Here is a 57671-nt window from a genome sequence, read left to right on the forward strand (position 1 = left end):
GCGGCCTCGGCTCCGTACGCTTCCACGACTGGCGCCCCGCCTACGACGCCTACGCGGCCGTACCGAACGTCGCCCGCTTCCGGGAACAGGCCGACGCCCTCTGCGAGTTCGTCACCACCGCGGCCCCCGACGAGGACCAGAGCCGAGACCTCGACCTCCTCCTCGCCGTCGGCCAGCTCTTCGCCCTGGTCGTCCACGGCCAGCTGATCCTGGAGCAGGCCCGCCTGACCGGCCTCGACGAGGACATCCTCGACGAACTCTTCTCCGTCCTCGTCCGCGACTTCTCCGCCTTCGCCATCGAACTGCACGGCAAGGACTCCGCCACCGAGGCTCAGCAGAACTGGGCCCTCGGCGCGGTCCGCCGTCCCGTCGTGGACGGCGCGCGTTCGGCGCGCGTCTGGGAGCGTGTCGAGGCACTGTCCGGGGCCTACGAGATGGCGCCCTGACACCACGCCCCAAGGGCTGACCGGCACGTGCCGGTCATGACCTCGGAGGTCAATGACACCTGCACCGTGGCCTCCGCGCGACCTGCCGCGCGGAGGCCACGACGGCAGTCAGTGATCAACCCCTGCCCGGCAGCGATCCGGTGTGAGTTCCCGCAGTCTGCTCGCTCTCGCACGACGGGAGCCGGTGCTCGGCGCGGGAGACGAAGTAGTCGGCATCCTTCGGCCGCTGGGCACCAGGACGTGGACGCGGCGCCGGCTCGAGATGGGGGATGTGCTTGGAGCAGTGCACATACGCTTCCTCGACCGTGATGTGCACCCAGAATTCCGGCCGGCGCCCCGGAGCGGTGTCCACCGGAAGGCCGGGGTAGGCCCGCCGCTGCTCGTCGTCCCGGTGAAGCCGAGCGGCTCCATTGACGTGCAGACCTATGTGGTCGTGGCCGAAGTCGACGAAGAGCAGCCCGACATGCGGGTTCTCGGCGATGTTTCCCGCACTGGCGAGGACCCCGTTGCCGCGGTACTCGGGATAAGTGAGGCTGCCGTCGTCCAGCACAGTGACGAATCCCGGGGGACCGGCACGGAACGTGACGTCACAGGCCCCGCCGGCGTCCGCCGTCGACAGGAACGCCATGGTCTGCCGCCCTATGAAGTCCGCCATCTGCGGCGTCAGACGGTCCTGCACCTGACGGTCGTAGAAAGCGGCGGCCTGGTCGGCCGTGCCGAGAAGTTGCTGAAGGCGGCGCTCGCCGACGGATCCGGTGGACTTGTGGGGGTGAGTCACGGAATGCGCTGCCTTCCTATGGCCTTCGGCTGGGCGTGGGGGAGCGACGGCACTCTAACGCCGGATGGAGCACGGTGTCGTGGCCGGTACAGGTGAGCGACTGGCGGCGCAGGCGAATAGCTCGAGAGAATGGTGATTTCAGCCGAGGAAATGGGCTAACTCGACCAATACTTCAGGAGTTGGACCGAGTTACTCGACCTCAGTGCGCTCCAGGGCTTCTCAGCGCCGCGCCGGTTCATCCGCGGCCGCAAGGACGCCCAGGATCACCAGGACAACCACGACGAGCAGGAGCAGAAGAGCGACTGAGGCGGGTGTGGGGTAGTTCCACAAGACGAGAGCGAGGCCCCCGGCACCGATGACGGCGCCTGTGGTGCGGGGCTGGTTCCTGCGCAGCCACTGCCCGACAGCCCCCGTCGACAGCCCGGTCCGGGTGAGCGCCTGCCCGGCGGTTTCCGTGCTTCGGGCTGCCGCATTGCGCACAGCTGTCGCACCGCGGCCCGGTCCGTACAGATACCCCGCGATCACAGTGATCAGGGCTGTGAGGAGCACCGTGAGGGTGGTCTGCCGGAGGAACCTCACGAGAGTGTCGTAGACGGCTGCTGCGGCATCCTGCGACTGGGCTGTCTGAGTCACCGCATCCAGACAGATCTGGCGCATGATGGCCAGTCCGACGAGAAGCCCGCACATCATGACGCCGGCGCCGATTCCGCCGGCCATCAGCGCCACCCGGTGTGAAGGTGCCGCCCAAATACCCAGCCCGCCGAGCACGACGACCGTCAGGGGCAACCACGGGGCGACAGCGGCGAGCCAGCGGGCACCCTGCCGGGCCTCACTGAGATTTTCGTGCCGCACCAGAACGATCGATTTGTCGGCCCCGCGAATGTCTTCTGCCTCGACAAGCGTCACGCCGATCAGCTGCTTCTGCAATTCTTCCATCACAGTGCCGACGTTCAGCGTGACGGTGTCGCCCTTCACCTCGAGCGCTCCGCCTCCCTCACTCGTGAGGGCATTCGTCGCGACGGTGTGTGCACCGCGGTGGATACTGTCCCATGCGTCGGCAAAGGCCTCACTTCTGACCACCTTCCCGACCACGAAGCGCACGGCGGTCGTCAGTCCGCCCTTTAGCTGTTCATCCAGCGACCTGGCCGCATCGACAAGGAAGTCGGGTGCATCACGGTCGGCGAGAGTGTCGGCGACCGCGTCGGTGATCTTGCGAGCGTCAATGTTCTCAACCAGTTCGTCAGTGACACGATCAACGACCAGATTTTGGACGGCGGGGTCCCTGGCGAGGGGCGACACCGTCTGCACATACCGATCAACATCGGTGACCTCGGAATTTACCCATGTGGCAACAACGCTGATGGGTGCGAGCAGAACCGCCAGTACGAGAAGCAGGGAGGCGCTACAGAGCCGCAGGCGCCTGTGTCGCTTGCCGAGAGTGCGTCGGAGCCGCTCGTACTCCGCTCGTTCGGCATCGTCCAGCTGGCCGCCCTGCTCGCGTCGCCCGTTCTCCTCCGGGCCGGAGGCGGCGGGTGGGTCCACAGCGAACCTCCCTCCGCCGCTGTGCGCCCAGGGGCGGAGGCTGCAAAACCAGCCGACCCCAGTCACTCCTTCCATCCTCGTTCGTAGGTGACCGGGACGCAGCTTGCCGCCGAGGAACTCGAAGATGATGACGTGAACACATGAGCCGCAGGAAGTTCCCCGACGCTCCATCGCATTTGATGGAGTCCTGAATCAAAAGAGGTCTGAACTGCCGCCTCCCGTCATTTCAGGAGAGCTTTCTTTGCAGGAAAGTCCTCACTATAGAGAAGGTGCCGATAAAAGGCTTCCGGACCTTCAAAGCGTGACGTCATAGGGGCTGAAGTCTCGCGATCCCTGCGGTATGCCGATGCGGTCTACAGGACGGTGGCAGCCGGTCAGTAGAGTTTCGCGGCGACTCAGCGGCAATCGTCGATTACGTAGGCGTCTGGGTGGCTATAGCCAGGTTCGTTGGGCGTGTGCATGGTCACGCCTTGCAGCCAGGTACGGAAACCGCGGTCGACCACGCGCCGGTAGGCATCCTGGCGGGCCGGATTCAGCCGGCGTCCCGTTGCCCAGTCCCTTCTCGGTGGCCGGTTGCTCGCACGCATTCAGCAGTAGTGCGAACCGGTCCGCAGCGTCCGGGCCCGGGTGTACGGCGCCGAGTTCGATGAAGCACACGTCCTCACCGGCCTCCGGCCCCGCTCCGCAGTGGCAGACGGCCAAGGCGTCGAGGTCGGACTCGGCGCCATTGAGGAGGATGGTGTCACCGAGCCCCTGCGCCTGTGTGGCCATGATCTCGCTCCAGGTCCAGGCCCTCGTACACGGCCCCCGTCAACGCGCGGCTGAGGCTCAGTGCGGCGGGCCGCTCAGCGGCTGTCAGCTCGCCGTACAGCACTACTCGGCCGGGGACTGCGGCCTCAGCGGTCTGCTGCCGTGAGGCCTGAGCCGGTGCTCGTCGACCTGCCCGGGCGGCAGTGAGCCCACGGCCGGTTCCAGGGGACGGGTGCTCCGGAGGGGCCGATGCGGAACGGGTAGACCGCGGACGTGTACCTCCACGAGCACGAACTACCTGGTCCCCGCCCCGTCGTCTCCCGTCCGCTCGCTGCCCGTCGCGTGTGGGCCGCTTGAGCGCAGGCGGATCACCGCGTACGTCTCTCCGTCCCTGGGCGGACGTGTCCAGGAACGGGTGACGAACGTGTGCAGCCGCCCGTTCACGATGGCGTGGCGCGGCAGATGGGCACCGAACTCACCGGCCACTGCCTCCAGCACAGCGCGTTCCACCTCGACCGAGTCATCCAAGTCACCGAAGAACTGGTCCGGGTTGAGCGCCGGCGGTACCTCCCCGCTCTGCCGGACCTCTCCGTCCGCGTACGTGAACGCGTACTGCTCGGCACCGTCGCGCGCCACCGAAAGGTGGAAGAACGGCTCCCCGTGCCACGTCCTCAGACCGCACCACACCACCACCGCGCGAGTGCCGGCGCTGGCTCCCGCGACCGGGGAAACGAACCGCTGCCTGCGGAACGGGGCGGGATCGCCGTCAAAGGCGAAGCTCCACCCGCTGCCGGCCCGGCCGACCGCCATGAGAGCCCTGTCGTCATAGGACGAGAACTCCTGCTTGCTGCGCAGCGATTCGTGGCGCGCCTCCCATGAGGTCATGGGTTCGTTGAGCGTGGTGTCGTCCCCGTTCCCGAGGCGCCCGGGCAAGTCCGCCGGCTCCACGCCTTCGACGAGGACGAACCGGTAGGACGTGCGGTTGTTGCCCGGGTCCGGCTCCGCGAGCCAGGTCAGGCCGCCCGGGTCGAGCCCGACGGTCGGTCTCGACGCCTCACCCGGCTGCCCGCCCCTTGGCGTCGACAGGAGCTCGCGGCCTCGCTCCGGGGTCAGCAGGGGACCGAGCAGGGGGTCGGCCACCCACCCCAGCGGCGCCAGGTGGTCCGGCCCCAGCGGCTCCCACAGGGGCAGAGCCTCGCTCAGCGTCCGCCAGGCCCCGTCGGTGTCGCCCCACCGGGCCAGTTTCCGTGCCCGCTCGACAGCTTCCCCGAACGGTCCGGCCGCCGTGTACCGGTAGGTGCCGCTCCGCACCTGATCCAGCATTGAGTAAGCCAGCGACACCAGGTCGTCGTCGGCGCCGCGCAGATGGAACGTCAGCGTGGAGTCGTCCTGATGGGAGCGCGGAGCGTGCTCGGCGACCAGCGGCGCAAGCAACTCGGGCGCATACCGCGGGTCGGTCACGAGGCCGTCGAAGTACACCATGTAGGTCTGGCCGAGGAGGCGCCGTATCTGGTCACCCAGCCCACGGGCCCGCGGTCTGCCGTACTCCTTGGCCTCGTCCAGCGCTCGGACGGCCTCCTCCCAGTTGCCGCGCAGCGCCTGGAGCCGGGCCTCCTCCACCTGATCGTCCAGCTTTCGCGTCGTGTCGTTCGCGAACGCCGGCTCGTTGTCGCTCGAGCGTGCCCGGAGGCTGTGGAACTCGCGGTACACGTCCTGCATGAACTCAAGGAAGTTCTCGTGCCGTTCGGGTGGCGAGGCGCGCCAGCTCGCCCAGGTGTACACGGCCCACTCACCGTCCTCGTCCACGTCCTCGGGGTCCATCAGGACGTGGGTGATGTCGGACTCCACGTCGAGTTGCAGCCCGTGCCGCCAGAGGTCCGCCTCCCGTCGCTCCTCGGGCCCCGCGTCCTCGTCCAGATACTCCTCGAAGTGGTCCGCGAGTCCCGACTCGTTGTCGTGCCAGCGGGCGCCCTCGGTTCCCGCGAGCAGCCACACGAACCCGCCCGCGTGCCGCCACCCGTCGCTGACCTTGAGGAACTCCCGGTACGACGGTGGCATCCGTCGGCCGAGGCGCTCCTCCATGGCCGCGATCCGCTCCTCGGACGCGCGCGGGAACCCTAACCAACGTGCCTGCCGCGAGGCCTCGTCGTCCTCGCTCCGTGTTTCGTCTTCCGGCAGGGAATCGGCCCATTCCCCGCTCCACCGGAGCAGGAAAGACTGCCAGTCGAATGCCGTGGTGTCCGTCATAGGCCCGATGCTGCCACCTGACACTGACAACGCTCCGCTGTCACCCCCACGTGATCGGGTTCGCGGTCTTCGAGTTCGTGACCCCGCCGTCAACGCCCCTCTTGTATCGAGGGTTTGACACAAGATTCCCGGCGCGGCATGTTGTATCTACTGCTTGGTACAAGAAGATCTGGGGGATCTCCACGTGCTCGACACCGTCCCGCTCCAGTCCCGGCTGCTCGACCACGCCGACCACTACGCCAGATGGTCCGGCCTGGCCATCGGAATCGTGATCGCACAGCAGCTGGTCACGATGGAGAGCGACGACATCACGACCCCCCTGGTGCTGGCCATCACCGCATTCGGCCTGTGCGCGGTGGCCGGTGTCCTGCTCGGCGACGCCCTGACCCTGCGCCCCCAGGAAGCGGTACGGACCGCGAGTCTCGCCCCGCGTCTGGTCCAGGACCACGTGCCGCCCCGCATGGCACCGCTGCTGCTCCTGCAAGCAGCCTCCCTTGTCGCCCTCCTGCTCGTGGGCGCTGTCACGGCCTCCTCCGGTCCCCACGGGACAGGCGGGGCAGGGCGTGTCATGGTCGTCGCCTGCGAAGGGGTGAGTACGTCCCTCGGTCCTTGGCCGGGTCTGTACTACAGCGGTCCGATGTTGGCCGCCCTGGCGGTCGGTACCCCCGCCTGCGTCTGGGCCCTGCGCCGCATTGCCTTCGGGCCCGGCGACTACCAGCAGCGCCGTGACCGCGCATGGGCGATCATGGGAGCCTGGGGGTTGCTGGTGTCGAGTCAGGTGATCCTCGTCGTTCTGATGCTCCTCATCTCGCTCACGGAGGGAGCCTGCGCCGGCCCGCTGGGTGCCGCCACCATCGTGGCGATCTGTCCCCTGGGCTTGCTGGGCGTGTTCACCTTCGGGTGGTCGCTGGTGACCGTGGTGGCGCCGCGGGCGGTCGACGACGAGGTGGCGGACGAGGGGGTCTTCGACGATGAGTGAGCGCGCAGTTCGTGTCGACACCACCAGCCAGGTACCGCCGTTCGAGCAGATCCGTGCCCAGCTTGCCGCACTGATCCGCACCGGCCGACTGGCCGAGGGCGAGCGCCTGCCGACGGTACGCCAGCTCGCCGCCGACCTCGATCTGGCGCCGGGCACCGTGGCTCGCGCCTACCGCGAACTGGAGGCCGCCGGACTGATCCGCACCCGCCGCGGCGCGGGCACCAGGGTGGCAGCGCTCCCGTCCGGACCGTACGCGCTTGATGCTCATCAACTCGGCACTCTGGCCCGCGACTTCACTTCTGCCGCCCGGGCTCTCGGCGCCGACACGGAGGACATCCTGGCGGCCGTGCGCAACGCCCTGAATTGAGACCCCGACACCGCTCCGGCCGCCGTGGACAGCGGAACGAATGGCCCGGGACCACCGAGGCATCGGTGAATGTGACAGCCGTACGGCAAGGCTTGAGAGGCGTGCGTAGTCGACGGACGCCACATTGCCTCCGGGCAGGTGAGGGGATCCTCCCCGTCCCGGGGGCGAGTGGACGGCTGATCCGGTTGGTCACCCGGTCATGCCATCGGTGGACTCGCGGGCAGAGGGTCTCCGGGCACTCCTCGTCTCAGCCACGGGTGTTGGCAGGGCTGCAACATCGTGATTGTTGATCAGGTGTTGGTGGGGCGGCGGTAGGCGCCGTGCCACCAGATCTGGGCGAGTTCGCGGGCGAACGTGGTGTCGCCGCTGCCGTTGTCGACGCGGATGTGGTGGGCGATGGCTTGGGCGCCTCCCCAGACGATGATGCGGCTGGCGCAGACGGCGTCGAGGTCGGTGGGGGTCAGGCCCGAGGCCTGGTCCGAGAGAAGGGACTGAAGGGCTGTTTCGTCGAAGCCTTCGAGGTCGGCTGTGTAGAAGTCGTCGATCGTGGGGTCGTAGGCGGCGGCTTCGCGGACTGCTGTGATCACGCTCCGGTGGGCCCGGTGGATCTTGATCACCTCTTCGAAGAACTGGGCGAGCGCGTCGGGTCCGGCGGACGGATTCCACTGCTGCGCAAGCGCCAGCAGTGACTCCCGCAGGTCGTTGGTGAGCCGTATCAGGACGTCGGACTTGCTGGGGAAGTGGGCGTAGAACGTGGCTCGCGAGATTCCGGCCTCCTCGAGGATGCGCTGGACGCTGATCTCGGAGAAGGCTTCGCCCGAATCGAGGAGCCGTTGAAGGGTGGACATGACCTGGGCCACGGTCGCGGCCGAGCGTGCGGCGTGGTGGTCGGCCTGGCGTCGGGTCACGGGTCTCATCGGGAACCTTCTGGTGTGTCTTCGTTCTCGTCCGGTCGACGGCTCCCGGCCGAGCGCGGCGTGCGGGAGCAGGCCGCTCCTGCGGCGCGGTCACGGGCGACAGCACGCTCGCGACGTTGCCGCTGCCGGGGGATGAGCCCCGGTGGTGCCTGGGGAGCAGTGGATCAACGTATTACGGGGAGAGCGTAGTCCCACAGCCGGTCGGCGTCGGCGGGGTCGACCGCCCACGTGGCGACGCCGGCCATGACGTCGGGGCCGCCGTCGACGGTTTCGGATTCCTGGTTGTCCTCGAAGTAGCGTCCGGTGACACCGTCGACGAGAGGTGACGCGGCCAGCAGCACAGTCGTGGCGGCGCCCTGTGCGGGGGTCTTGTAGTAGTCGGGGGTGATGAGGTTGCCGTCCGGGTCCATGGCGCCGAGGGACTGCAGGGTGGCCTTGTCGACGTGGCGTGCCAGGCGGGTGTGGATCCAGCCGGGCGCGCAGGCGTTGGCGGTGATGCCGTCCCTCGCCCATCGGCGGCTGATGCCGACGGCGAGCAGGACGTCGGCGGTTTTCGACTGTGCGTAGGCGAGGAACGGGTCGTAGGGGTGCCGTTCGAACTGCGGGTCGTCGAAGTCGAATCCCGCGCGCAGCTGTGCGCCGGAACTGACCACTACGACACGGGGGTTCCCGGCTTCGCGCAGGGCGGAGTGCAGGCCCAGGATCAGAGCGAAGTGGCCGAGGTAGTTGGTGGCGAGCTGTATCTCCCATCCCTGTGCGTTGACCTGCCGGGTGGGGAGCATCATCACGCCGGCATTGGCGATGACGGCGTCGGCCGGTCCGCTCCAGGCGTCGCAGAAGGCGCGGACGGAATCCAGGTCGGCAAGGTCGAGCGCGACCGCGCGGGTTTCCGGGAACTCGTCGAGCAGTGGCTTGGCGTCGTCGGGGTTCCGCGTGGCTATGGTCACCTGCGCTCCGGCGCCGGCGAGCGCGCGCACCGTTTCGACACCGAGGCCGGAGGACCCTCCGGTGACGATCATCCGGCGTCCGCTCAGATCGAGGCCGTCGAGGACCTCCACGGCAGTGGCGCGCATCCCGAACGGAGTGGTTGTCAACGTCATGGCTGTGTCCTGCCTTCAGAAGGTGGCTGCTTGTTGGGCGGTGGTGTCCGACGGGCTGCTGCCGGCGGGCCATCGCGGGAGTAACCATACAGTGTGTTCAGACACATTGAATGCCAGGCTGTACGGTGTCGCGAGCAGGGACTGGCGGCGCGGGGCGCGGGTGGTGCCGCCGACGGGCCTCGGGGAGCGCGCGGTCTCCCGTGCGATTCCCGGGCATGCGGAGTCGGGCAAGCAGTGGCCGCCACCACGACTTTCCGGCCGACTGGGTGCCGATGGCCGGCTTTGAGGGCGCCGAGGTGCCGGCTGCGATGTGGACGGAAGGCATGGCGCCGACCGGCGGGTTCGACCGTGACACCGACCGTGACCGCTCCGTCGGGGGCAGCGCAGGGCACGGGCGGGACGGCCTCCCGTGCAGGGCGGAAGTCCGGCCGGGCTCGGTCTACCGAGCCGGCCGCTGTCCGCCGCTGCTACACCGGCCTTGGCGCGCAGGGCGGGCGGCAGACGACGCCCCGGCAGCGCCTGCGCCTGACCTGAGGCGGAGCGGCGTCGGCGTGGGTCTCGACGGCGTCGGCCGTGGCGGAGGCGACGTCGGCACCGGCAAGGCGGCGCAGGGGATGTTCAGGGATCTCGCGACCAGGGCGTTGTCGAAGACGAGCTAGGCGACAAACGGGGAGTCTGCGCAGCAACCACCGCCACGGCGAGCACGGTGAGGGACGGTCCGGTCCGGAAGGGTGCTGACGTGCGACGTCTGCGTCCCGCCGGGGTCGTCGTAGCGTGCGCAGGCACAGCCACAGGCTGAAGGGGAGGAGGAGCCCGGCGCCGAGCGCCCGGAAGACGCCGGGGCCGGGCGCCACGAACACCCGGACGACCGCGCCCACGACGACACCGGGCAGCGTCCCCAGCGCCAACCGCGTGGTGAGCGGCCCGGTCAGGCTGCCGTTCCTGGCGTACCGGATCGGCGCGCCGGGACCCGCCACCACGTTGCAGAGGAGATGAGTGGGCGTGACCGCCGGACTCGGCACGCGCGGCACGCTCAGCTGCACCGGCAGCAGGAACACCGCCTCCGACACCCCCACCGGCGCGGTGACCACGGCGATCCCGCAGACCGGCGGCGAACCCGGAACACCCCGTCGACGAGGTCGCGTATGCCTCCCCCTCAGCCACGGTCAAGTATCTCGGAGGGCCGCGCCAGTCATTGGCCGAGGGGAGGCCAGCGTCGGCTCGGCGGCCGCGCCTGCCGGCTGACCGTCGGGACGGACCCGCCCAGGGCTCCCACTACGCGACACGACCGTGAGGATGCGGGCCCAACTCCGGGAGCCCAGCATCCTCAACAGGCTGATCACGCCAGGCAGGCGATCAACGAAGCCATGACACAGATCACCGACGTCCGCATGGCGACCATGATTCTCGCCCGGCTGGCGGTCGACGCGGCCGGTGCATGGCGCCTGCGATGGAGCTGGTCGTCAGGTTCGGTTGCCGCGCTGGTTTCCGCTGTGCCGGCGGAGTCGGTCGGTGTGGCGGGTGAGGTCACCTACGCGCGCGGCGAGGTCGGGGTGGCCAGGCGCCAGATACGGGTGCGTGTCCGCCAAGGGGGCGAGGAGGGTGACGGGGTCGTCGTCGGCGAGGGCGGCCGTGAGCTCGGCGAGGGGAGCGCGCGGGGCGAGGTCGGTGAGGGCGGTGATCTGGCCGGCGAGCCGGCGCAGGTCGGCGGCGTTGGCGCGGGCCCAGGTGGTGACGGTGCGGTCGGCGGCGCGGCGGTCGCGGGTGGCCTGCACCCGCTGTTCGCCTGTGGAGCCGGGGTTTCCCGGGCGGCCGCGCAGGTAACGGCGTTCGGCGGCCTGGCGGCTTGCGACGCCGAGGGGGTGAGCGAGGTCGGCCCAGCTGGCTCCCGCGTCGCGGGCGGTTTCGATCAGGCCCGTCTCCCATCCGGCCAGCTGCTCGCGCACCTGCCGCAGCAACAACAGTGAAGCCAGCGCCTGCTCCGGCCCGGGGCCGGGCGCCTGGGGATGGTCCGGGGCCTCTTGCCGGGCGTCGCGCAGGGCGTCGTCGATGGCGTTGAGGGCTGCGGCGGCGGCGAGGAACGAGGCCGGGCTGTCGGCGTTCGTACGGGTCGCGGACGGCTGGTCGGCTGCGGTCACGGACACCTCCTTGGGGTTGTCATCGCGTGGACGACATCATGTTTGTCATCCATTGGATGACATGTTACAACGGTGTCAGTGAGGCGCATTGGCAGCCACTGCCTGAACCCGCTGGAGGTGTTTTCACGATGTTGATGCGCACTGACCCCTTCCGTGAGCTGGACCGGCTGGCTCAACAGCTGATGGGCCCGGGTACCTGGTCGAAGCCGTCGGCGATGCCGATGGATGCCTACCGCGAAGGCGACGAGTACGTGGTGGCCTTCGACATCCCCGGCGTCACCGCCGACGCCATCGACATCGACGTCGAGCGGAACATGCTCACCGTCAAGGCCGAGCGCCGGCCCGCGGCGAAGGCCGACGACGTGCAGATGGAACTGTCCGAGCGGCCACTGGGGGTCTTCTCCCGCCAGATCGTGCTCGCCGACACTCTGGACACCGAGCACATCCAGGCCGACTACGACGCGGGCGTGCTCACCCTGCGCATCCCGATCGCCGAGCGCGCCAAGCCCCGCAAGATCTCCATCGGCGTCGGAACCGGCCGCAAGGAGATCTCCGGCTGACACCGGCCTGACCGTGCGAAGGGCGGGCCCTTGATCTCGTTCACCCGCCCTTCGCACCCGCGGGCAGCCCGAAGAAGCCGGAGTGGCGGATGAGATGGCTCTGCGACGCAAAGCCATCTTCAGCTCCTCGCTGGCTACGGCCCGCTCTTCTACTGCCCCCAGTCCACCTGACCGTCCCTCACCCCGGTGCCCGAACACCGGCCACAGCAAGAAAGGCAACCACCCCAGTGAGCTCCGACCGGCACCCATCACTCCAGCAGCCGTACGGGACGGCATACGAGCAGATGCTGGAGAAGGTCCGCTACGAGGGCGCCTACCCCACCCGAGAGAGAGCCGACGAAGCCGTCCGCCTGGTACTCGCGGGACTGGGACGCCAGCTGACCGGCGACGAACGCGTCGACCTGGCACGCTGCCTGCCCCTGGAAGCAGCACGCGAGCTGACTGCGCAGATCCCCGACCCCCAGCCCCTCACCGGCTGGGCCTTCGTCAAGGACCTCGCCGCCCGTACCGGTGCCTCCCAGGCCACCACCCGCTGGGACACCGGATCCGTCTTCTCCGCCGTCGCCGCCTACGCCGGCTCTGACCTGATCACCCGCATCCTCCACCAACTCCCGACCGGCTACGCCCTGTTGTTCGGCCGCGCGGAACTCGCCCCAGCCGCATAGACGACGCAACCGCCCGGGCGGGCGCGAACGACACGCTGGCACACGCGGACGAACGCATCCTGACTGCCGGCAGCAGAGGTGGCGCTTTCCGCAACATGCAGGGTCCCGCGCCGACAAGCCGCCCGCCCGAGCGGGCGTATCGCGATGACTTCCGGGCACGCGAAGGCATGCGCGCCAACCAGTGAGCGTCTTCAGCGTTGCAGCTCCAGTGTGAGGACCGCCTTGGTGATTGACGTCATGCGGTTGGGGCTGCAGCGGCATCTGCGGATGATCCGCCAGGACTTCAGGCGGGCGGCGCCGCGTTCGACGGGTGCTCGTGCCGCGCCCAGGGCACGGTTGCGGGTCTTGTCGGTGGGAGTGAGTTCCTGGAGGGGCCGGCGCTTGATGCCGGTGGTCAGCCACGGGCCGGCGCCCGCGTTGGGCGAGCCAGGCGACGAACTCGTGAGTGCCGCCTGCGGAATCGCAGCGGATGAGGGTCTGCCGCCCGCGCGGTACTTCTTCGGCAGCTGGGCCAGGGCGAGTCGGGCGGCGCTGATGTGGTCGGCGGCTGTGTTCGAGCCCGCGTTGCCCGGCCCGCGCGACTCCGGCCGCCGAACCGGCAACCTCCACCTGCCCAAGCGTTACACCGCCGCCTGCGGCGGGTGTTCTACACCGAGGGGCGGCGCCACCTCGCGGCCCGGAGTTGACCACGTCGCATGCGCGGCCTGTCCGCCAGGCGCGGTTTCCCGGCCCAACGAATTGCGGGGGCGGAGGTCAGCGAGCCCTGTTTCGGGCGTACTCGAAAACCGCCAGTGGATCTCCTTCAGAGTTCCAGGGCCACCTGGTGACTCTCCCTCCGATGGCTTCGAAGACGGGTGCGGCTCCGCGCAGCCTGCCTGCGGCGGTCAATGCGTACGCGAGAAGATTGAGATCGGACACGGCCGCTGCGTGGGAGAAGAACGCCGCACGGGGCCAGGTGTCCTGGGCCCGGTCCAGGAACCGCGCCGTCTGTGTGCTGTGCCACTGGTCACGCGCCAGGAGTGCCTCCGCTCCGCCGCGCGCCTTCGCGGAGTGGTACCGCATGAGGTGGACTTCGAGCTCGACAGCTGCGCAGGGGGCGTTCGGCGGCATGCGCGTGAGAAGTGAGTCGACGAAGTCGATTGCCTGGCCGAGGGACCCCGATTCCTGCGGACCGAGGTAGTGCAGCATGCTCAGATACGCCTCGCGATGCCACCTGTCCCGCGCCACGATCTCGTCCCATATCTCAAAGACCTGACCGCGGTGTGCACGCTCCAGGCGTGCGATGCCCAGCATCACCACCCAGGGCGCTGGGTTCTGCGGGTCGAGGCTCGCCGCCAGCTGGCATCTGCTCCACGTCGCTGATCCGTCGGTCAGGACTCTGCTGCCGCGGCTGTGTTCGAGTTCGGCCCAGGAACAAAGGATGAGAGCGCTGACGTTGCGCGGCTCCCGCTGCACCCAGGCGGCCGGAAGGTGCGATTCCGACAGGAAACCGGCAAGAACGGAAAGGCGGTGTGCCCTGCGGTCAAAGTTCTGGGGATCCTGGTCCAGAAACTGGGCTATCTGGGCCACGTATATGTCCGTCGCCCCAGCTGGGCTCGACCTGTTTGTTGAGCGCAGACGCTTCAGGAGTCTCGCCAGCTCGACGTCGTCGAGCTCCGGGGCAATACGCGGTGTTCTTGCACGAGTAGTAAAGAATGGCATGCTCGCATGTTAGTGGCCTTCCCGGCGCCAGCACTTCCACCAACACTTCGCCAACATGCCATCCCTAGCATGGCCTCCGTGCGGTGTTCGAAACGACGGCCCAGGCATCGCTTGAATCGTCACGACCGTGCCGACGACGTCGAATTACAGGGAGCGACGTGTCCGAGGCCGGCAAGGAGGCGGTCCTCCTCATCCGACAGTGCAGGTGTAATCCGCCGGATTTGAAGACAGTCACCGAACACCACTGCGCGGATTCCAGAAAATGCGGCACAGTGATCACGCGGAGGAGAACATGCAAAATATCGTGAGCGCCAGTAGTGCGGATGATGCGAGGAGCGATGCTCATGCCAGCGGTGTGGATTCGCTGCGATCCGGGGTTCTGTCGGCCAGGCAGGTGATTTTCTTTGTGATCGCAGCGGCAGCTCCGCTGGGATTTTCGGTGGGTGCAATTCCTCTCGCGATCGGACGCGGAGGTATCGGTACTGCGGGCATTCTTCTGGTATGCGGCGCGATCCTCGCAGTCTTCTCGGTGGGATATGTCGCGATGGCTCGTCATATCCGCAAGGTCGGCGGCCTGTATCTCTTCGTCACGGCGGGACTCGGGCGGCCGCTGGGACTGGGGTCGGCCTTTCTCGCGGTGATGGCCTATGCCGTTGCGTCCATCGGTTCGATCGGCGCGTTCGCGATTTTCACACAGCACACCGCTCACTCGCTCCTGCACTGGGACACGCCATGGGAGTTGTGGGCCTTCTTGGCCGTCGCCGCCATGGGACTGGTCGGCCTTTTGGGCGTCGACATCAACGCCCGTGTGCTGGGCATCGTCGTGACCTGCGAGATTGTTCTGCTGCTGGTCTTCGCGGTCGCTGTGACGTTGAGCGGCGGAGCGGAAGGGCTGTCGGCCACGGCGTTCTCACCGCACGCGGTGTTCGGAAGTGACCTCGGCCCGATGATGGCGATCGCGATCACGGCGTTCGCCGGTTTCGAGGCGACGGTGCTGTTCGCCGAGGAGGTCCGAGACGGTCATCGCACCATCCGGCGGGCGACCTACGGGGCGATCAGCGTCATGATGGTGCTCTACGCGTTCGTTTGCTGGGCCGTGGTCCAGTCCTTCGGTGACGCGGGTGCGGTGGAACAGGCCAACTCCGACCCGACCAACATGTTCTTCGCGGCGGCAGAGAACTTCATCGGGCTCTGGTTGGCGCAGACGTTGAGCGTGGTCGTCGTCACCAGCTGGTTCGCCGCCGTCCTCGCCTTCCACAACGCGGCAGCGCGCTATCTCTTCGCCCTGGGGCGTGACCGCGCGCTACCGCCTGTGCTCGGCAGGGTGCAGCAGCGTACCGGTTCACCTTGGGTTGCCAGTGCGGGGCTTTCGGCCTTCACGCTGGTGGTCGTGTCGGTCTTCGCCACCGCGGGCCTTGATCCGTACCTGGACCTGTTCGTTCTGTGCACCACGCCGGCTGTGGTCGCCCTCCCGGTCCTGACCTGCCTTGCCTCGGTTGCGGTGTTTGCCTACTTCCTGAGAAACAGACGTGGCCTGCCGGTCTGGCAGGTCTGGTTCTGCCCGCTTCTCGCCGCAGCCGCGCTCGCCTTCGTCGCCTGGCTGATCGTCGACCAGCTCTCGCTGTTCACCGGACGCTCCGGGGTGGTCAACATCTTTCTGGCGCTGTTCGTCCCGGCAGCGGTTCTCTTCGGATGCGCCCGTGCGCTGTGGCTGCGCCAGGGACAGCCGGACACGTACGAGCGACTTGCACCGTGAGTACGGTAGGGCGCATGCCCTTGCGCGGGCGGTCCACGCCCGGCCCGTGAAAGGCGGGTGCCGTCCGGTGGCCTGTACGGTTCTGGTCGGCACCCGCAACACAAGGCTCGATTCGCCTCATGTCTCACGAGAGTCCGAGGAGGCGATCGCGGCTGTGGCGCGGCGCGAGTAGCCTCTGGGCATGGGCGTGCATGAGTCCGCGAACGCGCGGCTCGCCCTCCTGGCGACCACCTCGCCCGGGATCGTCGAGAGCGAGATCTTTCGTCTGGGCCTGTACCACGCGGCCGCGGAGCTGCGGAGCGTGGGAGCTGCTGTGCACCTGCGCGGCCTGACCCCTGCGCTTCGCCTCGTCTCGTCAGTCGGCCTGCCGCCGACCCTGGCGGGCTCTTGGGAGATCGTCGTGGAGGACGAGCCGACTGTTCCGGCAGAGGCCGTGCGCACGGGCCGCTGCACTTGGGTGCCGGTGGGATCCGGCGACACGGCCGGGCCCCCGGCGAGCCCCTGGCCGGGTACCGGCCTCGCCTCCGTGCCATTCTTCAGCGGTGATCGCGCCGTCGGCGCGATCACCCTGCTCATGGGCGAGCAGGAAGAGCTGAGCACGAAGCAGTGGGACTATCTGCGAGCCGTGGCCGTCTGGACCGAGCGGCGGCTGCGCCAGGCACCGCCGCGCGCTCAGCCGATCCGGGAGGGGCCGGCCGGCGGTAGACTCCGGCAGGCACTGAAAGGTGTCCCGATCGGCACCTGGGACTGGGACCTGCGCACCGGGCGTCTGGACTGGGCCGACGCCGCGGTCGCCCTCTTCGGTGCCCTCCCGGCCGACTACGAGCCCCGCATGGAGAACTGGGTGAGGCTCGCCCACCCCGATGACATACCGTCGGCGATGGCCGCCGCCGAGAGAGCGATCCGCGAACGCACCCTGTACGAGGCCGAGTACCGGGTCTGCCAACCGGATGGGAGCTACGCCTGGAATCAGGCCCGTGGCTCCGTGGTGTGCGACGAGAACGGCGTTCCCGTCCGGATGGCGGGCGTGGTCTGGGACAGCAGTGAGTCCCGCAGCGCCCGGAACGCGCTCGCCCGCGCACTGCGCATGATGAGCGACGGCTTCATTCTGCTGGATGACGAGGGGCGGATCCTCTTCGCCAACCTGGAGGCCGAGCGCGCTCTCGGCGCCACCGAGCAGGAACTCTTCGAGCGCGTCCTGTGGGAGCTGCCCGTCGTGCGCGGTGTCCCCGACCTGGAGGCCCGGTGCCGGGAGGCCTCCGCCGGGGCGACACCCGTGGGCTTCGACATGTGGATGACGCTCGACCGCTGCCACCACCTGCGGCTCGTTCCGGGGTCCTCCGGACTTACCGTCTATCTGACGGACGTCACCGAAAGCCGGCGGCGACGGGCAGAGCGGGACGCGGCCCGGCGCGCCGCCGAGCAACGTTCCGCCCAGATCGCCGAACTGACCGCGGCGCTCGCGAAGGCGAGGTCGTCGTGCGACGTCGTGGACGCGGTCGCACAGCGGGTACTTCCGCCGTTCGGCGCCGGCGGGCTGGCCGTGATCGCCGTCGAGGGCGACCGGTCGCAAGTCGTCGGGGCCGTGGGCTACCCGGAGCCGCTCCTCGACGCGTTCAACGGCAGCCCGATCGCTTCGGACGACCCGATCGGGGAAGCGGTCCTCACCGGCGCGCCGGTGTTCATACCGTCAGCGCAGGAGTACGTCAGACGGTATCCGCGCTTGGCCGACCGTCCGCGCCTGGCTGGCAAACAGGGATGGGCGTTCCTGCCGCTGACCGTCTCCGGGCGGACGTTCGCCGTCTGTACCGTCTCCTTCGACCAGCCGCGCCACCTCGCCCACGACGAGCGGAGTCTGCTGACCGCGATCAGCGCCCTGGTCGCGCACGCCCTGGAGCGTGCTCGGCTCTACGACGCCGAGCACACCCGCGCCCAGGAACTGCAGCGCGGACTGCTCCCCAAACTCCTGCCGGAACTGCCGGAGTGCACAGCCGCCGCGCGCTTTCTGCCCGCCACGGAGGGCATGGACGTGGGCGGCGACTGGTACGACGTGATCCCGCTGTCCGCGGGCCGCGTCGCGCTCGTGGTCGGAGATGTGATGGGTCACGGCCTGCCGCAAGCGGCCACCATGGGCCAACTGCGTACCGCTGTGGACACCCTCGCCCACCTGGAGGTCCCACCCGACGAGATCATGAGCCATCTCAACCAGATCGTCGGGAGCCTCGGCGAGGACTCGTTCGCCACCTTTCTCTACGCGCTCCACGACCCCACCACCGGGATCTGCACCTTCACCCTGGCTGGCCACCCACCGCCGGCCGTGGTCGAACCCGACGGTTCCGTCTACTTCCCCGACCTGCCTCCCGACCCCCCGCTCGGCGCGGGGGAACCGCCCTTCCAGACAACCGAGTTGCAGGTGAAGGACGGCAGTCTGCTCGTCCTGTTCACCGACGGCCTGCTGGAGTCCCGGGGCAGCGAGATCGACCAGGGCATGGCCGATCTCGCGGGGCTGCTGCGGACAGCCGATCGCAGGGACCTGGAACGGCTCTGCGACCTCGTCACCAGTACGGCACTTCGGTGCGGGCCCTCCAGAGCCGTCGACGACGCGGCGCTCCTCATCGCCCGCCTGCACACGATGCCCGCCGACCGGATGGCCACCTGGCAGCTGCCCGACCGGCCGCAGGCGGCGGGGGAGGCCCGACAGCATGTGCGGGAGCAGCTGTCCCTGTGGCAGCTGGACGACCTGGTGCTGGCGACCGAACTCATCGTCAGTGAACTCGTCGGAAACGTGATCCGGCACGCGAGCGGGCCGGCCCGGCTACGGCTGCTGCGCAGTGCCGACCTGATCTGCGAGGTTTCCGACGGAAGCCTGACGACACCCCGTATTCGCCGTGCCTCCGAGACGGACGAGGGTGGACGCGGCCTGCAGTTGGTCGCCGCGCTCTCCCAGCGGTGGGGTACGCGTTACACGACCACGGGGAAATGCATCTGGGCCGAGCTGACACAGTCGAACGACGGCATCGGCCTGCCGCTCGACGTGCCGGCTGATGCCGAACTCTGAGCCTCCCACTGCGAGGGTCTGCCGAGCGGACGGGCCGTGACCGTACGGTACTCGGCCCAGTAGAGCCCGAGGCCGGCCGGTTCACTCAGTTACCGAAGTCGAGTGCGGCGCCGGGGGCCCATCATCCGGGCGAAGCGCCTCTCGCCCACGGGGCGCCCCGTTGACCACTGGCCGACTCGACCGGTCGACCGCCGGCCCCTCGCCGGGGCGGCGCTGGGCCCCCACACGCGCCGGCCACCCTGGCCGACTCGCCGCCGAGCAGGCGCGAAGGTCACGGCCACGGCGGCCGGTGGACGGGCGCAGTGCGGGGTACCAAAGTGGTGCGGTCGGTGATCGCTTCAGCTGGGTGTCACAAAGAGATCGATCTCAGGCGGCGAGCCGGGCACGAGCTCGTACTGCACGAGGTCGGTGTCCGTGGCACCGTCCTGGCGAAGGACTTCCTCATCGAGGAAGAAGTTGCCGGTGCACTCGGCGCTGGGACGGGTCAGGACGGCGTGGGCCGCATCGGCCATGATGTCGGTCGAGCGGCAGCCGGCCCGGCCGAGGCCGAAGACCGAGGAAGCGGCGGTGTAGATCATCGTCTTCGGCCACAGCGCGTTGACGGCCACGTTGCTTTCACGCAGTTCCTCGGCCAGTCCCAGTACCGTCATGCTCATCGCGTACTTCGAGATGGTGTAGGCGGTTCGCTCGGTGAACCAGCTGGGCCGCAGATCGATGGGGGGCGACAGGGTCAGGATGTGTCCGTTCCCGGAGTTCTTGAGGTGCGGGATGCAGGCCTGCGAGGCGACGAGTGTCCCCCGCACGTTGATGTCGAACATCAAATCGAACCGCTTGGGGGGTGTGTCCTCGACCCGCGCCAGGTGCACGGCACTGGCGTTGTTCACCAGCACATCGATGCCGCCGAAGTGCCGTGCTGCCGCGTCGACGGCGTCCGCGACCTGGTTCTCCTCGCGCACATCAACGGCGACTGGAAAGGCGCGCCCGCCCGCCTTCTCAATCTCGGCAGCGACCGTGTGGATGGTCCCGACAAGATTGGGGTGCGGTTCGGCTGTCTTGGCCGCTATGACGACGTTGGCGCCGTCCGCGGCAGCCCTGAGCGCTATGGCGCGGCCGATGCCGCGGCTCCCGCCGGTGATGAAAAGCGTCTTGGCCTTGAGGGAGGTCACGCTTCTCTCCGATCCGTGTTGTCCGGTTGGGTTGCTCGGCCGGTGCGGCTGAGATATGCGTCGCGAAGCGCGAACTTCTGGATCTTTCCCGACGGGGTCTGGGGAAACCCGGTGACGAATTCCCAGACTTGCGGGATCTTGTAGCTGGCGATCCTGCCGGTGCAGTGGCTGACCAGGTCCTCTCGCGTCAGGGTCGCGCCCTGCCGGGTTCGGACGAACGCGCCCACGATCTCGCCCCATTCGTCGTGTGGCAGCCCGACGACGGACACGTCGGCGACCGAGTCGTGAGTGAAGAGGAAGTCCTCGATCTCACGGGGGTAGATGTTCTCGCCTCCGCGAATGATCATGTCCCTGACCCGGCCCTTGATGCGTACGTAGCCGGCCGCATCCATGCTTCCCAGATCGCCGGTGTGGAGCCAGCCGTTGTTGTCGATGGCCGCGTCGGTGGCCTGTGGGTTCTCGAAGTAGCCGCTCATCACGCACGGGCTCCGCGTGCAGATCTCGCCCAGCTCGCCCAGCGGCACCGGCTCTCCGGTGCCCTGGTCGGCGATCTTCACTTCCACCTGCGGCAGGGGCCGTCCGACGGTCTCCTGCCAGTCGGGATGGGTGTCGCCGGGGACGGTGTGGGTGATGTAGGGCGCCGCTTCGGTCTGTCCGTAGCCGATCCCTATGCCGACGCCGAACTCGTTTCTCGCCCGTCGAACGAGTTCGACCGGGACGGGCGCACCTCCCAGGGTCGAGAGTCTCCATGAGCTCAGGTCGCGCGCTGACTCCCGCTGAGCGTCGAGCATTCGGATGAGCATGGTGGGCACCGACAGCAGGATGGTTCCGTGGTGGTACTCGAAGAGGTCCAGCATGAGATCGGCGTCGAACTTGGCCGGCAGGACGTGAATGCCGCCCGTCTGCAGGGTGCCGAGGGTAACGAGCCCACAGCCAGCCGTGTGGAACAGCGGCATCGGATTGACCCACACGTCCTCTGGCGTCGCTCCGATCGTCTGCGCGTACAGACGGCTGTTCACGGCGAGCGCTCGGTGCGGCAGCACGGCACCCTTGGGGAAGCCGGTCGTCCCCGAGGTGTACTGAATCTGGGCCGGATCCGCGGGGTCGACGTCCGGCAGCGCGGTGGCGGCCGCAGAGCGGGGAACACCCTCGATCCACTCGCCCAGGGTCTCGATCAGTCTGAGCTCGGGCAGCCGCTCGGCGACTTCCCGTGCTATTGCCGGCAGGTCGCGGGAGTTGAGCTGAGGTTGGCAGAAAATGCCCTGTGCCCGAGACTGCCGGAGCACGAACTCGAGTTCAGTGGATCGATAGGCGGGGTTGACGGTCACGAGGGTGATGCCGGCCAGCGCCGCTCCCAGTTCCAACAGGACCCACTCGGGGGAGTTGGCCGACCACACGGCAGCCCGTTCGCCGGGGTGGAAGTGCGTCAGAAGGGCATGTGCCACCGCCTCCGCGTCACCGAGAAGCTCAGCGTAGGTCCAGGTGCGCGGGTCAGGCGTGGCGATGCCCTCGACGAGTGCCGTCTGAGAGGGCCAGCGGGCCGCGGCCCCTCGGAGGGCGTCTCCGATGGTGTAGTCGCCGTCGAAGGCTGTGCCGGTGCTTGGCCAGTGTGACGTCGTGACGTGGTGGTCTGTCGATGCCATGGCTGCGTCATCCCTTCGCGGCGGTGAGCGAGGCCCCGGCGTCCTGTCCGGTTCGGGCCCCGGCGGCGATGCGGTCCGTGTTCCCGTCCCAAGCGCGCACCGGGGGATAGGAGTCGGGGTCGACCACCACGTCCAGGACGGTCACCGTGGAGGAGGCCAGAGCGTCCTTGAGCGCGGGCTCCAGTTCGTCGGGGCTGGCGATCCGGTTTCCGGCGGCCCCGACCGCTCGCGCGATCGCGGCGTGATCGACGGGCTGGAAGTCAACGCCTGAGGTGGTCTGCCCGAAGAGGAGCAACTCCACGTGCCGCTGCGCGCCGAGAACCTGGTTGTTGAGCACGATCACGGTGAGGGGGAGGTCCTCGCGGATGGCTGTCTCCAGTTCCGACCACACGTGGGCGAATCCGCCGTCCCCGACGATGGCGACCACGCGTGCGTCCGGATTTGCCAGCTTGACCCCGAGTCCCAGGGGCAGACCCCACCCCAGCCCTGCAAGACCACGGGGGAGGATGAACCGCTGACCGGCCCGCTTGGCCGTGAGGTAGCTCGCCACCCAGAACGAGGAGTAGCTCGCGTCCGCTACGACGACGTCGTCCGGGGAGAGCACGGCGTCCAACTCCCTCATCAGCCGTTCGGGGGCGATGGGTCGAGCGTCGAAGGACACCGTTGCCTGGATCTCCTCCGTCCGGCGTCGCCGTCCTTCCGCGATGCGCCGGCGAAGCGTTTCGCCGGCGCGCTGACGCTGTGTGAGGTCGCACGTTTCCAGGGCGTCGGTCAGGTCGCGAAGAGCCGACCGTGCGTCGCCGACGAGCCGCAGCGCTTCGTAGGTGCGGCCGACCTCCAGTGGGTCCATGTCGATGTGGATGTACGTTGCGTCGGGAGAGGTGAGAGTCCAGCCCTCCGTTCCGTTCTCGTTGGTCCGCGTCCCGACCAGCACAACGACGTCGGCCTTCTGCAGAAGCGACAGATGGTGGTGCGCCGGGCCGCGCTGACCCGTCACATTTGCTGCGACGCCCAGCGACAGGGCGTCCAGCTCACTCACCGCGCCCTTCCCCATGTTCGTTGTCACGACGGGCAGGTGCGCCACGCGCTGGAGCGCGGTCAGTTCCTCCACCGCCCCGGAGAGGTGCACCCCGCCACCTGCGACGACCAGAGGTGAGCGGGCCTTCGCGATGAGGCGGGCAGCCTGCGAAACGGCCGCAGCCTCGGGCCGCGGACGGTCGAGCGGAAAAGCGCCCAGGTCACGTTCGCGACGGAAGCGTGACGGCACTGCCGGTGCCTGCAGGACGTCCTTCGGCAGCAGCAGCACGACGGGCCCTGGCCTGCCGCTGTTCGCGACGGCCATGGCCATGTCGACGTTGTCCTCTACGCGCGAGGGGTCGTCGACTCGGCGCGTCCATTTCGAGACCCCGGCGAACAGGGCGAAGTGGTCCATCTCCTGAAAGGCGTTCCGGTCCCGTGCCGAAGAGGGCACCTCCTGCACCAGAACCAGCATCGGGACGGAGACCTTCTGGGCTTCCGCCATGGGCGGCACCATCAGCGTGGCAGCCGGCCCGTTCTGGGCGGCGACGACAGCGATCCGCCCTCCGACCCGGGCGAACCCGTCAGCCATCACACCTGCGGCGTTCTCCGTGCGGTACAGGACCTGGCGGATGCCGATCCGCTCGGCCGCCAGCATGAAGGACGTCGGGTTGCTCTGGCCAAAGATCGATGTCACTCCGTGCCGGGCCAAGGCGCCGGCGAGTACGTCGGCAACGGTGTCAGTCATGGTCTTCCTCCTCGTTATTACGACAGATTTTCATACTATGAAATGTAGGTCAACTATTGAAATCGCTCCGGATTGATCGTCGAGACCTCGGTGAGATCGGGCTGACACATGACCTCTTCATGGGTCGGCCTGTCGGTGACCGCTCATGACGCGCCTTGCTGCGTGCTAGTTTCAGAATGTGAACAAGAGGTCAAGCAAGCAGCCGCCGCTCCAGACCGTGGAGCGTGCGTTGAATTTCCTCGAGTGCGTGGCAGGACGCGAATCCCCGCCGACCGTTCAGCAGGTGGCGTCCGAACTGGGCTTGAACATCACGACCTGCTACCACCTCATGCGCACGCTGATCGGCCGTGGATACCTCGAACGACGCCCTGACCTGACGCTCACCCTGGGCGCAAGCGTCGGTGCTCTGTTCAATCAGTACCGGCGCAGCTTCAACGTCAGCGAGAAGCTGGCCGCGCTCGTGAACGATCTCGCGCACAAGTCCGATGAGACCGCCTTCTTCTCGACCCTGGAGCCCAACAACCGGGTGATCTTGAAGGTGCTCGTCGAGGGATCGCAGCCTCTGCGGGTCAGTGGCCTGTACGTCGGGCTGACGGGCAGGGAGTACATACGCGCGGCCGGCAAGGCGGTTCTCGCACATCTGGATCCCGAGCGGCAGCGCGACATGGTGCTCAAGGACCTGGGCGAGTACACGAAGGCGCAACAGGAAAACCTGCTCGCCGCTCTGGAACGGGAATTCGAAGTGATCCGCCGCCAAGGCTGGGCGGTGGACGCGCAGGAGACGACGCTGGGCATCTCCGCCATCGGCGCACCGGTGTTCGACAAGGACGGGAAGGTGTGCGGCGCCGTCGGCATCGTGGCCCCGACGTCCAGGATGACCGGCGCACATTCCGAGAGGGTCCACGACGTGCTGGACGCCGCCCGTCAGGCAACCGGCCTCGTCAGCACCTGATACGAGGGCACGTGCAGGGCTGCGCGCCTGATCGGTGCGCAGCCGGACACGGTCTCTCCGCGGCAGGCGGCTCCTTGGCCTACCAGGACACTCAGAGCCCGACGATCACCGACTTCGTCTCCAGGTACTGCTCGAGCACCTCATCGCCCTTCTCTCGTCCCCAGCCGCTCTGCTTGTAGCCGCCGAAGGGCGTTTCCGCTGCGAAGACGTGGTAGGTGTTGACATGCACCGTGCCGGCCTTGATGCGCCGGGCAAGTCGGTGAGCTTTGGAGATGTCGTTCGTCCAGATGCCCGCCGCCAGGCCGTAGACGGTGTCATTTGCCTGCTCGGCAAGGTCGTCGATGTCATCGAACGGCAGAGCGGTCACGACAGGGCCGAATATCTCCTCGCGAACCAGCCGGTGGTGAGCGTTGGGTCGTGCGATCACGCTGGGCTGCACGAAGAAGCCCGGGCCCTCCATCAGCTTCCCGCCGGCGAGTACCTCGCCGCCACAGTCGTCACTCAGCTCCAGGTACCTGGCGACGCGGTCCTGGTGCTCCTTCGAGACGAGTGGTCCCATCTGCGAGTCGGCATCCAGGCCGTATCCCACCTTGATGCCGGAGGCGTACGAAGCCAATGCCTCGACGACCCGATCGAACTGCGACCGCTGCACGTACAGCCGGGACCCCGCCGAGCACACCTCTCCCTGGTTGTAGAAGGCGCCCAGGGCGGCGCCCTCGATGGCGGCGTCGATGTCGGCATCGGAGAAGATGATGTTCGGTGACTTTCCTCCGAGTTCCAGCGAGACCCGCTTCAGGTTGCCGGCCGAGGCGCGGACGATCGCCTTGCCGACCTCGGTCGAGCCCGTGAACGCGATCTTGTCGATGCCCGGGTGCTGGGCCAGGTGGGCACCGGCCGTCTCACCGAAGCCCGGCACGATGTTGACGACCCCGGCAGGAAGGCCGGCTTCGAGCAGGTCCAGTCGTGGAGCTGTCGAGCAGCGTGCTGGGTTGCGAACACGTGGGCGGGACGCCCGGTACGGAGTGCGAGATCCAGCGCGTTCGTACCCATCACATGCTCGGCCCAGACGCTGTCAGGCACCGCGTTCACGTGCTCGGCCCGTCCGAGCATCTCTCGGCCTGCTGAGGTATGGATCAACGTGGCTGCCGTGTCCGCGATCGCGATCAGGTAGCCGGACTCGTCGGACAGCTGATGGATGCTCGGTGCCAGATGTCGGGCCGCCTCGGACAGGACGGCGCCCTCGTCGCTGCTGGCCGGCAGGCGCGCCGCAACTGTCGTTGTCAGCGGCGCGGCGGACGCCATCGTGCGGTGCCAACTGTCGAGGATGACTGACGGCAAGGCGGGGGGTGCCTCCACGCCGCCCCGCTCGAAGAACTTCGTCCAGTGCGCATCCCATGCATCACGCAGCGCACTTAGCTCCGCTCCTGATGCCATTGGCCGTCCCATGGCTACCCTCCCGCCATTGATTTCAATATATGCAATGGATGGCAAATATTGACATGATGAGGATGGTGACCCTACTCTGATGGAGGTGTGGTGAAAACCACCCATGTGCAACAGAGTTCGGGCGCCCGAGCGATCAAGGGTGTGAGGCCCGTCCGCAGGACGCACCTATCCCGACTTTGCTCCGGATCGCATCTCAACCAGCGGGAGCCAAGTCCGGCAGGTATGTGGACGCCGCTGTGCCGTGTCACGCAAGGGGCCGCGCACTGTACCTGCCCGTCGCGCCCGCTTCCCGGTCCACTGTGGGCCGGCTTCGCAGCCCCTCGGCCTACCGCATCAGCTACTGATCGAAGTAGAAAGAAGCGCACCATGAGCACAGCTGGCCCCGTCCAGGTGGCAGGAACCTCTCTGCATGTCGACGACACCGGTGAAACGTCGCTGGAGCCGGTCGTCTGTCTCCATTCGCTCTTCCTCGACAACCGGATGTTCGATGGATTCGTCGAGGCGGCGACAGGCTCGTTCCGGCTGATCCGCCCGGACTTCCGCGGCCAGGGCCGAAGTGCAGGGACGGACGTCGACGTGGTCACCATGGAGCGGTGTGCTGGCGACATTGCGGCGTTGCTGGATCGACTCGGTGTTTCCCAAGCCCACCTGGTGATGTCCTCCATGGGCGGAGACGTCGGGATCCGGCTCGCTGCATACCGTCCTGACCTGGTGAAGTCGGTGGTGTTCATCGGATCCTCGGCGCGATCCGAGCCGGCCGACGCAGTCGACGCCTACATGACATGGATTGACGACGTGACCCGGAACGGCTTCACAGGAGAGCGGCTCGAGTTCCTCGTGCAGGTGATGTTCGGAGAGTCGACACGTGCCTCGAACGAGATGAAGGAGACGGTCGCGCGCTGGACTGATCGACTGGCTCAGCTTTCGCCCACGATGAGGCCGGCCATGGTCGGTGTCGCGTTGCGGGGCGACGCTACAGGCCTGCTGGGTGATGTACGAGCGCCGGCATTGATCATCAGTGGCGAGGAGTGCCCGGTGCGGCCGCGACCCTGGGCCGAGGAACTCGCCGATGGCCTTCCACACTCGGAACTCGTGATGGTGCCGGGCGTCGGACACAGCCCCCTGCTGGAACGACCGGACTTCGTGCTCCCGAAGGTGCTGGACTTCCTCAGGGCGCAGCACTGAGTCTCGGCCCGCACCCGGTCACGACGAGTGACCCCTGGATCGTCACGCTGCACAGACCGTGCCCGTAGGGATGGCCGGCTGCCGATCGAGAACCGGGGAGCAGGCTGTCATCCGCTCGCACACAACCAACGGGCCGCGCCACCCGCCCCGATCATGCCTGGGTGGTGCCATCTCACCGAGAAGGACGACGACATGGCGCCAGAGATACACACAGCAGCCGGCCCAATCCGCCCCGAGAATCTTGGCAGGACACTCGTTCACGAGCATGTCTTCGTTCTCGGTGAGGAGTTCCGCACCAACTACCAGGCGGACTGGGACGAGGAGAAGAAGGTCGCTGAAGCAGTCCGCGACCTGCGCGAACTCAAGAGCCTGGGGATCGACACCATCTTCGATCCGACAGTGCTCGGTCTGGGACGCTACATTCCGCGTATCCAGCGCATCGCGGAGCAGGTCGATCTCAACATCGTCGTCGCGACCGGGCTCTACACCTTCAACGACGTCCCGCATCAGTTCCATTACCAGGGCCCGGGGCTCATGTTCGACAGACCCGAACTCCTGACCGAGCTCTTCATCAAGGACATCACCTCCGGTATCGCCGACACCGGCGTCCGCGCCGCATTCCTCAAGTGCGCCATCGACGAGCCGGGACTGACACCAGGGGTCGAACGCACGATGCGGGCGGTGGCGCAGGCGAGCGTCGAGACCGGAACTCCGATCACTGTGCACACGCACGCGGCAAGCCACACCGGCCTGGTGGCGCAATCCGTGCTGGAGCAGGAGGGCGTCGATCTGTCGAAGGTGATCCTCGGTCACTCCGGGGACTCCGAGGACCTCGACTACCTCACCGCGCTTGCGGAACGAGGTTCCCTGCTCGGCATGGACAGGTTCGGCCTCGACCCCTTCCTGCCCCTCGACCGGCGCCTCGACGTGCTCGCCGAACTCGCGCGCCGGGGTTTCGTCGAAAGCATCGTGATCTCCCATGACGCTTCCTGTTTCATAGACTTCTGCGATCCCGAAGCCAAGCGGGTCATGCTCCCCAACTGGAACTACCGCCACATCAGCGAGGACGTCATACCTGCTCTGCGCGAGCGAGGGCTGAGCGAAGCGGACATCGACACGATCCTGGTCGCCAACCCCCTTCGCTACCTGGGCGGCTGAGTTGGCGTCAGTTCCTCAGGGGCAGCTCGGCGACCCATCCCGCATGACATCCCCCTTCCTGGGAGGGGCACTCATACGCCCCCACCGGGGAGGCCCCGCGCCCCGGCGCGCTGCAACCGGCCATCACACGCGGACGGAGGTCCTGGCGTACGGATTTCTCCGGCTGTGGCGAGATGTCGTAGCCGGGGATCATCTCCAGGTGGCGGTGGCCTGTCCGCAGGGCGGCAGCGGAAGTGGCGGGGATCAGCTTGGGACGGACGTGACGAGGACGGTCTGCGTCGCGCCCTTCGGGCGTGATCATGCCGACCAGCGCTGTGTCGAGGGCGGCCACGAGAAGACCAGGCGTCGACCGGGCACTTCAGACACAGCCCCCTCGAGTTCTCCCGCTACCGGGGCCACCGAGGTAGGTGCCGGCCTCGAGTGAGGCGAACAGGTCGATGAACGCCGCGCGGTCCCCGGCCTCGGAGCTTTGGAGCACGAGCCGCTCAGTCCTGATCGGTGCGAGTGGACGGGCGACGGGCACGGGTTCAGCCACGGCGGGCAACCTGGTGCGGGTCAGTCGTGCGGATCCGGCTGGGTGGTGTGGTCTGCAGGGGGCCGGGGTGTGGTGTGCAGGACTTGGCGGGCCTGTTCGGCGGCGCGGGTGATGCTGTCGCTGATGTAGTCGAGGAAGCGGGCGATGTTCTCCAGCCGGGCGGCGGCGGGGGTGTCGGAGCCGAGGACGGTGACGCCCTGGCGTGCGGTGGCGACGAGTTGGTCGTTGGCCCGGGCGCTGGCGAGGGTGGCCTGGTAGAAGAGCTCGTCGTCGACGATGTAGCGGTCGCGGCGGCGTTCGTCGCGCTCTCTGCGGACGAGGCTCTGGCCTTCCAGGAAGGCGATGGCCTTGGAGATGGAGGCGGGGCTGACGTTCAGGTGCGCCGCGAGCTGGGAGGCGGTGAGGCTGCCCGCGTCGGTGGTGAACAGGCACGTCAGCACCCGGGCCGTCATCTTGGGCAGGCCCGAGCCCATCAGGACGGTCGTGAGTGTCTCCTCGTACGCGGCCACGGCATCAGCGTCGCGTCCGTGCGGCTGGGGGAGTGATTGCGGTCCCCGGGAGGCGGCGGGCCCGCGTCGGCGTGCCCGTTGCTCGGTGGCGCGGTGGGCCAGGTCGGCACGGTAGGTGGTGGGGCCGCCGTTGCGCATCACCTCACGCGTGATGGTCGAGGTCGGACGCTGAAGGCGCCGTGCGATCTCGGCGTAGGCGAGGCTGTCGGCCAGCCCCAGCGCGATCTGCCGGCGTTCGGACTGAGTGAGTCTGCCTCCCGGCATCACGGTCTCCCTGGTGATCTGTCGTGGTGGTCCTGACCCCACCCACAATAGCGTTCACCCGCTATTCATTGCAATGATCGCAACAGCTGACGTTGCGTTACCTCGAAGGGTGTTGCAACGAAATCGTTGCTCTCAGCAGCAGTAATGCCGATTCCATGCAACAAGTTCGTTGCCGCCTGATGGAAAGCAACGTAGCGTTTCTCATGTCAGAAACGATGAGCGATCGCAGGAGAACACGATGCAGAACTTCGACACCCCCGCCCCGATCTCCGCCGTCCTGAACATCCCCGCCGGACGCATCGAGATCATCGCCGCCGACCGCACCGACACAACCGTTGAGATCCGCCCTGCCAACCCCTCCAAAAGCCGCGACACCAAGACCGCCGAGCAGACCGAGATCACGTACACCGACGGCATCCTGCGTATCCACACCCCTGCACCCGGCAATCAACTCCTCGGCCCCGCCGGATCCGTGGAGATCACCATCCAACTGCCCGTCGGCTCCCACATCGAGGCCAAGACGACCGCCGCCGAACTCCGCGGCGTGGGCCGCCTCGGCGACATCGCCTTCGACGGCGCCTACCGCCACATCAAGATCGACGAAGCCGCCGGCGTCCGCCTCACCGCAACCGACGGCGACATCGAGATCGGCCGCCTCACCGGCCCCGCGCAGGTCTCGACCGCGCGAGGCGACATACGCATCACCGAAGCCGTAACCGGCACCCTCGAACTGCGCACCCAGTCCGGCGACATCACTGTCGGCGCTGCCACCGGCGTCTCGGCCAGCCTGGACGCCAGCACCGGCTACGGCCGCATCAGTAACACCCTGAAGAACGACGGCACCACCGCACTCGACATCCGCGCCACCACCTCCCATGGCGACATCACTGCTCGCAGCGTCTGACCTGCGCGTTTCGCTTACCGCGGTGTCCCGATCTTGATCGGAAACGCGAAAGTGCCTTCTGAGCTGGGAAGATGAGGCTTGTCGAAGTCTCTGTCATCCCAGCAGGAAGGCACTTTCTGCGTGCACACCACCGCCCTTGCGCCCCAAGCTCGTCGTCTCGGCTGACGGCCACGGGGTGGTCAGTCATGCCGGGTCCCGTTCTGCTGGCCGATCTCGTTGACGCCACCGGCCTGACCGCCGCGTTCGCCGACGCGCTGGGCCGCCTGTGGCCACGCGGCACCTGACACATCCCGGGCGGGATCGCGGTGGATCTGGCGGTGATGCTCGCTGACGGCGGCGAAGCCATCGCCGACTTGGCCCTCCTGAGCGACCAGGCCGAGGTCTTCGGCCCGGTGGCCTCCACCCCGACCGCCTGGCGCCTCCTGGTCGGCATCGACCGCACGGCACTGGCGGCACTGGCGGCACTGCACACGGCCCGAGCCGCAGCGCGCGAGGCTGCCTGGTCGCAGGCCGCTGAGACGGACGGCGGTATACCCGCGACCCAGGCCGCCGGGCGGGACCTGCCCGGCCTGGTCATTGACACGGACGCCACCCTGGTCACCTGCCACTCCGAGAAAGAGAAGGCCGCAGCCACCTGTAAGCGGGGCTTCGGCTACCACCCGCTGCTGTGCCGGCCGCCGGCGCCGCTTCCGTCGAGCGACTGATCAACCGGCTGCAGGACTGGAGGGGCATCGCCACACGCTTCGACAAGACACCCGAGAGCTACCTCGCTGGCCTCGAACTTCGCGCCGCGATGATCTGGCTCGAAGTCCTCTTGCGAGCAGTCGATTGATCACCACATCACACAGGTGCCAGGTCAGTCGAAGAAGGCGAAGAAGCGGGACTCGATGCTCGCTCGCGGAGAGCCGTCCTGAGACATCGGGTCGTCGAACGCGGTGTGCATGACACCCGTGGCCCGAGAGGAGTCGGAGTCAAATCCCTTGAAGAGGATCACCTCGTCGGAGGTCATACCCGAGAAGTAGAGCCAGCGGTGGTCCGCAGACGCCAGACCCAGCTGGGCCTCCAACAGGCTCATGGGTGCGCCCTCCGGGCCGAAGACCCCGTAGAACAGTCGCGTGTCGTGCTCGCCGACCGTGGTCGCGTCGACCAGTGCCAGCGTGCTGTCGTGCGGTGGGGTGGAAGTAGCGCGCCACGCCTGGTAGATGACATAGCGGCTGTACGGTGCCGGCTCGGCGCCCTCGGCCTTCAGCACAGAGTCACGGAACTGCTCCGCCGAAGTCTGGGTGTAGTCCAGGTGCGCGAAGCGGGCCGGTGTCGTGCCGACGCGCTCCTGCGCTCGCTCGCTGGTCCGCAGTACCAGGCCGCTCCGCTGGACTATCACTTCGCGCGCGCCGCTCACCTGCTTGATCAGCTCGGCCATCTCCTGGTGGTACACGCGATCCAGCTCCGCGAGCTCGGTGGAGTGGACCACCGAGCTGGTGTGCCTGACCAGCTGGAAGCCCTCGCGATCCAGGCTCAGTTCGTCCTGGAAGGGGCGGGCGTCATGGATCTCCACGGTGTGCGGGACGAAGGCCAGATTGGTACGGGACGGGTCCACGGCGTGGAAGACGGCGCGACCCTCGATCTCGCCCGCGTAATTGATCTCCGCCCTTACGGACGCATGCTGACGGGTGGCCGTGCTGGACATGGATGCTCCTCGTTGTTTGCGTCTCCGGAACGGGGCCGAAGGTTTCCTCATGAGTCGCCGCAGCTGTCTGCTTTCCCAGTTGTCTGGTTTCCCAGTCGTCTGATTCCCAGTGGATATCTGACTGCGGGCGGTTGCGCCGGGGCGGGTACCCCTGTCGTGGACACTCTCGGATTCCAGAACGGCGACTCATTCTTTGGGGCAGGGCTCGGAAGGGTAGATGAGTCTGGTTCCGTCGTGGTTATGCGGGCGATCCCCGTGTGCGCGCGAGGAGTTACAGTCAGGATTCATGGACATATTCATCGTGGACGCGTTCACCGACCGTGCTTTTTCCGGGAACCCTGCTGGGGTCGTGCTGCTGAAATCCGGATTCCCTGGTGATGGATGGCTGCGGGACGTGGCGGCCGAGATCAATCTCTCCGAGGTCGCCTTTCTGCATCCCCTTCCCCCTGCGGAATCCGGTGACTGTGCCACGGCGGACTGGGCGCTGCGCTGGTTCACCCCGGTGGCCGAGGTGTCCCTGTGCGGGCACGCCACGCTGGCCGCGGCTCACGTCCTGGCCGGCAGGGGGTGCGACGTGGACACCGTTCGGTTCGCGTCGCGCAGCGGCGTACTCATGGCCCGTACCGGCTCTGACGGCTCCGTCACATTGGACTTCCCTGCCTCGCCGGTGGTCCGGGCCGCCGCGCCCGGCGGGCTGGCCGACGTCCTGGGCGCGCCGCCCGTCTCCGTGTGGAACACCGGGGAGCTCGGCGACCTCCTCGTGGAACTGGCCGACGAGCGCACGGTACTCGAACTGGCCCCCGATCAGGGGGGACTGGCCCGGCTCGGAGGCCGGGGCGTGATCGTGACAGCGGCGGCCGACAGGACCGCGTCCGGGCGGTACGACTTCGTCTCCCGCTATTTCGCCCCGGCATACGGGGTACCGGAGGATCCGGTGACGGGCAGCGCGCACACGGCCCTCGCCCCCTGGTGGGCGCAGCGGCTGGGGCGCAGGGAGCTGACGGGGCTTCAACTCTCCGCGCGACGCGGCACGGTGATAACTCGGGTGAGTAGCGACCGTGTGCTGCTCACCGGATCGGCCACCACCGTCGTCTCCGGAAAGTTGCACGTGGCGCCGCGCGATTGACACCCACGTGGCCCGCAGCGCACAAGGCACTCAAGTGTTCTACTCGAACGGGTAGTTACGGTGCCGCGTCCGCGACCCGGACCATGGCTGAGTAAACACGGAGCTGGTTCCAGGACAGCGGGAAACCTGCACTTCCCCAGCGCCCCCGCGGCAACTCCCTGAAAGGCGTGGCGCGTCTGTCCGGTACCTCGGCTGATCTATCACGAATCTGCTCGAAGGGCGCTGAAATGCACGCTCACGTCACGATGTCCCCCCGTATCGCGGTCCGTTGCCTGGGAGATTTCTCCGTCCATGTCGACGGGGTGCCGGTGGAGCGATGGCGGGCGGGGAAGGCCCGAAACCTTTTCCAGTACTTACTCGTCAATCGCGGCCGGGTGGTGCCCCGTGACAAGCTCCATGAAGTGCTCTGGCCGGAGAATCCCTGGTCGCCCCGGTCCAGCTCGGTGAAGGTCGCCATGCATGCGCTGCGTCGGGGGCTTGACGGCGGTCCTGACCTCCCCTCTCCGGCGGAGATCGTCCATCAGGACCATGGATACGTCCTGCTCGCTGACGACATCTGGGTGGATGTGGAGGAGTTCGAGAGCCTTTGTGCCACTGGCCGGGCCGCCGAACTGCGCGGCGACCACCTCATGGCGGTCGATGCCTACCGGGCCGCGCTGGCGCTGTACGGCGGGGACTTCCTGCACGCGGAGCAGGCCGACTGGATATCGGAACAGCGGGAGTGGAACAGATCGCTGGCCCTCCAGGCGCTGCGGTACCTCCAGGAGGAAGCCCTGTGCCAGGAGGACTTTCCCGCTGTGATCGTGCTGTGCCGCCGGATGCTGGAGATCGACGCCTACCAGGAGCAGGTCTACCAGACGCTGATGTCGGTCCATGGCGAGCGGGGCGAACTGGGGCGCGTCAAGAGCTGGTACGAGATGTGCGTCCGCCGGCTCCGTGACGACCTCGGTGTCCTGCCCAACGAGTTGACCCGCAAGATCTTCGAACGGTCGATGTGTATGGGCCGCCTGCTGCGCCCGAACCTGCAGAAAGCCTCCTGATCTCTGCCTGCGCCCGCACTCTTCCGCCACGGACCTTTGGGAGACGTATCCCATGCACACCCCATCCCCCGCCGGCGCCGTCCCCGACGCCCGGCGGCTCGCCGTGCTACGGCTCCTGTTCGGCCAGGTGCTGGGACGCCCTGTCACCGACGACGACGACTTCTTCGCGGTCGGCGGCACACCCGCACAGGCCGGACAGCTTGCCCAGCGCATTCGCGCCACCCTTGGCTCGGACGCCTCCGAGGCCGACATGCGTCGAGCCCCGACCCCGTCGGCGCTCGTCGAGCTGCTCGGCGAGCGCCGCGAGCGCCCGTACACCCGGCCGGAAACGGTGCCGCTCTCGGCCGCGCAGCGTGGCCTGTGGTTTCTGCACCGCCTGGAGGGCCCCAGCGCCACCTACAATCTGCCCTTCGCCCTGCGGCTGACCGGCGCCCTGAACCGGGCCGCGCTGACTGCCGCGCTCGGGGACGTCGTCCGTCGGCACGAGACGCTGCGCACGGTGTACCCGGAGACCTCGGGCGTCCCGCGACAGCACGTCCTCGCCGCCGAGGATGCCATGCCGTGCCTGGAAGTGACCGAGGTGGCCGCCGAGGGGCTGGACAAGGCGCTCGCCGAGAGCGCCCGGCACCGCTTCGATCTGTGCCGCCAGGCCCCGCTGCGGGCCGAACTCTTCGTCACCGGGCCGCAGGAGCACACTCTGTTGCTGGTGGTCCACCACATCGCGGCCGACGGGTGGTCGATGGGGCCGCTCGCCCGTGATCTGGCCACCGCCTACAGGGCGCGGCTGACGGGCGCTCAACCCCGCTTCACTCCGCTGCGCGTCCAGTACGCCGACCACATGGTGCAGAAGTGGGCGGCCCAGGGCACTGAGGACGACCTCGGCAGCCTCGCCTCCCAGCACCTGGCGTACTGGCGTGAGGCGCTCGCCGGGCTGCCCGAGGGAATCGACCTGCCCGCCGATCGGCCCCGCCCGGCTGTCTCCGGCTTCCGCGGCGACATCGTGCCGGTACGGGTTCCCTCGGCCGTCCACGACGGGTTGACCGCCCTCGCCCAGGACAGCGGGACCAGTATGTTCATGGTGCTGCACGCCGCGCTCGCCCATCTGCTGGCCCGGCTGACCGGCAGCACCGACGTGGCGCTGGGCACCGTGGTCTCCGGCCGCGACGGGAACGGCTCTGCCGATGACCTTGTCGGGCTGTTCACCAACACGGTGGTGCTGCGGGCCGACACCTCCGGTGACCCCAGCTTCCGCGAGTTGGTGGCGAGGGTCACCGCTGCGGACCTGGCCGCCTTCGCCCACCAGGACACCCCCTTCGAGCGGCTCGTCGAGGAACTGGCACCACGCCGCTCGTCCTCCCGGCAGCCGCTGATCAACACCATGCTGGTGCTGCAGAACACCCCCGAGGCCCGGCTGGAACTGCCCGGGCTGCGAGCCGATTTCGAGGTCCTGTCCACCGGCGCCGCCAAGTTCGACCTCACCTTCAGCCTCGCCGAGTCCCGCACCGGACAGGGCCTCACCGGCATCGTCGAGTACAGCACCGACCTGTTCGACCGGGCCACCGTGACCGCCCTGGTGGACCGCTTCGTGACGTTGCTCCAGTCCGTCGTGGCTGCACCGGACGCGCCGGTTTCCTCGGCCCAGGTGCTGCCCTTGCGGGAGCGTCGGCTGCTGGAGGAGTGGAATGCCACCGAGCGTGCCGTCCCGGAGCGGACCGTGCCCGAGCTGTTCGAGGAGCGCGTCGCGGAGGATCCCGCTCGCGTCGCCCTCGTCCACGACCGAGGCGAGATCTCCTACGGTGAGCTCAACGAGCGCGCCAACCGGCTGGCCCGGCTGCTGATCGAGCGCGGCGCGGGCCCGGAGGACCTCGTGGCGCTCGCGTTGCCCCGCTCGCCCGAGCTGTACGCCGCCCTGCTGGCCGTGGCCAAAGCGGGGTCGGCCTACGTGCCGCTGGACATCGAGTACCCGCCGGAGCGGCTCGCCGCCATGCTGGACGACGCGCGTCCCCTCGTGGTCGTCACCCGCACCGGCGCCGCACCGGCCCTGCCCGCCGGCACACCGCTGCTCGATCTCGACGACGAGCACATCCAGGCTCGGCTGGCCGCCGCTCCGGCCGACAACCCCGGCGACACCGCGCGCCTGCGCTCGCTGACGGTGCGTCACCCGCTCTATGTCATCTACACTTCCGGCTCCACCGGGCGTCCCAAGGGTGTGGTGGTCGAGCACGGCGGCGTGGCGAGCCTGCGCTCGACCCAGGCCGAGGCACTGGGCGCGGGCCCCGGGGCCCGTGTGATGCAGTTCGCCTCGCCCAGCTTCGACGCCGCCTTCTGGGAGGTGTCGCTCTCTCTGCTCAGCGGCGGCGTCCTGGTCCTGGGGCCCGGCGGCCGGGTGCTGCCCGGACCCGAGCTGACCGAACTGGCCCACCGGCAGCGGATCACCCACATCCAGCTCCCGCCCAGCGCCCTGGCCACGCTGCCCGTGCGGGACGGCCTGCCGGCCGGCACCACCGTGATCGTCGGTGGCGAGAGCTGCCCGCCGGAGACCGCCGACCGCTGGTCCCGCCACCACACCCTGATCAACGGTTACGGGCCGACCGAGGCCACCGTGTGCACCACGCTCAGCGACCCGTTGTCCGGGCCGGCCACCCCGCCGATCGGCCGGCCTGTGGACAACACCCGGGTCCATGTCCTGGACGGGGCGCTGCGGCAGGCCCCGATCGGAGTCGTGGGCGAGCTGTACATCGCCGGGGCCGGGCTGGCGCGGGGCTACCTCGGCCGCCCCGCGCTGACAGCCGAACGCTTCGTCGCCGACCCTTACGGCCCGCCCGGCACCCGTATGTACCGCACCGGCGACTTGGTGCGCCGCCGGGCCGACGGCCAGCTGGAGTTCGTCAGCCGGGCCGACCACCAGGTCAAGGTGCGCGGCTTCCGTGTCGAGCCCGGCGAGATCGAGGCCGTTCTCGTCCGCCACCCCGAGGTGGCGCAGGCCGTGGTGATGCTGCGCGAGGACCGGCCCGGCGACCGCCGCCTGGTCGGCTACGTGGAGCATCGCCCCGGCACCCGGCCCACGCCGGCCGCTCTGCGCGCTCATGTGGCGGCCGCCCTGCCCGACTACATGGTGCCCTCCGCCGTCCTGTGCCTGGACACGCTTCCGCTGACCACCAACGGCAAGGTGGACCGGTCTGCCCTGCCCGCTCCCAGCCCGGTGGCCGCCGTCGGCGGCCGGGCCCCGCAGGACCGCTGGGAGCGGATGCTGTGCACGCTGTTCGCCGAGGTCCTGGGGGTGCCCGAAGTCGCTGCCGACGCGGGGTTCTTCGACCTCGGCGGCGACAGCCTGCTCTCCGTACGCCTGGTCGAGCGGATCAACGCCGAGCTGGGCACGAGCCTGTCCGTGCGCAGTGTCTTCGAACGCCAGCGGCCCGAGGAATTGGCCGCGCTGGTCGCCGGCGGGGAGAGCGCCGAGGGCGAGGTGGACCTGGAGGCCGAGGCGGTTCTCGGCCCGGAGCTGTCGACCGCCGGCTGTGTTCCCCATGACCCGCGACGCGGTGCCGACCCGGAGCACGTCCTGCTCACCGGGGCAACCGGCTTCCTGGGCGCCTTCCTGCTGCGGGCCCTGCTGGACAGCACCCGGGCCACTGTGCACTGCCTGGTGCGGGCCGACAGCGACGAGCGGGCGGGGCAGCGGCTGCGGGAGGCGATGGAACGCTTCGGCCTGTGGGACGCGACCGCCGAACGGCGCGTCGCGCCGCTCGCCGGTGATCTGGAGCACCCGTCGCTCGGCCTGTCCGCCGAGCGCTTCGAAGCGCTCGCCGAACTGGTCGACGTCATCCACCACAACGGCGCCCGCGTTCACCTGGTGCAGGGTTACGGGCTGCTCAAGCCCGCCAACGTGGACGGCACCCGGGAGATCCTGAGGCTGGCTGCCACCCGCCGGGTCAAGGCGGTCCATTACGTCTCCACCGGCAGCGCCGTCATGGGCACGGGCGCCAACCCGGAACTGCTGCCCGAGGACCGCAGGCTGCCCGCCTGCGAAGTGATGCGCAACGGCTACGCGGCCACCAAGTGGGTCGCCGAACGGCTCGTCGAGCAGGCACGGGAGCGCGGGGTACCGGTCGCCGTCTACCGGCCGGGCCGGGTCAGCGGCGACAGCCGTACCGGCGCGGGCGGCACCGACGACGCGTTCTGGCACTTCGTCCGGGCCGCACTCCGTCTCGGGGCGTTGCCCGACCCGGAGGAACCCGGCGGCTTCGGCTCGGCCGTGGACCTGGTGCCGGTCGACTACGTGGCCGCCGCCCAGGTCGCGCTGGCCGCCCGCGTGGGTGTCGTGGACGGCGCCTACCACCTCGTCAACCGCCGCCGGACACCGGTCTCCCTGGTATGGGAGGCGCTGCGCGAGCGCGGCCACCGGCTGCGGACGGTGCCGGCGGACGAGTGGGCGCGGCTGCTGGCCGACGCCGCCGCGCGGCCTGACGCCGACGGTTCGGTGACCTCGGTGGCGGCTTTGACCGCCGCGGCCTCGGAACTGCCTGACACCGCCCGGATCGGCTTCGACGACCGGGCCGCCGTGGCCGGGCTGGCGGGCACGGGGATCACCTGCCCCGAGGTCGCTGCGGACGTCATCGGCCGCTGCCTGGACCACCTGACCCGCCGCGGCTTCCTGCCCGCGGCTCCGACCAGCTGAAAGGACGGTTGCCTTGAGCCCCTTCGACGACCCCGACGCCCTGTACTGCGTCCTCGTGGATGCCCAAGGACGGCACAGCCTGTGGCCGACCGCGCCGGGCGTGCCGGCCGCGCCCGACGGCTGGACCCTGGTGGTGCAGGGCGCCCCCCGCGAGAGGTGCATCGCGTACATCGATGAACGGTGGGACTCGCATCGCTGAGCCGTCCACGGCCGGGCACAGCAGTGAACCCCCGTGCACAGCACGGGGGTTCACTGCTGTTGGTGCTCAGTCGATCGAGACTTCGGTGCCGAGGTCCAGCTCCGCGGCCCGGCGGGCGACGGCGAAGCCCGAGACCACGTCCTGCGCGGCCAGGCCCAGCGACTTGTAGAGGGTGATGTCGTCGCAGGCCGTGCGGCCTTCGACGGTGCCGAGCAGGACCTCGCCGAGCTCGGCGAGGATGTGGTCCTCGCCGACGAGGCCCTCGTCGCGGGGAGCGCGCAGGTCGAGGGACTCCTTCCCGGCCGACTCCCGGCTGTCCACGAAGACCCGGGCGGCGGCGACCGCGCGCGAGCTCAGCTCGCGGCAGTCGATGAAGGACGCGCCGATCGCGTTGACATGCACGCCCGGGGCGAGCATGTCGGCCTCCACGAGAGGGCCCCGGGTCGCGGTCGTGGTACATACCAGGTCGGCGTCCTTCAGAGCCGCGCCGACGGAGTCGGCCACCTCCACCTCCACGCCGAGACTTCCGGCGGCCCAGTCACGGAACGCCGCCGCGTTGTTCGGGGTGCGGCTCCAGACCCGGACCCGGCGCAGCGGCCGGACCAGCGACATGGCCTCCAGATGGCTGCGGGCCTGGACGCCCGAGCCGAGGATCGCCAGGTTGCCGGCGTTCTCGCGGGCCAGCTCCCGGGTGGCGACGGCGCTGACGGCCGCGGTACGGACGGCGGTGACGGCGCTGGCGTTCATCAGCGCGAGTGGGCTGCCGGTGTCCGGGTCGAAGACGAGCACCACGCCGAGGTGCAGCTCCAGCCCGCGGGCCGGGTTGTCGGGCTTGAGAACCATGGCTTTGACGCCGAAACCGCGCGGCGCGCCGTCCTCGCCTGCGACGTGGCAGGGCATCGTACCCAGCAGCGCCGAGTCGGACGCGGGCCGCAGGATGGTGCGAAGAGGTTGGGTGATGGTGCCGGAACTGTAGTCGCGCATGGCGCCGGCCATGAGGCCGATGGCCTGATCCATGGGGTAGGCGCGGCGCACCGCGTCGTGGTCGAGGATGCGCATGAGATGTCCTCCTGAAGCTGGTCGTGCCGGTGCCGGCGGGCATCAGCGGTTGACGAAGACGGACCAGAGCATCCGGATCGGCCGGGTGCGGGAGATGAACTCCAACTCGTGCAGGGCCGCGGCTTGTTCGGTGGTGAGGGCGAGATCGGTGTCCAGATCCCGGGCCGCGCGCGCGGCGGTGCTGGTGGATGTCGTCAGCACCAGTTCCTGCGCGGTGTACGGCCCCGGCAGCAGCTCCGCGACGAGCGCCACCGGGGCCGGGTGGGTGGCGACTCGGGGCCTGGGCGGGACCCGGTGCCCGCGAGCCCGCGCGATTCCGTAGTGGGGGGTGTCGAAGACGAAGGCACCGGCGAGGTCGAGCGCGGGGTTCATGTAGAAGGCGTTGATGCCGGCGTAGGCGTTGGCAACGACGAGCCTTCCGACCTCGCCGGTGGCCAGCGCCTCACCGGCCTCCTCGTAGCTGTCGTAGAGCTGCACGTCGGCGGTGGCCTCGGTGGGGTCGCTGTCCGGGTCGAGCACGGCCCGTAGATGGACGGCGGCCTGCTCGCTGCTGGTGCCGGCCGGGCCCAGCGTGCCGATGACCGGGCTGTCCGGCCGGACGGTCGCGGCCTCCAGAGCGAGCCAGTTGGAGCGCTCCAGGATCATGAGGTCTCCTCGGTCGGATGCGGGACGGGGGCCGGGTTCAGCGGGACACGGGTGAGCCAGCCCCGGTCGTCGTCCAGTTCGCCGCGTACCAGCGCGGTGTAGCGCTCGGACAGGAGCCGGGTCACGGGGCCGGGCACGCCGTCGCCGATAGGGCGCCCGGCGAGTTCGACGACGGGAGCGATCCCCAGACCGGTACCGGTGAGGAACAGCTCGTCGGCCAGGAGGAGTTCGGAGCGCTGCACGCCGCGGACCTCGTACCCGAGGCGGAGGTCCCCGGTGAGCGTCCGCACCGTGTCGCGGGTGATGCCTTCGAGGATGTCCGCGGTGGCGGACGGGGTCACCAGCCGGTTTCCGAAGACGGCGAAGACGTTCGCGGTGGTCGCCTCGGCGACCTGGCCGCGTTCGTTGCAGAGGATCGCGTCGTCGAGGCCGGCGGCGCGGGCCTCGTCGAGGGCGAGTGCGCTGTTGACGTAGCCGCCGCAGACCTTGGCACGCACGGGCAGGACGCCGTCGGCCGGGCGCCTCCAGCTGCTCAGCGCGCAGCGCATCCCGCCGGGCGGGGCATAGTGGCCCATCAGGAAGGTCGAGATGGATACGGCGTCGCTCACTCCGGCCAGGCCCACGCCGGGCCGGGTGCCGGCGAGCATGGAGAGCTTGTAGGCCAGGGGGCGGATGTAGGTGTCGGCGGGGGTGGCGTTGCGGCGCAGCAGCTCCACCGTGGCGCGGGCAAGGTCGTCCACGTCGTACGGCAGGTCGATGCGCAGCAGCCGGCAGGAGCGCAGCAGGCGCCGGTAGTGGTCGTGCAGCCGGAAGACGGCCAGTTCCCGGCCGCCGGGCAGGACATGGGCGCGGATGCCTTCGAAGACCCCTGTGCCGTACTGCAGGGCCTGGGCGGTGAGGGGGACGCGGGCTTGGGCGGTGGACATGAAGGAGCCCTCGTGCCAGCTCCAGGTGGTGGCGGGGCCACCGGTACGTGCCCGGGCGGGGGCGGGTGTGGTCGTCATCTCAGGACCTGGCCACCGCGAGTGCGAGGGCTGCCGCGGACTCGGCGTCGCGTCGGCCGGTGCGCCGGTCGACGACGCGGGCCGCCTTCCAGCTGACCATCGCGCCGGTGCCGGTGACGCTGCCCATGGTCCCGAGCTCGACGTCCAAGGCGACACCGAGCCGCTCGCGGACCGCTGCCAGGGCCATCTCGTCCGTGCGCGGGGCGGCACCGTCCAGGGTCTCGAAGCGCAGGGTGAGCCGGTCGGTACCGTCGTCGCCGGAGTCGAGCACCACCTGGTAGTCGAGGTAGCCGCCGAACGGGGCGAGCAACAGGTTCTCCAGGTCGTAGCCGGTGATGCGGTGGCCGCCGACGTTCAACTCGTCGCGGGTACGGCCCAGGACCTCCAGCACGGGAGCGGGCAGCGTGCGGCCCGGGGCGGCGGCCCGCATCCGCACCAGGTCACCGGTGCGGTAGCGGACGAGTGGCTTGAGGCCCTGATAGAGCGACGTGACGACCAGTTCGCCGAGCAGGACGCCCTCGGCGTCGGGTTCCACGGGGGCGTCGCCGGCCGGGTCGATCACCTCGTAGTGGTTGATCACCGGCATCGCGTAGAGGCTGCCGTCGGCCGCCGCCGCACCCAGTACGGACGCCTCCTGCGAGCCGTACAGCGCGTTGTACGCGCGGGCGCCCCACAGGTCGCCGACAGCCGCCAGCAGAGCTGGGGAGGCCAGCTCACCGGTGAGCATCAGCACCTCGACCGGCAGGTCCCGTGCCGGGTCCAGACCCGCGGCCACGGCCTTCTTGGCGAGGGTGAGGGCCATGCCGGGCGTGCAGAACAGCCCGGTGAGCGGGATCTCGCGGATGGCCGCCAGGGCGCGGTCGAAGCCGACCATCGGCGAGTGCGGCCACATCTTGGCGACGGCGAGACCGAGGTTGCGGCACACCTCGCCGAAGGTGTCCCCGAAGGCGTGCATCTCGGTCGGGCCGCAGACGCCGATGAACTGGTCCTCGCCGTACGGGCGCAGGATCGTCTCGTAGTGCGAGGTCAGCACGGCGTTGTTGTGCAGTGAGTCGGTGTTGTCCCTCGGGCAGGGGGTGACCGCGCCGGTGGTGCCGGTGGTCTCGTAGAAGATCCAGGCCTTGCTCAGCGGCCGGGACAGCACGTCCTGCTGGGCGGCGCGCAGGTCGTCCTTCAGGGTGAAGGGGAAGGCGGCCAGGTCCTCGGCGGAGAGGCTCGCCAGGTGCGTGGGCGCATCGGCCAGGTGCCTGCGGTAGAAGGGGGAGTGCTCGCGGACGTGGTCCAGGGTGGCGCGGAACGCGTCCAACTGGTGGGCGGCAAGTCGCTCCTCGCTCCAGCGGCCCGCGGCGAAGTCCCGCTGCCTGCGGATGATGCCGCGGCCGACGGAGGCCGCCTCGTCGTCGTACAGGGTGAACATGGTGTGCTCCTCTGTTCCTGTGCTCGCCCCGGTGGCCGAGGCAGAGGCCGGTCAGGCGGGGTCGTGGATGTCGGCGATCACCCAGTCGCTGATCTCACGCCAGCGCCGTGCCGACTCCTGGTGGAAGGGGTGGTCGAGGTAGCGGTCGAGGGCCGCCTCGTCCTCGACCACGCCCACCGCCGCGAAGTCGTAGGCGATGTCCCGGTCGCTGAGATTGCGGCCGGTGACCCAGGAGTGCAGGCCCGGTACCTCGGTGCCGACCTGATGCGAGGACTCCTCGGCGGCGAGGGCGCGCGGGTCGGACCAGTCGCAGCCGGTTTTGAACTTGAACAGCACGATGTGCCGGATCACGGTGTCCCTCCGGGTGGGCGATCGGCGGAAGTCTTCGAGCCGGGCGGGAGGCTCGGTGGGCGGACGACGAAGGGGCCTGGTGCGGCCCGCACCAGGCCTCGGTCCCTGCGAGACGGTCAGCCTGCGAAGGCGGTCGCCCGGAGTGCCAGAACGACCTCGGTCATGGCTGCACGCGAGCGTGCCAGTGCCTGCGTGAGCTGGAAGAAGCCGTGGAAGACACCGGGGTAGTGCAGGCAGTCGACCTTGACTCCGGCCAGCCGCAGCCGCTCGGCGTACTCGCGGCCCTCGTCGCGCAGCGCGTCGTGCTCGGCGGTGACCACGATCGTCGGCGGCAGCCCGGACAGGTCTGCGGCGAACGCGGGCGACGCCAGCGGGTCGGAGGGGTCCGCCGCACCGAGGTAGTTCTTCCAGAACCAGGCGATCTCCTGCGGGGCGAGCATCACGGTGCTCTCCGTGCGCATCGAGGCGAACTGCGGGCTGTGGCCGGTCATGGGGCAGACCAGCACCTGTCCGCTGAGCACGGGCCCCAGCCGTTCCCTGGCCAGCAAGGCGACGGCGGCGGCCAGGGTGGCGCCGGAGCTCTCCCCGCCGACCGCGGCGCGGGCCGGGTCGGCGCCGATCGCGGCGGCGTTGTCCACGGCCCAGACGGTGGCCGCGTAGGCGTCCTCCAGCGGGGCCGGGAAGGGGTGTTCGGGAGCGAGCCGGTACTCCACGGACACCACCACGCAGTTGGCCTCGGCGGCAAGGTGGCGGGCGGCTCCGTCGGTGGAGTTCAGGTCGCCGAGCGTGAAGCCACCGCCGTGGAACCAGACCAGGAGCGGCAGTTTCCGCTCCGGTCCGGGGCGGTAGATCCGCACCGGCACCGGCCCGTCCGGGCCGGGCACCGTGCGGTCGCTGATCTCGTTCAGCTCGGGACCCGGGGCCGGCGGTGCCGCACCGAGGATCGCGCGGGCCGTCTCCACGGGCAGGGTGTCGAGCGTCATGGTCTTTGCGGCGGCCACTGCCTGCAGCATTGCCGCGGCGTCCGGGTCCATGGTCACGGTGTTTCCTTTCCGCGTATCGGCCGTTCGCCGGTACGCAACTCAGGCCAGGAACTTGGCGATGCGCGTGGCGACTTCCTCGCGGCGCTCCAGTTGCGGTACGTGTCCGGCTCGCTCGACCAGCTCGACTTCCGCGCCGGCAATGCCCGCCGCCAGGTCTTGGGCGTACACCGGGGGGACGAGCTTGTCCTCGGCTCCCCACAGGACGAGCGTCTCGGCCTTGATCCGGCGCAGCCGCTTGACCAGACCGCGTTCGGCTATGGGCCAGATGAAGTGGCTGGTGCTGGCGACGGTGCTGAACACCGCGACGGTGGCGTCGATGTCGGCTGTCGGGTCCTTCATCCCGGCGACGATCGCGGCGACAACGGGGTGCTCCAGGTCGTGGTAGAGCAGACCGGGCAGCTCGTGGCCGGGCACGATGGCGTGGTCACGGACGGGCGCGTCGTCGCGCCACAGGCCGAGGGCGTCGATGAGGACGAGCTTGCGGACCCGCTCGGGGTACACGGCCGCGAACTCGGCCGCCACCATGCCGCCGAAGGAGTGGCCGACGATGTCGAACTTCTCCAGGCCGAGCCGCTCGAACAGGTCGTGGTAGTAGAGCAGCAGGTCCCACAGGTGGTCGAGGTGGACCAGGTCCTGGGGCTCGGCGCTGCCGGGGCTGGCCGGCGCGTAGACCTTGTGGTCGGCGGCCAGGTCGTCCAGGAAGCCCTCCCAGGACTGGCCGAACAGGCCGTGCAGGAAGACGACCGGGGTGCCGTCGCCACCCACGAGGACCGTGTTGTCGGCCAGCCCGCCGGGCATCGGGATGCTCACAGGGGTGAAGGTGCTCATGCCGGAACCTCCGGGGAGACGCTGGACTGCGGGACGGTGGGGCCGGAGTTCCGGGTCGCGCCGGTCGGCCACCAGTGGTCCTGGTATCCGTGGCCGTCCCAGATGTGACTGATCTTGGGCATCACCTGTTCGGCGAACAGGCGGATGTTGCGCTCGGTCTGCTCCCTGGTCATGGTCGCCAGCTGGAGGATGACCATCAGGTGGCCGACGCGGAGGCTCTTGACCGCCTCGGTCAGCTTGTCGACGACGGTGGCGGGGGAGCCACCGATGACCATCGCCTCTTCCTCGACATGCTGCTTCCAGGTCATGTCGCGGCCGGCCGGGACGCCGAACGGCGCGTTCTTCTTGCTCTGTCCGGGCTTGCCGAGGAACGACTGGAGGGCGGCCTTCTTGAAGTAGCCGGGGACGAAGGCGTGGTGCGGGGCCACGTACATCGCCTTGTCGTAGAAGTCGCGGATGTGCGGCATGTAGATCTTCTCGGCCTCGGCGTCGGTGTCGGCGACCACGACGACCTGGGCGAAGCCCGCACGGTAGGGGTTGTCGTCCAGTCCAGCCTGCTCGACGGTCTGCCAGAAGCCGTCCATCAGCTGCTTGCCGTACTTGTGTCCGCCCCAGCTGAGGTACGTGTAGACGTAGTCGTTGTCCGTGGCGAACTTCCAGGTCTCCGGAGAGCCGCCGCCGCCCAGCCAGATCGGCGGGTGCGGGTCCTGCTGGTAGGGCTGCGGCCAAGGGTTGACGTAACGCAACTTGTTGTACTTGCCGTTGAAGGGGAAGGGGCCGGACTCCGTCCAGGCGCGCTTGATGAGGTCGTGGGCCTCGTGGTAGCGCGAGCGCACTTCGGTGGGGGTGATGCCGTGCACGATGGTCGTGTCCATCGGGGAGCCGACCGGCATGCCGGCGATGATGCGGCCGCCGCTCATGCAGTCGAGTGTGGCGAGCTCCTCTGCGACCCGGGTCGGCGGGTTGTACTGGACGAGGGTGTTGCCCAGCAGCATGATCGCCGCGTCGGACTTCTTACGGGCCAGGATCGAGGCCGCCAGATTCGGCGAGCCGGAGAAGCTGTAGCCGTTGGAGTGGTGCTCGTTGACGCCGACTCCGTCGAATCCGAGGTCGTCGGCGAGTTCCAGCTCGTCGATGTTCCAGTTCAGGTACTGGTGCACCTTGCGCGGGTCGCACAGCTCCTTGTTGGGGGCGGTGGCCCAAATGCTCTCGTAACGCTCCCGGAAATCGTCGGGAAGCTCCCGATAGCCTTGCAGGTGGAAAAAGATGGACTTCATGACCTGTCTTTCTTCGATAGGGCGGACGGCCGGGGACATCCCGAAGGCGCTGGGTTCTCCGGTCCGGCGGTCAGACGGCGGCGCCGCGGCGCTGTGCGGCGAATTCGGCGACCTGACGGCCGACGGCTTCCAGCTGGGCGGCCGTCTTCGGGTCAGCCACCGATCCGTCGGGGCCGAACACCGGCCCGCTGGTGTTCACGGCCACGCCCAGCGGGGTGGGCCAGCCGCGCAGGGCGTGGACGATGGAACGCAGGCCGGTGAGGACGGGGGCGGCCTGGGAGCCTCCGGCCGTCACCACACACCCGACCGCGCGCCCGTCGAGATAGGGGCGGGCGTCGTCCCGGAGGTCCTCGATGTAGTCGAGAGCGTTCTTGACAAGGCCGGATACGCCGCCGTGATAGGCGGGCGAGCCCAGGATCAGGCCGTCGGCGGCGGCGACTGCGGCGAGCAGCCGGCGGGCGGCGGGCGTGCGTTCGCTCGACGTCGGGTCGAACAGGGGGAGCCGTAGCTCCTCGGCACCGAGCAGAAGGGTGTCCGCACCCGTGCGGGCCGCCCCGTCGAGCGAGGCCCGCAGGGCGCGCTCGGTCGATGACCCCGACCGGTGCGTTCCGCCCAGGCCCAGCACGAACGGGCGCCTCGGGTCCCGGGGACTCTCCGCGACACCGGCCACGCCTCGTCTGGTTGTCGCGGATGTTCCCGTGCCGATCGTGGTCACTTCACCACCTCCATGGCTTTTGGCGACGGCAGGGAATGTAGGAGGAGGCAGTTAGCGCGTGGTTACGTCGCCCCGGCGCGTTCTCACCCGGCCGTTCCCCGGTCCCTTCAAACGCCGCGCACAGGCCGTGCATAACCGGTCTCTAACCCGCCCTTTTCTAAGGTGCGCGTCTATCCGGCCGGCGTTCGGGCGGACAAGTACCCGAATCGGCGCCGGAACCAGGATCGTCGTAACCGGGCCTCACAGATGAGTTATTCGAGGGAGGGCGTTATCGTGCTGCCGGAACACATGGCATGGCGGGACCGGATGTCGGACGCGCTGGGCGGGCACCCGGACGGGGAGCCGGAAGCGGCCCTGACGGTGACGTGCGCGATCGGCCCGGACCCGGTAGCCGCCGTCGCCGTGCTCGCGGCGCTCCTGCACCGCTGCACCGGCGACCCCGAACAGGTGATCGCCCTGCGCCGGGCCGGACTTTCGGAGCTGGTGCTGGCCGTACCCGTCGACGCCGCGGCACCGGTCGAGGAACTCGCCACGAAGGTCCGGGAGTTGGTGGCGGCCGGCGCCGGCAGCGACGTGGTGCCCCAGGCGTGCGTGACCGACGCGCCCGCTTCCGGACCGTTGGCGCCGGGCGCGGACCTGGTGCTCTGCACGACCGACGGCACCCTGACCGCAGGCGGTTTCCTCGCCGGCACCGAGCTGCGCACGGCGGCGACATGGCTGGGCCGGCTCGCCGAGGCCGCCGAGGCTGTCCCCGCCACTCCCGTGGGCGCGCTGCCCCTGCTGGACGAGACCGAGCGCCGCGCACGTCTGGCGGCAGCCTCCTGCGCCGGGCAGCCCGAGGTGACACCGGACGGTGTGTCCGACGTCGCCCGAGCCCCGTACTTCCACGAGGCCGTGGCCGCCGCTGCCCGGCGTGACCCGGAGTCGCTCGCCGTCGCCGACCCCCGCCTGCGGCTGACCTACGGGGAACTCGACGCGCTGGCCGGGCGCCTGGCCGGGCGTCTGGCCGGGGCGGGCGTGGTGGCCGGCGACCGAGTTGCGCTCCTGCTGCCCCGTAGCGCCCGCCATCTTCTCGCCCAGCTCGCCGTCCTGAAGCTCGGCGCCACCGTCGTGCTCCTCGACCCCTCCCAGCCCGCCGAGCGGCTGTCCCGGCTGATCGCCGACAGCGCTCCCGCCGCGGTCGTCACCGCGGGCGGAGCGGCCCCGCACCACTGCGTCGAGGTGAGCCTCGAAGACGACACTTGGCAGCAGGCCGAGCCGTACACCGGTGAGGCTGCCATCACCGACGACTCGATCTGCCACCTGGTCTTCACCTCCGGCTCCACCGGCACCCCGAAGGCCGTCGCCCAGCGGCACGGAGCGTTGCGCGCCCTGGTGCGCACCTTGGCCGAGCAGACCGGCATCGATGCGTCGGCCCGCGGCACCTGGCTCTCCCCGCCCGGCGTCGGGCTGCTCGTGGTCGACTGCTTCCCGTTGCTGGCAGCCGGGGCGACGGTGCTGATCCCGGATCCGGACGTCGCGGGCCACCCGGAGACGTTGCGCGACTGGCTGCTGACCGAGAAGGTCACCCATACCTTGGTGCTGACCGCGTTCGCCGAGCGGCTGTGGCCCCTGTCGTGGCCCGCCGACGGCGCTCTGCGCAGCATGAGGCTCGCCGGCGAGCGGCTGAGCTCCTGGCCTCCCGACGAACTGCCGTACGAGGTGCTGAACGTCTACGGTTCCTCCGAGGCGACCGTCGTCGCCACCGGCAACCTCACCCGCACCGCCCGCAGCCTCACCCCCGCCGAGCGGGCCCGCCGGCTGCCCCCGATCGGCACCCCCGCACCCGGAGTGCATGCCTACGTGCTGGACGCCGGACACGGCCCGGTGCCCTACGGCGTGCCTGGCGAACTGTTCGTCTCCGGCGTGTCGCTGGCCGCCGGATACCCCGACGACCCGGCCGCGCACGCCGAGAGGTACCTGCCCAACACCGTCCCGGGCGACCCCGACCCGCTGCTCTACCGCACCGGAGACACCGCCCGCCAGTGGCCGGACGGCACCCTGGAGATCGTCGGCCGCGCCGACCACGAGGTGAAGATCCGCGGCTTCCGCGTGCACCCCGGCGAGGTCGAGTCGGCCCTCGCCGCGCTGCCCGAGGTCGGGTCGGCCGTGGTCACGGCCCGCGAAGACATTCCTGGTGAGCGGCGCCTCGTCGCCTACATCGAGCCCGTGCCCGGAGCCGCGCCGCGCGGTTGCGAACTGCGCGCACTGCTCGCCGACCGGCTGCCGCAGTACATGGTCCCCTCGGCCTGGGTGGTCCTCGATGAGCTGCCGCTGTCCCGCAACGGCAAGGTCGACCGCGCGGCGCTGCCCGCCCCCGGCCGCGAACGCCCGGACATCAGCGCCGAGTTCACCGCCCCGCGCGACGAGACCGAGCGCGCGCTCGCCGCCCTCTGGCGCGACGTCCTGGGCCTGGACGAGGTCGGTGTGCTGGACGACTTCTTCGAGCTCGGCGGAGACTCGCTCGCCGCGATCCGCCTGGTCACCCGCGTCTCCCAGGAGACGGGCGTACCCTTCGCCCTGTCGCACCTGGCCGCTGCCACGCACGTGCGGGCCGCCGCCGCCCGCCTGGCCGAGCTCGGCGACTCCCACGGCCCCGACGAGCTGCCCGTGCTCGCCCCGGCCGGTGACGCCCAGGCGCCCTTCCCCCTCACCGAGGTGCAGCAGGCGTTCTGGATCGGCCGCGGCTCGGCCGTCGACTTCGGCAACGTCGGATGTCACGGATACTTCGAGTGGGAGCGCGAGCAGCTCGACCCCGACCGCTTCCGCCGGGCCTGGCAGCGGCTGATGGAGCGGCACGACATGCTGGGCGCGGTGATCCTGCCCGACGGCACCCAGCAGGTGCCGCCAGGGCTGGACGGGGACGGCATCACTGTTCTCGACCTGCGGGGCAGCGACCTGGAGCAGGCCGAGGCCGAAGTGCTGCGGGTCCGTGAGGAGATGGCGCACCAGGTCCTGGACGCCCACCGCCGGCCGCTGTACGACGTACGGCTGTCGCTGATGCCCGACGGCCGGGTCCGTCTGCACATGGGCATCGACCTGCTCATCATGGATGCCTGGAGCTGGTTCCAGGTGCTGCTGCCCGACCTGATCGACTTCTACGAGCACCCTGAAGTCGAACCCGAGCCGCTGGAGGTCACCTTCCGCGACTACGTCGTCAGCTCCCTGCCCGCCCTGGAGGAGTCCGAGCGCTACCGCGTCGCACGCGAGTACTGGCTGTCTCGGGTGCCCGACCTGCCCCCGGCCCCCGACCTGCCGATGCTCGCCGAGCCCGAGGGCGAGGTCCGCTTCGAGCGTTTCGCCCACTCGGTGGACGCCGAGCGCTGGCAGCTGCTCAAGGACCGCGCGCAGCGCTCCGGGATCACCCCCTCCGGTGTGCTGACCGCCGTCTTCTGCGAGGTGGTCCGAGCCTGGTCCGCCAATGACCGCTTCACCATCAACTTCCCGCTGTTCGACCGGCTCCCGGTCCACCCGCAGATCGACCGGCTGCTCGGCGACTTCTCCAACACCCTCATGGTCGCCGTGGAGAAGACCGACGGCACCTTCCTGGAGCGGGCCCGCTCCATCCAGCAGCAGCTGTGGCGCGACCTGGAGCACCGCCACTTCAACGGCGTCGACGTGCTGCGGCAGATCAGCCGGTTCCAGGGCGCCTCCCTGCGCCCGGTCATGCCGATCGTCGTCACCAGCCTCCTCGGCCACCCGCCCAGGCAGCAGGCGTCCGCGCTCGGCCGGGAGACCTACGGCGTCTCGCAGACCCCCCAGGTACTGCTGGACGTGCAGATCCGCGAGATCGACCGCGCCCTGCACTTCAAGTGGGACCACCTCGCGGCCCACTTCCCGGCCGGGATGATCGAGACCATGTTCGGCGCGTACGTCGCTCTCGTCGACCGGCTCATCGACGACGAGGCCGCCTGGGGCCACGAGAGGTTCGCCCTCGTCCCCGAGGCTCAGCTCCGCCGCCGCGCCGAGGTCAACGCCACGGACGCCGAAGTCCCCGACGGGCTGCTGCACGAACTGCTCGCCCGGCGCGCCGAGGCCGACCCGGCAGCGCCCGCCGTCATCACCAGCGGCCGCACCCTCTCCTTCGGTGAGCTGTACACGGCCGCCAACCGCATCGGGCACGGTCTGCGCACGGCGGGAACCCAACCCGGCGAGCTGGTCGCGGTGGTCATGGAGAAGGGCTGGGAACAGTACCCGGCCGTCTACGGCGCCCTGACCGCCGGCGGCGGTTACCTTCCCGTCGACCCCGGTCTGCCCCGCGAGCGCCTCGCGCACATCCTCGCCACCGCCGGCGTGCGCACCGTGCTCACCCAGCCCCGGCTTGCCACCCGGCCCGGCTGGCCCGAGGGCGTGACGGTGCTCGCCCTCGACCCGGAGCTGTCCGCGTTCCCGGCGGACGCCTCGCCGCTGGAGAGCGTCCAGCGGCCGACGGACCCGGCGTACACGATTTTCACCTCGGGCTCGACCGGCATCCCCAAGGGTGTCGTCGTCGACCACCGGGCCATCCTCAACATGATCAGCGACGTCAACACCCGCTTCGACGTCGGACCGGCCGACCGCGCCTTCGCCGTCTCCGCGCTGCACTTCGACATCTCCGTCTACGACGTCTTCGGCGTGCTCGCGGCCGGCGGCGCGGCGGTCGTCCCCGGCCCCTCCGAGTACCCCGATCCCGGGCATTGGGCCGACCTGGTCGAGCGCACCGGGGCCACCTTGTGGAACTCCGTGCCCGCGCTGATGGAGATGCTGGTCGACCGGGTCGAGCAGTCGGCCGGACCGGACCGGCACGCGCTGCGCTCGCTGCGCAACGTGATGATGGGCGGCGACTTCATCCCGCTGCCGCTGCCCGGTCGCCTGCGGGCGCTCGCCCCCGACGTGTCCGTGCTGAGCGTCGGCGGGCCCACCGAGACGGCCTGCTTCTCGATCCTGTATCCCATCGACGCCGACGCGATCGACCCGCGCTGGGCGAGCATCCCGTACGGGTTCCCGATGACCAACCAGCGCTACCACATCCTCGACGACCGGCTCGCCCCCCGGCCCGACTGGGTGCCCGGCAGGATGGTGGTCTCCAGCGAGGTCGGTCTCGCCCACGGCTACCTCGGCGACGAGGAGCAGACCCGCCGCAGCTTCCTGACCCTGCCGTCGGGCGAACGCGCCTACGACACCGGTGACCTCGGCCGGTACCGCGCGGACGGCGCCATCGAGATCCTGGGCCGCCGGGACTTCCAGGTGAAGATCAACGGCTACCGGATCGAGCTCGGTGAGGTCGAGGCCGCCCTGGAACGTCACCCCACGGTCCGCTCGGCCGTCGTCACCGCGCCCGGCGGGGGCGGCGCCCGCCGCCTCGTCGCCTTTGTGGTGCCCGCCGCGGACGCCGCCGCGGTGGACACCACCGCCCTGCGCTCCTTTGCCGGGACGTGGCTGCCGCCGTACATGGTGCCCGGCGACATACGGGTTCTTGATCGGCTTCCGTTGACCGGGAACGGCAAGACGGACCGCCGCACGCTGGCGCGGATCGCCACGGAGGAGGGCCCCGAGAACGCTGTCGCCGACGTGTCGGCGCCCGACGGTCCGCTCGAACGCTACGTCGCGAGCGTCTACGCGCAGGTGCTGGGTCTGGAACGAGTGGAAACCGGAGACGACTTCTTCCACCTCGGTGGCGACTCGCTGACCGGCACCCGGCTGGCCGGCCGGCTCACCGGGGCCATGGGCACCGAGATCACCCTGCGGGAGGTGTTCGGCATGCCGACCCCGGCGTCGCTGGCGGCCGTCATCGCGGCCAGGCCCGGCCAGGGCGAGAGCGCGGTGTTGCTGGCCGAGGCACTGATGGAACTGGATGCCGTCGAGGCCCGGACGGGCTGACCCGCGGCGGAGGGCACGCACGCGGCCGGGGCCAGGGGACTCCTCAGAGCCCCCTGGCCCCGGCTGTTCAGGGGCGCTGTACCGCCGTGCTCAGGCGAGTGCCCTGCCGAACCGTGCGAGATCGGCGGCGACTTCCGCCGCCGGCTCCGCGGGACGCTCGGTGAGGTAGAAGTGCCCGCCGTCGAACATGCGGTGCCGGAACGGCCCCGCGGTCAGCTCTGCCCAGGCCGTGAGGCCGGCCACGGAGGTCTCCTGGTCCGCGCGCCCGCCGTACGCGGCGACCGGCACCTCCAACGGCGGCTCCGGGCGGTGGCGATAGGTCTCCACCACGGCGAAGTCGGCTCGCAGGGTGGGCAGGAACATCTTCAGCAGCTCGGGCTGATCCAGCAGTTCGCGGGGGAGGCCCCCGTAGTGCGGCAGTCGTGCGGCGAAGGCGTCGTCGTCCAGGCTGTGCATCACCGCACGGCCGGTCCGGGGCCGGTGCGGGGCGTCGAGCCCGGACACCAGCAGGCTGTCGGGCATCCGGGCGCCGCGCGCCCGCAGCAGCCGGGCCAGCTCGAAGGCGACCAGCGCGCCCATGCTGTGCCCGAAGAACGCCAGCCGTTGTCCGGGCGCCGGGTCCAGATGCGGGGCCAGGCCCTCGGCGAGGTCGAGCAGCAGAGGTTCCAGCGAGGCGTGCGCAGGCTCGCTCCAGCGCCGTTCCCGGCCCGGAAGCCGCACTATGCGCAGCTCCGCGCAGGGGAGAAGCAGTTCGGCGAGGTGCCGGTAGGCGGCGGCGCCTGCGCCCGCATGGGGGAAGCACAGCAGCCGCACGGGTGCACCGGCCTGCGGGCGGGGCACGAGCGTCCAGGGATCTTGTACGAGGGGCGACATGGGGACTCCGATGCGTCGGACGGTTGGAGCCGATCCGTACGCCGGCGCGGTTCGCTCCCGGTTATCCGCGCGGCCCGGTCCCGGCCGCCTGCGCACGTAACCACGGTTTATCCGCCCGTAACTACGGTGCGGCGCATGGCCGAGGGGCCGCGTCCTCGCCCTTCGCCCACGGCGGTGCGTCACCGTGCCACACCTTTACGATCACGTAGGGAGACCGATAGACGTGCTCATCATCTCTTTGGACGCCATGAACGCCGATCAGCAGAGCAGGGCGGCCGCCCGGCTGGTGGACGCCGGATCGCAGATCCGGGCGCACACGCCCCGGTTGTTCTCGACCACCGGTGACCGCGCCATGGTGGTCGCCGCGCTCGGCGACCTGGCCGAGTCCGCCGGACTCACCGACATCCCGGCGGCCTACCCGCACTCGGCCCGGTTCCCCGGGCAGGGCACCACACAGGTGCGGCTCGGCCGGGCCGGTGCGACGGCGTCGGTCGGCGGCACAGGCTTCACGGTGATCGCCGGGCCCTGCTCGGTGGAACACCGGGAGCAGATGCTCCAGGCCGCCACCGCCGTGCGGGAGGCGGGCGCCCACGCACTGCGCGGCGGTGCGTACAAGCCGCGCACCAACCCGTATTCCTTCCAGGGCCTCGGCCCGGTCGGCCTGGAGCTGCTGGCCGAGGCTCGCGATGCCACCGGCCTGCCGGTCGTCAGCGAGATCGTCGATGTCCGGGACGTCGAACTGATGGCGGCCCACGTCGACGTCTTCCAGGTCGGCGCACGGAACATGCAGAACTACACCCTGCTGCGCGAACTGGGGCGCGCCGGACGCCCGGTGCTGCTCAAGCGGGGCCTGGCGGCGACCGTGGAGGAGACCCTCATGGCCGCCGAGTACGTCCTCGACGAGGGCAACGGCGATGTCGTGCTGTGCGAGCGTGGCATCCGTACGTTCGAGTCCTCCTACCGCTTCACACTCGACCTGGCGGCGCTGACGGTGTTCAAGGAGCGCACCCACCTGCCGGTCATCGTCGACCCCAGTCACGCGGCGGGTCTCACCGACCGGGTGATCCCGCTGGCGCTCGCCGCAGCCGCGGCCGGCGCCGACGGGCTGATCGTGGAGAGCCACCCCAACCCGGCGGAGGCGCTGTGCGACGCGGGCCAGGCGCTGCCGACCAGAGCGCTGGGCGAACTGATGGGCCGGCTGGAGTTCGCGGTCGCCGCAGCGGGACGGGCCCTGGCCCCGCCCCCGGCCGGTGACGTCGCCGGGAGGGTTGCCCACGGGACCCCGGTGCTCGCGGGTGACGCTGCGCGCTGACGGGCCGTAGTGCCCGTACACGGGACGGCCCGGAGGCGGAGAAGGACCACCTTCTCTCGCGTCCGGGCCTGTCCGGTCCGCCGGGGGAGGAGTCGGTCAGCCGACGGCCCGGTGCACCCGTCCGTGCTGCCGCACGAAGTTGCCGAACAGGGTCATGCCCTGCTCGGTGCAGACACTCTCCGGATGGAACTGCACTGATTCCAGAGGTAGTTCACGGTGCCTGAGACCCATGACCAGACCGTCGTCCAGCGAGCGCGCGGTGACCTCCAGACAGTCCGGCACCGACGCCTCCTCAACGACGAGCGAGTGATAGCGGGCCACCCGCACCAACTGCGGCACGCCCTTGAACATGCCGATGCCGTCGTGCTCCAGCGCGCTGGTCTTGCCGTGCATGGGGCGCGCCCGGCGCACCTCGCCCCCGTAGGCCAGCCCCAGGGCCTGGTGGCCGAGACAGACGCCGAGGACCGGGATGCGGCCCGCGAACTGCTGGATCAGCTCCACATGCCCGGAGACCGCCGGATGGCCGGGGCCCGGGCCGAGCACCAGCAGATCCGGGTCCATCGCCTCGACCGCCGCGTGGTCCAGATCGCCGGAGCGCACCACGACCGGACCGGCGTCCAGTTCGAGCAGGTAGTGCCGGATGATGTGGACGAAGCTGTCGTAGGCGTCGACGACGAGGCTTTTCACGACAGGAGTTCCTTTCCGGTGACGGCCCAGTAGGCGGCGCTCATCTTGGCGAGGGTCTCGCGCCACTCCCGGCCGGGCACCGAGTCGGCGACGATGCCGGCCGAGGCGCGGGTGCGGTAGCGGCCGTCGGCGTGCAGGAGGGTGCGGATGCACAGCGCCAGGTTGACGGAGCCGTCGAAGTCCAGGAGACCGACCGAACCCGCGTACCAGCCGCGGCGGCTGGACTCCATCGACTCGATGATCTCCATGGCGCGCAGCTTGGGCGCGCCGGTCATGGTGCCGGAGGGGAACAGGGCGCGTACGACGTCGTAGCCGTCCGCCTCGCCGACCCGCCCGGTCACCGTCGAGACCAGGTGCAGGACGTGGGAGTAGCGCTCGACGCTGAACATCCCGCTCTCGGCGAGCGTGCCGCGGTCGCAGACCTGTCCGATGTCGTTGCGGCACAGGTCGACCAGCATGATGTGCTCGGCGATCTCCTTGGGGTCGGCGAGCAGCCCTGCGGCGGCCGTGTCCGGGGCGGTGCCGCTGCCCGGCCGGTGCGGCAGGGTGCCGGCGATGGGCCGCATCACCAGCTCGCCGTCTTCCACCCGCGCGAACAGTTCCGGGCTCGCGCCGATCATCAACTGACCGGCGACCGGGGCGAGATAGCTGTACGGCGACGGGTTCGACGCCCGCAGCCGACGGTAGACGTCCAGCGGTTCGACCGTGCTGGTCACGGTCAGCTCGTGGCCGATCTGGATCTGGTAGACGTCGCCGGCCGCGATGTGCCCGAGGCAGGTGTCCACCCGCTGGAGGTAGTCCTCGCGCGTGGTGTCGTCCCGGCATGTGAAGCCCGGCACCTCGGGCAGCGGCGCCCGCGCGTCGGCGTCGGGCTGCGGCAGCGTCTGCAGCAGGTCCTGGATCTCCTCGCAGGAGGGGCCGGACCAGGCGTCCGATCGGTGCAGGAACAGCTCGCTGACGCCGGTGGCGAGGTCGGTCCGGATCCGCCCCTGGTGCAGCACCAGACAGATGTCGGGGACCTCGGCGTCATCGGGGGCGACCGCGATCAGCCGGGGCAGCTTCTCGACGTAGTGGATCGTGTCGTAGCCGAAGAAGGACAGGAAGCCGAACTGCTGCGGTGCGTCACCGCTGGGCGCCGCGAAGCGATCCTGGACGGCGCGCAGCATGTCCCAGAGCAGATCGGGGCGTTCCAGTACCCGGTCGGTCCCCTCCTCCTGCAGGAAGCCGTCCGCCGCGGCAAGGGCGGCTGCGGCCACAGCGGGCTCGCCGTCGAGGCGCACTGCACCGCGCCGTACGGTGAC

42 protein-coding genes and 4 pseudogenes (2 of these 46 cut by a window edge) are annotated in these 57671 nt (G+C 69.6%); 18 read left to right on the forward strand and 28 right to left on the reverse strand.

Annotated elements, in window-relative coordinates:
- Positions 1–446, forward strand: the 3' portion of a protein-coding gene (locus tag AC3ETA_RS27155; RefSeq protein WP_432195524.1) for an acyl-CoA dehydrogenase family protein. The gene continues 1273 nt to the left of window position 1, outside the view; the window shows 446 of its 1719 coding nt (coding positions 1274–1719); its start codon lies beyond the left edge, outside the window; its stop codon occupies positions 444–446.
- A 115-nt stretch (positions 447–561) separates the two neighbouring features.
- Here the strand turns inward: AC3ETA_RS27155 and AC3ETA_RS27160 are convergent, their stop codons facing one another.
- The 3 genes from AC3ETA_RS27160 to AC3ETA_RS27170 all read right to left on the reverse strand — a co-directional run bounded on the left by AC3ETA_RS27160 (position 562) and on the right by AC3ETA_RS27170 (position 5763).
- Positions 562–1224, reverse strand: a complete 663-nt coding sequence (locus tag AC3ETA_RS27160; protein WP_432195525.1) for a pyridoxamine 5'-phosphate oxidase family protein — start codon at positions 1222–1224, stop codon at positions 562–564.
- A 219-nt stretch (positions 1225–1443) separates the two neighbouring features.
- Positions 1444–2766, reverse strand: coding sequence for a hypothetical protein (locus tag AC3ETA_RS27165; protein WP_432195526.1), 1323 nt, complete (start codon positions 2764–2766; stop codon positions 1444–1446).
- Positions 2767–3810: 1044 nt separating this feature from the next.
- Entirely contained in the window at positions 3811–5763 is a 1953-nt protein-coding gene (locus AC3ETA_RS27170; RefSeq protein WP_432195527.1) for an SMI1/KNR4 family protein, read from the reverse strand.
- Positions 5764–5947: 184 nt separating this feature from the next.
- On the opposite strand from AC3ETA_RS27170, the gene AC3ETA_RS27175 reads away from it, so the two are divergent.
- Together AC3ETA_RS27175 and AC3ETA_RS27180 are read left to right on the forward strand one after the other, a co-directional pair.
- A complete protein-coding gene (locus tag AC3ETA_RS27175) occupies positions 5948–6742 on the forward strand; it encodes a hypothetical protein (protein WP_432195528.1) in 795 nt (264 codons plus the stop codon).
- Complete coding sequence (locus AC3ETA_RS27180; RefSeq protein WP_432195529.1) at positions 6735–7109, forward strand: GntR family transcriptional regulator; 375 nt, start codon at positions 6735–6737, stop codon at positions 7107–7109. The genes AC3ETA_RS27175 and AC3ETA_RS27180 overlap by 8 nt, the downstream gene beginning before the upstream one ends.
- 290 nt (positions 7110–7399) lie before the next feature.
- Here the strand turns inward: AC3ETA_RS27180 and AC3ETA_RS27185 are convergent, their stop codons facing one another.
- From AC3ETA_RS27185 to AC3ETA_RS27200, 4 genes and pseudogenes are all read right to left on the reverse strand, one after another.
- On the reverse strand, positions 7400–8026 hold the full coding sequence (locus AC3ETA_RS27185; protein WP_432195530.1) for a TetR/AcrR family transcriptional regulator: 627 nt from the start codon (positions 8024–8026) through the stop codon (positions 7400–7402).
- A gap of 164 nt (positions 8027–8190) precedes the next feature.
- On the reverse strand, positions 8191–9126 hold the full coding sequence (locus AC3ETA_RS27190; RefSeq protein ID WP_432195531.1) for an SDR family NAD(P)-dependent oxidoreductase: 936 nt from the start codon (positions 9124–9126) through the stop codon (positions 8191–8193).
- A 749-nt stretch (positions 9127–9875) separates the two neighbouring features.
- Positions 9876–10230 (reverse strand): annotated as a pseudogene (locus AC3ETA_RS27195) (TSUP family transporter); the annotation flags it as partial.
- Between the two features lie 359 nt (positions 10231–10589).
- A complete protein-coding gene (locus tag AC3ETA_RS27200; protein WP_432195532.1) occupies positions 10590–11264 on the reverse strand; it encodes a type III effector protein in 675 nt (224 codons plus the stop codon).
- Between the two features lie 128 nt (positions 11265–11392).
- Between AC3ETA_RS27200 and AC3ETA_RS27205 the strand changes: the two genes are divergently transcribed.
- Both AC3ETA_RS27205 and AC3ETA_RS27210 read left to right on the forward strand, forming a co-directional pair.
- Positions 11393–11824, forward strand: a complete 432-nt coding sequence (locus AC3ETA_RS27205) for an Hsp20/alpha crystallin family protein (RefSeq protein ID WP_432195533.1) — start codon at positions 11393–11395, stop codon at positions 11822–11824.
- Between the two features lie 284 nt (positions 11825–12108).
- A complete protein-coding gene (locus tag AC3ETA_RS27210; RefSeq protein ID WP_432195576.1) occupies positions 12109–12489 on the forward strand; it encodes a DUF2267 domain-containing protein in 381 nt (126 codons plus the stop codon).
- A 191-nt stretch (positions 12490–12680) separates the two neighbouring features.
- Here the strand turns inward: AC3ETA_RS27210 and AC3ETA_RS27215 are convergent.
- The 3 genes and pseudogenes from AC3ETA_RS27215 to AC3ETA_RS27225 form a co-directional block, all read right to left on the reverse strand.
- Positions 12681–12902, reverse strand: a pseudogene (locus AC3ETA_RS27215) (transposase family protein); the annotation flags it as partial.
- 1 nt (position 12903) lies between these two features.
- Positions 12904–13061: pseudogene (locus AC3ETA_RS27220) on the reverse strand (IS1380 family transposase); the annotation flags it as partial.
- 181 nt (positions 13062–13242) lie between these two features.
- Positions 13243–14058, reverse strand: coding sequence for a hypothetical protein (locus tag AC3ETA_RS27225; protein WP_432195534.1), 816 nt, complete (start codon positions 14056–14058; stop codon positions 13243–13245).
- Positions 14059–14482: 424 nt separating this feature from the next.
- On the opposite strand from AC3ETA_RS27225, the gene AC3ETA_RS27230 reads away from it, so the two are divergent.
- Both AC3ETA_RS27230 and AC3ETA_RS27235 read left to right on the forward strand, forming a co-directional pair.
- Positions 14483–15946 carry an APC family permease gene (locus AC3ETA_RS27230; protein ID WP_432195535.1) on the forward strand — a complete coding sequence of 488 codons (1464 nt, stop codon included), beginning with the start codon at positions 14483–14485 and terminating at the stop codon, positions 15944–15946.
- A gap of 181 nt (positions 15947–16127) precedes the next feature.
- Entirely contained in the window at positions 16128–19004 is a 2877-nt protein-coding gene (locus tag AC3ETA_RS27235) for a SpoIIE family protein phosphatase (RefSeq protein ID WP_432195536.1), read from the forward strand.
- A gap of 338 nt (positions 19005–19342) precedes the next feature.
- Here AC3ETA_RS27235 and AC3ETA_RS27240 read toward each other — a convergent pair whose 3' ends face one another.
- From AC3ETA_RS27240 to AC3ETA_RS27250, 3 genes are read right to left on the reverse strand one after another with little or no spacing between them, the layout of a single operon-like run.
- Positions 19343–20170, reverse strand: a complete 828-nt coding sequence (locus tag AC3ETA_RS27240) for an SDR family oxidoreductase (RefSeq protein ID WP_432195537.1) — start codon at positions 20168–20170, stop codon at positions 19343–19345.
- Positions 20167–21813: an AMP-binding protein gene (locus AC3ETA_RS27245; RefSeq protein WP_432195538.1), complete on the reverse strand. Its 1647-nt coding sequence runs from the start codon at positions 21811–21813 to the stop codon at positions 20167–20169. The genes AC3ETA_RS27240 and AC3ETA_RS27245 overlap by 4 nt, the downstream gene beginning before the upstream one ends.
- A gap of 7 nt (positions 21814–21820) precedes the next feature.
- Positions 21821–23578, reverse strand: a complete 1758-nt coding sequence (locus AC3ETA_RS27250) for an acetolactate synthase catalytic subunit (RefSeq protein ID WP_432195539.1) — start codon at positions 23576–23578, stop codon at positions 21821–21823.
- 178 nt (positions 23579–23756) lie between these two features.
- Here AC3ETA_RS27250 and AC3ETA_RS27255 point away from each other — a divergent pair, with 178 nt between their 5' ends.
- The gene (locus AC3ETA_RS27255) at positions 23757–24530 is read left to right on the forward strand and encodes an IclR family transcriptional regulator (RefSeq protein ID WP_432195540.1); all 774 of its coding nucleotides are present in this window, start codon (positions 23757–23759) and stop codon (positions 24528–24530) included.
- Positions 24531–24621: 91 nt separating this feature from the next.
- Here the strand turns inward: AC3ETA_RS27255 and AC3ETA_RS27260 are convergent, their stop codons facing one another.
- A complete protein-coding gene (locus tag AC3ETA_RS27260) occupies positions 24622–25596 on the reverse strand; it encodes an aldehyde dehydrogenase family protein (protein ID WP_432195577.1) in 975 nt (324 codons plus the stop codon).
- Between the two features lie 746 nt (positions 25597–26342).
- On the opposite strand from AC3ETA_RS27260, the gene AC3ETA_RS27265 reads away from it, so the two are divergent.
- Both AC3ETA_RS27265 and AC3ETA_RS27270 read left to right on the forward strand, forming a co-directional pair.
- Positions 26343–27161: an alpha/beta fold hydrolase gene (locus tag AC3ETA_RS27265; RefSeq protein ID WP_432195541.1), complete on the forward strand. Its 819-nt coding sequence runs from the start codon at positions 26343–26345 to the stop codon at positions 27159–27161.
- A gap of 192 nt (positions 27162–27353) precedes the next feature.
- Positions 27354–28319 (forward strand): phosphotriesterase family protein, encoded by a 966-nt coding sequence (locus AC3ETA_RS27270; RefSeq protein ID WP_432195542.1) that lies wholly within the window; start codon positions 27354–27356, stop codon positions 28317–28319.
- A gap of 555 nt (positions 28320–28874) precedes the next feature.
- Here the strand turns inward: AC3ETA_RS27270 and AC3ETA_RS27275 are convergent.
- A complete protein-coding gene (locus tag AC3ETA_RS27275; protein WP_432195543.1) occupies positions 28875–29627 on the reverse strand; it encodes a helix-turn-helix domain-containing protein in 753 nt (250 codons plus the stop codon).
- Between the two features lie 238 nt (positions 29628–29865).
- Here AC3ETA_RS27275 and AC3ETA_RS27280 point away from each other — a divergent pair, with 238 nt between their 5' ends.
- Together AC3ETA_RS27280 and AC3ETA_RS27285 are read left to right on the forward strand one after the other, a co-directional pair.
- A complete protein-coding gene (locus AC3ETA_RS27280; protein WP_432195544.1) occupies positions 29866–30531 on the forward strand; it encodes a DUF4097 family beta strand repeat-containing protein in 666 nt (221 codons plus the stop codon).
- A gap of 90 nt (positions 30532–30621) precedes the next feature.
- Positions 30622–31202 (forward strand): annotated as a pseudogene (locus tag AC3ETA_RS27285) (transposase); the annotation flags it as partial.
- Positions 31203–31387: 185 nt separating this feature from the next.
- Here AC3ETA_RS27285 and AC3ETA_RS27290 read toward each other — a convergent pair.
- Positions 31388–32218 (reverse strand): CmcJ/NvfI family oxidoreductase, encoded by an 831-nt coding sequence (locus tag AC3ETA_RS27290; protein ID WP_432195545.1) that lies wholly within the window; start codon positions 32216–32218, stop codon positions 31388–31390.
- Positions 32219–32504: 286 nt separating this feature from the next.
- On the opposite strand from AC3ETA_RS27290, the gene AC3ETA_RS27295 reads away from it, so the two are divergent.
- The 4 genes from AC3ETA_RS27295 to AC3ETA_RS27310 all read left to right on the forward strand — a co-directional run bounded on the left by AC3ETA_RS27295 (position 32505) and on the right by AC3ETA_RS27310 (position 39261).
- Entirely contained in the window at positions 32505–33344 is an 840-nt protein-coding gene (locus AC3ETA_RS27295; RefSeq protein WP_432195546.1) for a PhzF family phenazine biosynthesis protein, read from the forward strand.
- 245 nt (positions 33345–33589) lie between these two features.
- Positions 33590–34384, forward strand: a complete 795-nt coding sequence (locus AC3ETA_RS27300; protein ID WP_432195578.1) for an AfsR/SARP family transcriptional regulator — start codon at positions 33590–33592, stop codon at positions 34382–34384.
- Between the two features lie 52 nt (positions 34385–34436).
- Positions 34437–39062: a non-ribosomal peptide synthetase gene (locus AC3ETA_RS27305; protein ID WP_432195547.1), complete on the forward strand. Its 4626-nt coding sequence runs from the start codon at positions 34437–34439 to the stop codon at positions 39060–39062.
- A gap of 13 nt (positions 39063–39075) precedes the next feature.
- On the forward strand, positions 39076–39261 hold the full coding sequence (locus AC3ETA_RS27310; protein ID WP_432195548.1) for an MbtH family NRPS accessory protein: 186 nt from the start codon (positions 39076–39078) through the stop codon (positions 39259–39261).
- 66 nt (positions 39262–39327) lie between these two features.
- Here the strand turns inward: AC3ETA_RS27310 and AC3ETA_RS27315 are convergent, their stop codons facing one another.
- From AC3ETA_RS27315 to AC3ETA_RS27355, 9 genes are all read right to left on the reverse strand, one after another.
- Positions 39328–40320 carry an ornithine cyclodeaminase family protein gene (locus AC3ETA_RS27315; RefSeq protein ID WP_432195549.1) on the reverse strand — a complete coding sequence of 331 codons (993 nt, stop codon included), beginning with the start codon at positions 40318–40320 and terminating at the stop codon, positions 39328–39330.
- Positions 40321–40362: 42 nt separating this feature from the next.
- Complete coding sequence (locus AC3ETA_RS27320) at positions 40363–40965, reverse strand: prephenate dehydratase domain-containing protein (RefSeq protein ID WP_432195550.1); 603 nt, start codon at positions 40963–40965, stop codon at positions 40363–40365.
- The gene (locus AC3ETA_RS27325) at positions 40962–41969 is read right to left on the reverse strand and encodes an aminotransferase class IV (RefSeq protein WP_432195551.1); all 1008 of its coding nucleotides are present in this window, start codon (positions 41967–41969) and stop codon (positions 40962–40964) included. The genes AC3ETA_RS27320 and AC3ETA_RS27325 overlap by 4 nt, the downstream gene beginning before the upstream one ends.
- A 1-nt stretch (position 41970) precedes the next feature.
- Entirely contained in the window at positions 41971–43386 is a 1416-nt protein-coding gene (locus AC3ETA_RS27330; protein WP_432195552.1) for a phenylacetate--CoA ligase family protein, read from the reverse strand.
- A 51-nt stretch (positions 43387–43437) separates the two neighbouring features.
- Positions 43438–43737 carry a Dabb family protein gene (locus AC3ETA_RS27335; protein ID WP_432195553.1) on the reverse strand — a complete coding sequence of 100 codons (300 nt, stop codon included), beginning with the start codon at positions 43735–43737 and terminating at the stop codon, positions 43438–43440.
- Positions 43738–43853: 116 nt separating this feature from the next.
- The gene (locus tag AC3ETA_RS27340; RefSeq protein ID WP_432195579.1) at positions 43854–44771 is read right to left on the reverse strand and encodes an alpha/beta hydrolase; all 918 of its coding nucleotides are present in this window, start codon (positions 44769–44771) and stop codon (positions 43854–43856) included.
- Positions 44772–44819: 48 nt separating this feature from the next.
- Positions 44820–45608 (reverse strand): alpha/beta fold hydrolase, encoded by a 789-nt coding sequence (locus AC3ETA_RS27345; protein WP_432195554.1) that lies wholly within the window; start codon positions 45606–45608, stop codon positions 44820–44822.
- Positions 45605–46885, reverse strand: coding sequence for an LLM class flavin-dependent oxidoreductase (locus AC3ETA_RS27350; RefSeq protein ID WP_432195555.1), 1281 nt, complete (start codon positions 46883–46885; stop codon positions 45605–45607). The genes AC3ETA_RS27345 and AC3ETA_RS27350 overlap by 4 nt, the downstream gene beginning before the upstream one ends.
- Before the next feature lie 70 nt (positions 46886–46955).
- Positions 46956–47600, reverse strand: a complete 645-nt coding sequence (locus tag AC3ETA_RS27355) for an NADPH-dependent FMN reductase (protein WP_432195556.1) — start codon at positions 47598–47600, stop codon at positions 46956–46958.
- A 273-nt stretch (positions 47601–47873) separates the two neighbouring features.
- Between AC3ETA_RS27355 and AC3ETA_RS27360 the strand changes: the two genes are divergently transcribed.
- The gene (locus tag AC3ETA_RS27360; protein ID WP_432195557.1) at positions 47874–53498 is read left to right on the forward strand and encodes an amino acid adenylation domain-containing protein; all 5625 of its coding nucleotides are present in this window, start codon (positions 47874–47876) and stop codon (positions 53496–53498) included.
- A 90-nt stretch (positions 53499–53588) separates the two neighbouring features.
- On the opposite strand, the gene AC3ETA_RS27365 is transcribed toward AC3ETA_RS27360, so the two are convergent.
- Positions 53589–54371 carry a thioesterase II family protein gene (locus AC3ETA_RS27365; protein ID WP_432195558.1) on the reverse strand — a complete coding sequence of 261 codons (783 nt, stop codon included), beginning with the start codon at positions 54369–54371 and terminating at the stop codon, positions 53589–53591.
- 223 nt (positions 54372–54594) lie between these two features.
- On the opposite strand from AC3ETA_RS27365, the gene aroF reads away from it, so the two are divergent.
- Positions 54595–55683: a 3-deoxy-7-phosphoheptulonate synthase gene (aroF, locus tag AC3ETA_RS27370; protein ID WP_432195559.1), complete on the forward strand. Its 1089-nt coding sequence runs from the start codon at positions 54595–54597 to the stop codon at positions 55681–55683.
- A 96-nt stretch (positions 55684–55779) separates the two neighbouring features.
- Here the strand turns inward: aroF and AC3ETA_RS27375 are convergent, their stop codons facing one another.
- Together AC3ETA_RS27375 and AC3ETA_RS27380 are read right to left on the reverse strand one after the other, a co-directional pair.
- A complete protein-coding gene (locus tag AC3ETA_RS27375; RefSeq protein ID WP_432195560.1) occupies positions 55780–56370 on the reverse strand; it encodes an anthranilate synthase component II in 591 nt (196 codons plus the stop codon).
- Positions 56367–57671, reverse strand: the 3' portion of a protein-coding gene (locus tag AC3ETA_RS27380; RefSeq protein WP_432195561.1) for an anthranilate synthase component I family protein. It continues 204 nt past the right edge of the window; the window shows 1305 of its 1509 coding nt (coding positions 205–1509); its start codon lies off the right edge, out of view; its stop codon occupies positions 56367–56369. Before AC3ETA_RS27380 ends, AC3ETA_RS27375 begins: the two co-directional genes overlap by 4 nt.

Source organism: Streptomyces sp. bgisy027 (genome assembly GCF_057710365.1).

Excerpts from the sequence above, each read along its gene's own strand:
- AC3ETA_RS27325 (WP_432195551.1), bottom strand. The coding sequence starts at position 41,969 with ATGACGACCACACCCGCCCCCGCCCGGGCACGTACCGGTGGCCCCGCC.
- AC3ETA_RS27300 (WP_432195578.1), top strand. The coding sequence starts at position 33,590 with ATGTCCCCCCGTATCGCGGTCCGTTGCCTGGGAGATTTCTCCGTCCAT.
- AC3ETA_RS27265 (WP_432195541.1), top strand. The coding sequence starts at position 26,343 with ATGAGCACAGCTGGCCCCGTCCAGGTGGCAGGAACCTCTCTGCATGTC.
- AC3ETA_RS27170 (WP_432195527.1), bottom strand. The coding sequence starts at position 5,763 with ATGACGGACACCACGGCATTCGACTGGCAGTCTTTCCTGCTCCGGTGG.
- AC3ETA_RS27290 (WP_432195545.1), bottom strand. The coding sequence starts at position 32,218 with ATGTCCAGCACGGCCACCCGTCAGCATGCGTCCGTAAGGGCGGAGATC.
- AC3ETA_RS27315 (WP_432195549.1), bottom strand. The coding sequence starts at position 40,320 with ATGCGCATCCTCGACCACGACGCGGTGCGCCGCGCCTACCCCATGGAT.
- AC3ETA_RS27320 (WP_432195550.1), bottom strand. The coding sequence starts at position 40,965 with ATGATCCTGGAGCGCTCCAACTGGCTCGCTCTGGAGGCCGCGACCGTC.
- AC3ETA_RS27345 (WP_432195554.1), bottom strand. The coding sequence starts at position 45,608 with ATGAGCACCTTCACCCCTGTGAGCATCCCGATGCCCGGCGGGCTGGCC.
- AC3ETA_RS27275 (WP_432195543.1), bottom strand. The coding sequence starts at position 29,627 with ATGCCGGGAGGCAGACTCACTCAGTCCGAACGCCGGCAGATCGCGCTG.
- AC3ETA_RS27340 (WP_432195579.1), bottom strand. The coding sequence starts at position 44,771 with ATGGACCCGGACGCCGCGGCAATGCTGCAGGCAGTGGCCGCCGCAAAG.
- AC3ETA_RS27295 (WP_432195546.1), top strand. The coding sequence starts at position 32,505 with ATGGACATATTCATCGTGGACGCGTTCACCGACCGTGCTTTTTCCGGG.
- AC3ETA_RS27270 (WP_432195542.1), top strand. The coding sequence starts at position 27,354 with ATGGCGCCAGAGATACACACAGCAGCCGGCCCAATCCGCCCCGAGAAT.
- AC3ETA_RS27280 (WP_432195544.1), top strand. The coding sequence starts at position 29,866 with ATGCAGAACTTCGACACCCCCGCCCCGATCTCCGCCGTCCTGAACATC.
- AC3ETA_RS27245 (WP_432195538.1), bottom strand. The coding sequence starts at position 21,813 with ATGGCATCGACAGACCACCACGTCACGACGTCACACTGGCCAAGCACC.
- AC3ETA_RS27180 (WP_432195529.1), top strand. The coding sequence starts at position 6,735 with ATGAGTGAGCGCGCAGTTCGTGTCGACACCACCAGCCAGGTACCGCCG.
- AC3ETA_RS27235 (WP_432195536.1), top strand. The coding sequence starts at position 16,128 with ATGGGCGTGCATGAGTCCGCGAACGCGCGGCTCGCCCTCCTGGCGACC.
- AC3ETA_RS27205 (WP_432195533.1), top strand. The coding sequence starts at position 11,393 with ATGTTGATGCGCACTGACCCCTTCCGTGAGCTGGACCGGCTGGCTCAA.
- AC3ETA_RS27350 (WP_432195555.1), bottom strand. The coding sequence starts at position 46,885 with ATGAAGTCCATCTTTTTCCACCTGCAAGGCTATCGGGAGCTTCCCGAC.
- AC3ETA_RS27330 (WP_432195552.1), bottom strand. The coding sequence starts at position 43,386 with ATGTTCACCCTGTACGACGACGAGGCGGCCTCCGTCGGCCGCGGCATC.
- AC3ETA_RS27305 (WP_432195547.1), top strand. The coding sequence starts at position 34,437 with ATGCACACCCCATCCCCCGCCGGCGCCGTCCCCGACGCCCGGCGGCTC.
- AC3ETA_RS27250 (WP_432195539.1), bottom strand. The coding sequence starts at position 23,578 with ATGACTGACACCGTTGCCGACGTACTCGCCGGCGCCTTGGCCCGGCAC.
- AC3ETA_RS27210 (WP_432195576.1), top strand. The coding sequence starts at position 12,109 with ATGCTGGAGAAGGTCCGCTACGAGGGCGCCTACCCCACCCGAGAGAGA.
- AC3ETA_RS27230 (WP_432195535.1), top strand. The coding sequence starts at position 14,483 with ATGCAAAATATCGTGAGCGCCAGTAGTGCGGATGATGCGAGGAGCGAT.
- AC3ETA_RS27365 (WP_432195558.1), bottom strand. The coding sequence starts at position 54,371 with ATGTCGCCCCTCGTACAAGATCCCTGGACGCTCGTGCCCCGCCCGCAG.
- AC3ETA_RS27190 (WP_432195531.1), bottom strand. The coding sequence starts at position 9,126 with ATGACGTTGACAACCACTCCGTTCGGGATGCGCGCCACTGCCGTGGAG.
- AC3ETA_RS27185 (WP_432195530.1), bottom strand. The coding sequence starts at position 8,026 with ATGAGACCCGTGACCCGACGCCAGGCCGACCACCACGCCGCACGCTCG.